We start from the raw sequence: 56929 nt of genomic DNA, 5'->3' as shown, positions 1-56929 counted from the left end.
GCCGGGACCATTGGCCCCTGGTCAAGGTCGAGAGGGGTATCCGCGTCGGAGACGGGCTTGATCCCGATTTGGTCGAGACACGAAGCGTCGGCGGCGAGGACGTGCTTGTCTATGCGGGACGCACGCTTTTTCATTTCTACCGAGACACGGCCGCAGGCATGCCGAATGGACAAGGTGTCTACAGCTTTGGCGGATATTGGGCGCTGATCACGCCGTCCGGTTCAGTCATCAGAACCGGCCCGATGGACGAGATCGACCAGTTGCCGGACCCACCGGACTAGCCCCTTTTCGCCAACGATTGCCGACGCGATCGCGACCCCGAGCCTGGCCGCCCTTGGGCGGTGACCGGGGCACAGGACGCGTTGCCACAACGTCGATTGCCAGCATCATGGCCAACGATGCGGGTTGGAACGTTTGGGGCAGTCGGGCGTTGCTGCATCCAAGAAACAGGCGGCTGTCCTCCGGGTTTGGCGAGGCCGCCGCCTTGAAGACACCGACGCGCTGGCGATGACGCGCGTCGGTTGGACCGAACCGGCGAAATTGCATTTCCATAGGAGGAACGAATGAGAAAGCTGACGCAGCAACAAACCCTTTCCGCAGCTGTCGCGATAGCCTGTTTGGCCAGCACACCCGCAACCATCGCGCAAGAGGCCGCGATGACCCCGCCCGAGGATTTCACGACAATCGTCGCCGATCTCAGTCCGACGGTCGTCGGGATCACCGCTCGCGGCGTCGCGGCTCCGCGCCAGATGGCCCCCGAGCGCGGACCGTTCGGGATGCCCGGTCCGTTTGGCGGCATGCCGGGCCAGCAGGCACCACAGCGCGAGACTGTCGCCGGCGGCTCCGGTTTCATGATCAGCGAAGACGGCTATGTCGTCACCAACAACCACGTCGTGGAAGGTGCCACCGAAGTCGAAATCCTGCTCACCGATGGCTCGACGCGCGCGGCGGAGGTGGTCGGTACCGATCCGGCCACCGATATCGCAGTTCTCCAGATCGAGGACATGTCGGATATCGCTGTGGCCGAATGGGGTGACAGCGAAGCGATGGAGCCGGGAGCGTGGACGATCGCGATCGGCAGTCCCTTCGGGCTTGGTGGCACGGTCACGGTTGGTGTCCTGTCGGCCACATCCCGCGTCATCGGCGCAGGCCCCTATGATGCGTTCCTTCAGACCGATGCTTCGATCAACTCGGGCAATTCCGGCGGTCCGCTGTTCAACACGTCGGGCGAGGTGATCGGCGTGAACACGGCTATCTTTTCGCCCGGTGGCGGCAATGTCGGGATCGGCTTCGCGGTTCCGTCCAGCATCGCCGAGAACGTGGTGCAGCAATTGATCGACACCGGCGACGTGCAACGCGGTTTCATCGGTGTGACCCTTCAGGCGATCAACGATTCCCTGGCGCGGGCATTGAATCTTGAAGGGACGGACGGCGCCATCGTGACCTCGGTCGAGCCGGAAGCCCCGGCAGAGGCGGCGGGCATTCGAGAGGGCGACGTGATCCTGTCGATTGACGGACAGACCACCGAGGATCCTCGACAAATCTCGCGTGCCGTCGCGGATATCGCTCCGGGAACGGATGTGCCCGTCACGGTGTTCCGCGATGGCGAGCGCATCGAGGTCACGCTGACCTTGGCCGAGCGCGAGGCCGCACAAGGCGAAGAAACGCCACAGGAAATGACGCCCGAGGGCGAAATGATGGGACTTGCCGTGGCCCCCGTTCCGGAACTCGTGCGCCGCAACCTCGGGCTTGAGGAAGGCGAGGCGATCATCGTGCAAAGGGTCCAGCCGGGCAGCCCCGCCTCTGACGCGGGTATCATGCAGGGCGATGTGATCCTCGGTGCCGGTGATGAGGACGTCAGTTCCGCACAAGAGCTCTCGAACGCCTGGGCCGAGGCGCGTGATGCGGACCGTCCGCTGCTGCTGCGGATCAACCGAAACGGTAATCTGCTGTTCCTCGGCGTCGAAGCCGAACAGGAAGAAGCTGCCCAAGACGAGTAGGCTCACCGCTCAGCGCAGGAAGAACGACGGATGGCGACGATCGAATGACGTCGCCATTCGTCGTGCGTTCGGCCTCTTGTGCCGTCTCAGAGCCGTTCCGCCCCCTGGCGTTTTCTGCGCTCAAACGTTTGTGGATCAGAACCCCTGCGGAATTGCCACGGGCGCCTGTCGTGAATGGTAGAAGAATGTTGGGAATACAGGGGCGTTGGGCTTGAGGAGACAGGGGAAAGACCACCGCCACGTTGCGCGTTACAACGCCGCGAGCGCCTTTTCGACTTCGCCGCTGTGGTACGGTTTGCTGATCTGGGGACCGTCGAAACCTTGCTTGGACAGTTCCTCTGATCCGTATCCCGATGCCAGAATATAGGGAATGTCGCGCGCCTTGAGGTCTTTCATGACAGGTGCCGCAGAGCGACCGCGCAGGTTGGCATCAAGAACCACGCCGTCGATCTTTCCGGCGAATTTCTCGATGAGCGACATGGCTTGCTCGCAGGTGGCGGCGGAGCCGAGCACCGCGTGGCCAAGATCACCCAGAATGTCCTCGAGCTCCATTGCGACGATGGTTTCATCCTCAACCACAAGAAGCCGAAGCTCGGCTCTTTCAGAGCGTTCCATCGGAATAAAACTCCATCCTCCAGTAATAGCCGCTTCTGCGGTATTCAACGCGCACATCGGCCTCGAGTTCCCTTGCGATACTCCGTTCCAGCAGCCGGGTGCCAAACCCCTGCCGCTTCGGCGGCTCGACCTCCGGCCCTCCGGTCTCGACCCATTCCAAGACGACTTTTCGATCTTCCGTGATACTCCAACTGACGTCCACACGCCCTTCCGGCCCTGAAAGAGCGCCATGTTTCAAGGCGTTGGTGGCGAGTTCGTGCAGAGCCATGGCGAAAGTAATGGTCGCGTCCGGCCCAAGCGCGACCCTTGGTCCCGACACATGCGCGCGGTCGTCGCTGTCGGTGAAGGTGTCGAGAGCGGCCCGGGCGATTTCTTTGAGATCCGCGCTGCTCCATTGCCGACGGGTCAGGATGTCATGGGCCGAGGCAAGAGCCTGAACACGATGTTCGAATGCCTCGATGAAGGTGTCGACACCGGACGTCGAACGCTGGGTCTGCCGCGCTATCGACTGGAGGACCGCCAGCATGTTCTTGACGCGGTGGTTCAGCTCTCCGATCAGCAACCGCTGGGATTCTTCCCATCTGCGCAGGTCCGTGACATCGCGGACAAGACCGGTGCCCTGGACGGAATCGTCGTCCTCGACCGGCTGGAAGTCGCCTGTCCCATGCACCTTGCGTTCGACGCCATCCGGATGGATCACCCCGTATTCGAGGTCGAACGGACGCCGGTCGCGCCAGCATGCTTCGATCTCGGTCTCGACCCTTTCCCGGTCCGACGGATGTACGCGGGCCATCCAGTCCGAGACGTCGTTTTCGGTCTCGGACAGGCCGATGATCTCGCGGGCGCGATCATCCCACGCGGATTCACCTGTCGCAAAATTCCAGGTGCCCCAACCCAGTTTGGACGCCTGCGTCGCCAGCCTCAGCGCGTCTCGTGTCTTGCGCAGGCGCTCTTCGCCGCGGCGTCGTTCCGTAATGTCACCGGCAGCCCCAAACCATTCTGTGATCTTGTCCTGCGGGTCGAAGATCGGCACGGCACGCGAGACCGTCCAGCCGATGCTTCCATCCGCCTGCCGCACGCGATGCTCCATCTCGAAGGGGGTCTGGTCCCGGATGGCCTGTTCGACCCGCGCCCGGACGCGCGGCTGATCCTCCGGAAGGATATAGCGATCCGCCCAGGTGTCATCTGCGGCGCCGGTCTCGGCCAGGAAACCGTCACTTCTGAGTTCCAGCATTTCGGCCCAGTCCGGCGACATGCGGTAAAGCACATCGGAGGTGGCGCGTATCAGGGCGCGGAAACGCTCTTCGCTTTGACGCAAGGCTTTCTCGGCGGTGGCCTTTTCGATCGTCGACCAGAGACGGTCCGCGACCGATCGCATGAGGTCCATATCGGGTTCCTGCCATGTGCGCGGGGTACCGGACCCGACGAAGAGGGCAGCGGACAACTGGTCATCCCGCGCCATCGGCGCGCCGATACACGACACGATCCCCAGTTTTGCGTGGGCATCGCGTACCGGCTTGGGAACCGTGTCCGACTCTTCGGCATCCGTCATGACAAGGCATTCGCCCGATCGGAAGACACTGGTCGACCTATCGAATTCGCCCATCGGATGGCCGCGGGGCAGGGCGGGAAGACCGAGGCGGGCATGATCGCCAACAACCCGCCCGACGCCGGTCTCTTCATCCACGCACAGAAAATAGGCGCGGTCGACCTCCAGTTGCTCGGCCAGAAGACGGCAGGCTTCGGTCTGAATCTCGGCCGGATCGGTCAGTGGACGCAAGGCATCGGACAGCCGAAGCAGGAAGCTTTGGCGGTCTTCGCTCTGGCGAAGTCGTTCGCTTGTCTCGCGTTGTGCGGTCACGTCCATGAAGGTGACCACGGCACCCTCGATGCGTTCATCTATCGTCCTGTAGGGCCGCAGCCGCATGACCAGCCAGCGACCGTCCTGCGTCCGGACCTCGCGTTCGGTCGGGATCAGGTCGCGCAGAACACCTGCCACATCCCGCGAGATTCCGTCGTCATCAAGACGGTGCGTGAAATCGGTGATCGCCCGGCCCACATCCAGTTCGGTGATGTTGAAAAGCTCGGCGACGCGCGGTGTGAACATCCTGATGCGCAGTTTCTTGTCCAGAAACAGCGTCCCGATATCGGTCGCCGCGACGATGTTCTTGAGATCGCTATGCGCGGCTCCGATGCTTTCGAGCTTGCTTTTCAGCTCCGAGTTCACCGTCCGGAGCTCTTCGTTCATCGACTGGAGCTCTTCCTTGGAGGTTTCGAGCTCTTCGGACGTGGATCTGTATTCCTCGTTTATGGACAGCAGTTCCTCGTTCGCCACCCGAAGATCCTGGATCGTCGCTTCGTGTTCGGCCTGCGACGCGCTGAGCCGCGTCTCGGCGGCATCGAGGCTGTCACGCAGCCGCTGCGTTTCGTCCCGCGATCCGTCCGTCGCGCCGGTTTCGCGCTCCGCAACGGGTCCGCCATCCAGAAGGATCACGAGCGCCCGCGAGGTTGCCACGCCGTCTTCGGGTGTCACCGGCGACACCTGCAGGATCACCCGCCGCCGACCGTTGTCGAATTCGACCGGGATCGGCATCGTCAGCGTCGGCAGCCCATGATCGAGCGCGCGCCGTACCGCCGACCGCAGGTCCAGCCGCAGTTCCGGCCGGATCATGTCGACCACGTCGGTGCTGACCGGCCCGGCCGAAGGCAGCAGAAAGCGGCCCGCATGCGGCGAGAGGTGCAGGACATGATGGCTGTGGTCCACCAGGATGCTTGGGGGTGCCACCTGCTCCAGTGCCGCGATGTGCATCGCCCCGGCGGATCTGTCGACCGTGGGGCCCCGTTTCTGGTCGGGAGCGCCGATTGACGGTGGTTTGTGCTCTTGCGGCATCCGCGAAACCACCGGAAGGGTTTTCGACGCAAGTTCGCGCGCCCGGTACAGGCGGGCTTCCCGGTGAAGCGGCATGAAGAGTTCGGGCGTGGCATCGGTGGTTTCTGCGGACCCGAGAAACAGGAGCCCGTTGGACTTGAGCCCATATGCGAACAGCGCACAGACCTCGCGCTGAAGCTGACGCTCCATGTAGATCAGCAGGTTACGACAGGACACAAGGTCCAGCCGCAGGAAGGGCGGATCCTTCAGAACGCTGTGCGTCGCAAACAGCACGATGTCCCGCACCTCGTTCTTGACGCGGTAGTGCAAGCCTTCCTTTGTGAAGAACTGTTTCAGCCGCTCCTCACTGACGTCAGCCTCGATGGTGGCCGGGTAGCGGCCTTCCCGCGCGGTGGCGAGCGCGCCCTCATCCAGGTCCGATGCGAAGATCTGTATGGGTGTCCTGACCTGGCGCTTCTCGGCTTCTTCGAGAATAAGAATGGCAAGACTGTAGGCTTCCTCGCCGGTGGCGCAGCCGGCGACCCACGCGCGGATTCCGTCGCCTTCGGCATGGTCGAACAACGCGGGGATTCCCTCGCGCGCAAGAACCTCGTAGGCGTCCGGGTCGCGGAAGAAAGAGGTCACCGAGATCAGCAGATCGCCGAACAGTTCCTGGGCTTCCTCGGGATTGGCAGTCAGGTAGTCGGAATAGTTCGACAGGCTGGCGCAGCGCGTCACCTGCATCCGGCGCGCCACCCGGCGCATGACGCTTGCCCTTTTGTAGCTGGAAAAATCATGCCCGGTGCGGGCGTGCAGAAAGCCGACGATCCGTTGCAATTGCTGGTGGGCCGTGTCCTGCGACAGCGAGCGGACGGCCTCCTTGCTTTGGACGACTTCCACCATCCGCTCCACCAGGCGCGGAATCGGCGCCACGATGTCGGCCACCCCGGACGCCAGCGCGTTGCGCGGCATGATCGGGAACTCCGCGTCGGCAGGTTCCTGCACGAGCACCACGCCGCCGCCTTCCTTGATGGCACGCACCCCGAGCGCCCCGTCCGATCCGGCCCCCGAAAGAATGACGGCAAGGCCGTCCCCACGGGCCGAGGCGACCGACCGGAAGAACATGTCGATCGGTGCGCGTTTGCCGCGCGGATCGGCGAAGGGGCGCGACGCGATGTTGTTGCCTTCGATCACCAGTTCGCGATCCGGCCCGATCACGTAGACGCAGTTCGGCTTCAGCTCTGGCGAGTCCTTGACCTTGAGCACGTTCATGGACGTGACCGTCGCCAGAATGTCACTCAACGCACTGGGGTGATCCGGCGCAAGATGGATGACCACGACATAGGCCAGCCCCAGATCGTCCGGAACGTGGCGGAAGAACTCCTTGAGAGCCTGGACGCCGCCGGCAGACGCACCGATGGCGCAGACAGGTACACCCGCCGCGCTCTTGTCCTGTTCAGATTTCGTCACCTGCGCCCTCCGTTTCCTCGTTTGACGCTATCGGTCACGTTCCATGAATCCAAGCCGATTGGAGCGCAATCATCGCTCCGGGTGTCGTCGACAGCACCTTGTATCGCGGGGAGGGGGGCATGGGCATAAGCTGAGGGGCCGTTCCGCGGTTCCAGGTGTATCACCTGCCCGCCGCGCAGGCCCGGATGACCCGAGGCTGGAGAAACCTGCCTCGCAATCCACCCTGAAATTATTTGCGTCAGCTTTTCAGGACCTCGTGATCTTTCGCCAGTTCGGTACGGACCAAGGCTGCGACCAGACGGGGGAAATCCTCCTCGCCGGCTTTTTCGGCAAGCCCCTCGGCTGTTGTTGGCAGTCCCAGTTTCTTGGCCGCTTTCAACGCCTTCTTGTCGGCGAAAGGCCGAAGTTCGGGCCAGGCCAACTGGACTTCCCGAAAAAAGATGTCGATGCCGACCTCCCCGAGACCCTTGAACGCCTTCAGCCGTTTCCGCATCTCGCGGGGGTCCTGATCGGCCGCCGCGCGCAATTCCCGGAGATCCCCGCCGTAATCGTCCCGCAGCGTCTCTGCCATGTCGCCGAGGTTTCGGCTGTAGCTTTCATCGAACCGCTTGTAGCCACTCGTTGACAGCACGTCGACGCGGTCCTGCCAGCTCGCTGCCGCCATCTTGTCGGCCGTGGTCATCCCGGCATCCGTCAGCGCCGAGGCCGTCCGGGTCGCGTTGTCCGCATTGATCCGTGCGGAATAGAGGATCGACGCGACAAGCCAGCGGAACAGCAGGCTTGGCGTGTTCTTCGCTATGTCGATGCCAAGCTCGTCGCAATAGGTGCGCCCGTGCCGGTCAAGCAGCCTGTCGATTATCGTATCACTGTCAGCCATACCAACTCCGCTATGTGTCTGATCTCTCGAAACGACCTTTGGCCATCTTGCGAACCTGGCGTTTTCGAGGGCAGGTTCAGCCTTGATCCTCTTCCCTGACATCGCCAAAGGACTTGGCGACGTCCGACATGTCCGCATAGGTGCGATCGGGCAGTCTGCGAATGGTGTCCATCTCGTCGTCGGTGGCTTCGGCTTCGGCGTGGTCCTGCAAGTCTGCGCGGGAGGCGGGGAATTGCAGACCTTTGAACAGGCTCGCAAAGCGGGCCGCCGAAGGGGCCTCCAGTGCCGCCGCACCGCCGCGGACGCTGGGTTGATGTCCGGGCTTTTCTTCATGGCTGCGCAGGCTGCCGAAAGCGCGCGCGACCTCGGCGGCGTCCCGATATGACTGGTCCGGCAGGTTCTGAACGATATCCGCGATCTCGTTCTCGCCACTTGACCGTGCGTGCTCGGTCAGCGCGTCCCGCCGCGCGGGGAAATCGACCCCTGCCAGCGCGTGTTCCAGATCGGCAGCGGAGGGCGCGCGCGCCGGATGTGAGGTCTGCATGTGACGACGATATTCCGAACGGGTGTCGAATTCGGCGCCGCAAAGCTCGCAGCGATACTGTGCCATGTCACCGCACCTTTCCGACGGCCTTGGTCACGTCGGCCATCGTTTCGAATTCCTGATCTGGGATGTCCTGGAGCAGTTCCAGAACCTCGTCCGGGGCGTCGTTGTGGCGGGCCTGCTGTACGAGGCCCGACCTGCCCGACGGAAAGGAAACGCCCTTGAGCGCGGACGCGACACCAGCGGCAGAGTCGGTTCCGGCGGCTGTGGCACCACCACGTCTTCCGCCCTTGCTTCGGTCGCCTGCTGGCGCGACCGGCTCAGGCTTGTCATCGGGGCCGTCTTCGGGCGCAACGAATTCACCTTTGTGCAGGGTTGCATCCGGCCAGACATCGGCATCAAGGCCGAAGGTCGAAAACGGGTCGGACTTTCCGTCAAGATCGACATTCAGCGCCGAGAGGTCCTCGCTTGCGCCGATCATCACCAACTGGGCTTTCTCGTAGTCCAGAAGGCGGGGGTCGGAGATGTCGATCCAGCGCTCGTCTGCGAACTTGTCGGCAAGTGTGTCGGGATAATCCGGTTCGGCATCCGGGAAACCCGGGACGTCAAGCGAAGGATTGCGCACCGACAGGATGTAGCGCGCTTCCGGCCGGATGCAGAGAGCGTCCTGCGCTTCGCCGGGTGTTCCAGGAGAGGACAGTCTGTAGGCAAGCTGCGTCGCATCGTCATGAGACACGATCGCGTAGCGTCCCGAGCCGGCGGGAACGGCCTGCGGCACCTCGCGCTCGCCACGTGTCTTGGTCTCGTACCGGACTGGGTGCAGTTCACGTCCGACAGTCTCGGGGCTGTCAACGCTCGACACCATCAGCCAGTTGCGCTCGGTCGGGTCGGACTCGCCGGGAATGATGTCGGGCAGTCTCTTGCGCCCGACAATGAACAGCCGCGCCCGCGTTGTTTCATCCGGAACCAAGGCCATGAAAAGGCGCTGCACATCGCCTGACCCCGACACGTCCTCGGTGTCGATCTTGACCCTGTAGAAAAAGTGTATCTCTCCGGTTTCGATCGGGTCGGTCATGGGCTTGCAGTCTCCGTCTGGTCTTCAAGAGCGCCTCTCCGGTCCTTCTACGGTGGCAGTCTTGCGAACCGGCTGGCTTGCAACAAGAACGGCGGCAAATCTCTTCTGGTTCCGCCGTGGCCCGTGCGATCTGTGTTTTGCACTCATCGCGCGCGCATCTTCCGTGTGGTCTCCATCAAGAGACACGACCGACATCACAGGGAGGCCTCGGGTCGCGCGCGGTGGCTGTGCGAAACTGATATGTTCGGCACCCACCGACACGACCCCGTGACGTTTCAGTCCACCGTCAGATCCGCATCGGTGGTGAAAAGATAATCGTCGCCGCCCGCGCCCTGGTGGCAGGCAATGCAACCGGCATCGGCATTCTTGCCCACCAGTCCTGCAAGCGCCATTCCGGCTGGGTTCTGATCGAGCGTGCCATCGGGCAGATACTTGGCCCAGAACCAGTTGTTGGTCTCCGGGTCATATCCCTCTTCGCGCTGGAACATGATCGTGACCGAGCCAAGATGCGCGTCGGGGCTGGCGATGACCTCGTCCGCGGTCACGCCTTGCGGTCCGTAATTGTTCTTCACGACAAGCACACCGGTATGCCCGTCCACGGTGGCCTCGGAATAAAAGGTCTCCAGCATCATTCCATGAGGGTCGGTCCCCGCGTACGGGTAGGCGTGGATGCGGTTTTCTCCAGCCAGATCCGCCTCGACCATCATCTCCCAGAGTTGCGCCGCATAGGTTTGGTCGGCCTCGGTTCCCGCCATTTGCTGGGCGAGTGCGGCGCTTGCCATCACGGCAATTGCGCCGCCGATCAGTGTTCGTTTCATTTTGAATACCTCCTCTGATATGCGCGGTTAACGTCGGGGAAGAGGCATTGTTTCCGCAGTTCCGCAAGCTCACGGAAACTTGTCGGCGCGACCACCGCCTGGTCTCAAGCTCACCAGGGCGACGATCTCAATTCGCAGGCAAGCGAAGGTCGTATGTCACCATGTCAGGTGCCCAGCTTGGCGCAGGTGCAGAGGGATCCCGCCGGGCCCCCAGCCGTTCCGCCAATCTATGTGACCGCCGATTGTGTTCAGCGATCCGGATCAACATGCGGTCGAAACCCGGATCCCGGAGCGCATGGCGCAGATAGGCTGTTGCTGCTTCATAGGCGTATCCTTGCCCTTCACAGGTCCCGTCCCATAACGCCCATGTCAGGTCAGGTGGCTCTTCCAGGGTCAGCCTGAGCGCCCCCACATGCCCGATCGGGTTGCCGGAGGCCCTGTGGATCAGAACCAGCCGTCCGTTGCCCCGCAGAGTCCAATGCCCCGCCATGATCGCGAATTTCTCGAAGGCGCCCACGGCGTCAAAGGGCCCACCCACGAACACGCTCCGATCACTGGCGCAATAGGCAGTATAGGCTGGAAGATGGTTTGCCTGGGGCCGCACCAGCACCAGACGCTCGGTTTCGATCATGGTGCTTTCCATGCTCAGGTTCGCGGGCCCAAGGCCAAGTCAGCGGTAAATCAACGTGCTGAGGGGCAGGTCACTTCCGACCGACCCACGGTACATGCCTTCGCAGTTGAACGGCATCGCGATCCGGCCTGCCGCGTCGATCGCGATCACCCCGCCCGATCCGTCATTCGGGGCAAGATCGTTCATGACGACAAATTCCGCCGCTTGCTCCACGGTTTCGCCAAGATGCCGCATCCGGGCGCTGATTTCGGCGGCCGCGGTCCACCGGGTGAAGATCTCGCCATGGCCGGTGCCGGAGACGGCGCAACTTGCATCATCTGCGAACGATCCGGCACCGATGCAGGGGGTGTCCCCGACGCGACCGGGCGCCTTGGCGGTCATACCCCCGGTCGAGGTTGCTGCCGCCACGTGGCCATGCGTGTCGCGGGCGACGGCACCGACCGTGCCATGACGGCGGGCGGGGTCGTCATTTTCCTCGCCTCTTGCGCGCATCTCCAGTGTCTCTTGCAGCGCATCCCAGCGAGCCTGCGTGAAGAAATAGGGCGCCTCTTCGAAGGGAAGGCCCGCATCGCGCGCGATCCTCAAGGCGTTGTCGCCGATGAGCATGACATGCTCGGTCCGCTCCATGATCGCGCGAGCGAGGCGGATGGGGTTGCGCGGCCCGAACAGACCGGCGACCGCGCCGGCCCGCCGGTTGGCCCCGTCCATGATGGCGGCATCCATCTCCTGCTTGCCCTCTGCGGTGAACACGGCTCCACGTCCTGCGTTGAACAGGGGCTCATCCTCGAGCGCGCACACCGCCTCGGTGACTGCATCCAGAGCGGCCCCGCCCTGCTTCAGCACAGCCTGTCCGGCTTCGAGCGCACGGGCAAGCCCGGCATGGTAGGCGGTTTCCAGTTCGGGTGTCATCCGGGATTTCAGGATGGTTCCGGCACCGCCATGAACGGCGAGAGCATAGGTCATGAGTGTCCTTTCAGTCCTGCAGTGCGAGCACAGTGGCGCGCGATGTCGGCATGTGTGGCGACCCAGCAGTCGCCTTTGGCAGCGATGCGGTCGAGAAGGGTTTCGAGGATGAACATTCGGCTTCGATAGCCGATGACATGCGGATGCATGGTCAACAGGAACAGGCCGCCCTCGTCATAGGCGCCTTCGAATTCGCGGGTGAAGATGTCGAGAACGGCCTCGGGGGGCGTGTAGGGCCGCTGCGCCCCAAAGCGGTTCATCATGAAATAGACCGCGTCGTCGCGAATCCATTCGACGGGCAATTCGACGATGCCGGTGGGTTCACCATCCGCAACGATTTCGTAGGGGTCGTCATCGGCAAAAAGCGAACTGTCATAAAGCAGTCCCATCTCGCGGGCGATGGACAGCGTGTTGGGGCTGTAATCCCAGGAGGGCGTGCGCATGCCCACCGGACGGGTGCCGGTGATGGTTTCCAGCGTGTCGGCGGCGCGCAGCATCAGGTCACGCTCGGTGGTGGCGTCCAGACGCGAATTGACCTCGTGGATCCAGCCATGCAGCCCGATCTCGTGTCCGTCCTGCGCCAACTCCTGCTGCTCTTGGGGATGCAGGAGGGCCGACACGGCCGGGACAAAGAAGCTGGCCTTGAAGCCATGCCGATCAAGAGCAGCGCGGATGCGCGGGATGCCACGTCTCGTGCCAAACTCGCCCCAGGACAGACGCGCGGGTGACAGACCGCCATCGCGCAGCTCGTTGGTCTCGTGATCGCTGTCGAAGGACAGAGCGACGGCGCAACGCGCGCCGCCGGGCCATGTCGCGGGTTTCAGATTGCGCCCGGCGCGGACCTGTCCGACCGTGGCCCGCCATGTGGCGTCATCCCATTCATGCGGCTCGCTCATGCATGGCCCCCGTCGACCGACAGGATCTGCCCGGTGATCCACCCGGCCCGGTCCGATGCCAGAAAGGCGACGGCATCGGCAATATCCTCGGCCCGGCCAAGCCGGCGCATGTGGATGCCCTCGACGATCTGTTTTTGCCGGTCCCGACCGAACGCATCCCATTGGCGTTCGGTGGACGGGTTGGACAGGACGAAGCCCGGCGCCACGGAGTTCACAGTCACCCCGTGCGGGCCAAGCTCCAGCGCAAGCTGTCGCGTCAGCCCGACCAGAGCGTGTTTGGCCGACGCATAGGCCTGGATCCCGGTCAGGCTTGGCCGCAAGCCCGCCCCCGACGAGATCGTCACGATACGCCCCCAGCCGCGCGCTTTCATTCCCGGTGCCGCCGCCTGGGCGCACCACATCGCAGCATCGACATTGGCGGCGAAAATCGCACGCCAGTCGTCTTCCGAGATTTCCTCTATCGGGCGGCCAGCTTGGCCCCGGACACCGCCTGCCGCGGTTACAAGCCCGTCGATGCGCCCATATCGCGCTTCTATATCCGCGATGACCGCATGCACGCCGTCGCGGCTGCCAAGGTCGGCGGCGTGGGTGGAGGCGTGATCGGCAACAAGGGACAGGCCGTCTGCGTCGATGTCGATGGCGGCAACCGTCGCCCCGGCGTCGGCCAGCGTGGTGACGATGGCGCGCCCGATCCCCTGGGCCGCCCCAGTGACGGCAAAGACGCGGTTCTCGAAACTCAGTTGCATAGCGGCACCATGAGATCGACCAGGTCAGCAGATTGTGCGCGGCGGCCGTCCTCGATGTCATGGATCAATTCGACAAGGCGGGACAGTGTCGGTGTCTTCACGCCGTGCTTTTCGCCAAGCTCGACCAGGAGACCGACCTGTGCATCGACCTCGGTACGGCGCTTGCGGACGGCCAGATCGCGCCAGATCCCGGAATGCGTCTTGGCGGTGTGCCGGTTGTGTTCGACCATCGCGGCCAGCGAGGCATCCATCCCGGCCTGGTCGCCTTTCAGAAACGCATCGGGATCAAACCCGTTGAATCCCAGAGGGCGGATGTTCTGGGCATCCGCAAGGCGCATCACCTCGTGTCCAAGCGCCTGGTAGACGGCCCGGTGATCCGGGTTTGCCATCGCGTCCGACATCGAAAGCGGCGTCAGGGCTGTTGCAAAAAGCAACGCACCATAGCCCAGCTTGCCCCAGAGATAGCCCCAGATATTGTCGGTCAGAACCGCCTCCGGCTCGACAATGCTGAAAAGCGCATGGATCTCGCGGACGCGGTCGGTGATCTGTCCGTCAAGTTCGCCAATCGCCACAGCGGCGCGGTTGCCATAGAGAATGCGACCCGGCTCCAGCCAGTCGGCCCCGTAATTGACGAAACAGCCGACGGTGTTTTCGGCACCGATGCGGTCTGCGATGACGATCTCGTTCAGACCGTTCTGGGCTGACACAACGTAGCCCCCGGGCGCCAGATGTGGCACCAGCATGTCGAGCGCGGCTTCGGTGTGATGCGCCTTCACCGCAAGAATGATGCGCGAAAACTGTCCCTGCAATTCGGTTGGCGTGCTGGCCGGCAATACCTGCGTGAAGGTTTCGACGGGGCCTTCGACATGCAGGCCATCGCTGCGCATGGCTTCGACATGGGCTTCGACGATATCGACCATGTGAACCGCATGTCCCGCACGGGCGAGATAGGCCCCGAGGATGCCCCCGATGGCTCCGGCGCCCCAGATCAGGATCGGTTCGCTCATGTCCAGTCGCCTTCGAGCAGGCTGCGCGTCTCTTCCACGGCAACGGACCAGAGCTTGTCGGTGTCGGCCTCGGGTTTCTGGTATACGCCGCCGTAATTGCCGTCTCCGATCAGTTCGCGCACTCCGGCTGCGTTGCGATCCCGCAGGCGGTCGAAGGGCACAAATGGCTTCTGCGTGTCCGGCAGGTCACGGCCCGGAAGCCGGGTCCAGGGAAAGTTCTCCATCCAGGACGCGTGCGAGGCGACGGGGTCGATGTCCTGCACGCAGGCCCATGTCTGCGGCGCGCGCCACCAGTCGTGGAACCGGCATCGCGCGCCCTCGTTCGCTTCCATCCATTCCATCGTGACGGGCTGCACCGGGCTGTTGCCGCCGTGGCCGTTGACGATGAGGATGCGGCGAAAACCCGTTGCGTAAAGACTATCGAGGATGTCGCGCAGCAGCGCAGCATATGTCGCAAGCTTGAGCGACACACTGCCGGGGAAGGCCATGAAATACGGGGTAAGGCCGTAGGCGACCGCAGGAAAGACCGGCACGCCAAGCGGCTCTGCGGCATCAGCCGCGACTTTCTCGGAGAGGATGGAATCCACCGATAGGGACAGGTAGGCATGCTGCTCTGTCGATCCCAGGGGCAGGACGCAGCGGTCGTCCGTTTCGAGATAGCGTTCAACCTCGAACCAGTTGCTTTCGGAAATTTTCAAGAATTTTGCCCCTTATGGTCTGGTGTCCGGCTGCGGCAGGCGTCGATCGCCGGCAGCAGGTCTGTTTCAATGGCATGGCTGTCCGGCGTGTGCCGGTATTCGATGGCGGTCTGATCGGGCTGCATCTCGCGGCGCAAATCCTCGGCTCCGGTCGAGTGGATGATCACATCCGCGCGTGAGATCACCTCGGACAGTGTATCGTCTTCCCAGACCGCCGATGTGATGCGGGTGACATGGGGCGCGAAACGCAGGATGCCCGTCCGCATGACGGGCAGGAATTCGGGAAAATACGAGACGATCGCGACCTGCGCCTGCGGCGAGATCGCGGCAAGGGCGATCCGGGTCGCTTCTTTCGGGATGAGGGTAATGCCGACAACCGGCAGGCCCGGGAAATATGACTGAGCCTCGACGCGCAGGGTTCGCGGCGCGACGACGAGCCCGATGCCTTCAGGGCGGTTCCGCGCCAGCTGTTCGGTCGTGCGCGCGATGATTTCGTCGCCGGGGCGCAGATAGGGGCGAATGTCCTCGGCATAGGCTTCGGTCGCGTCCTGGAATGTCCCCAACATGAGAAGCCTGACATGGCCCGGACGCTCGGGGGCGGTGGATACGCGGTAGGCAAGTTCTGCCCGCGAGAGACCTACCTCGACGCCAAGGCGGACAAGTTCGCCGATCCGCCGCTCGATCTCGCGAAGGGATTTCGCCTGGTGGTGGCACACGCCGCCATCGGCCACGAAGGTTCCGGTGCCGACACGGCTCTGCACATGGCCTGCCTCTTGCAAGGCTGCGTAGACATTGCTTACCGTGACGGGTGACAGACCAAGGTGGCTCGCCAGCCGCCGCACCGATGGCAGGCGGGTGCCCGGCGGGATGTCGCCCGACGCGATCCCGTATTCCAGAGCGCCACGCAGCTGAACCGAGACAGAGACCGACGACGTCTTGTCGAGCGCAAGCGCCAGCCTCTCGAACGTATTGCCGATATGTGTCAGGTCTTGGTCCATACTGTATCATTGACGGATAACAGTTAGTCGCTCAAGCAAATTTATTCCGCTTGTGCTTAAAAACTTCACTTTTTATGCCCGTGCTTCCAAATTGTGGTTGACGGATCAGGTCAAATGCTTCCGTAGTGTATCACACAGCTATAACAATCCAACGGAGAGGAAACATGCTCAGACATACACTCAAGACGGGCGTCGCCACGGCGGTATTGCTGTCTTTGGCGCCCGCAGCTTTCTCGCAGGAGCTTGTCATCGGATTGCGCGCAGGTCCCGATTCCATCGACCCGCACTGGTCGACGCTCGGCAGCCAGGCCGAAGCGTTGCGCCACATCTACGATACGCTTGTCGATGTTGACGACACGCTTCAGCTCAAGCCCGGTCTTGCCGAAAGCTGGGAACCTGTCGACGACACAACGTGGGATTTCAAGCTGCGCGAAGGTGTCACGTTCCACGACGGCACGCCTTTTACCGCCGAGGACGCCAAGTACTCGATCGAGCGTATCCCGGAAGTGACCGGCCCGATGTCGATGACACTTTATACCAAATACGTGGAGTCGGTCGAAGTGATCGACGACTACACGCTGCGTGTGAAGACCAAGGGCATTGCCCCGGCGCTGCCGAACGATTTCACACGCCTGTTCGTCGTGCCGTCCGAAACCGGCGAAGGTGTCGGCAACGAGGAGTTCAATTCGGGGGAGGCTGCTGTCGGCACCGGTCCTTACCGCTTCGTATCCTGGGAACCCAAGGGTGATCTGGTGCTGGAGCGTTTCGAAGATCACTGGCGCGGTGAAACCCCGTGGGAACGTGTCGTGCGCAAGGAAATCCCGGATGACGCGGCCCGCGTCGCCGCTCTGCGCTCGGGTCAGGTGGATCTGATCAACTACGTGCCTGCGACCGACTACCTTTCGATGCAGAACAATTCCGATATCGAGACCTTCATCTCGGATTCGGTCTACATCCTGAACGTCCAGCCGTCGGTGAAGGACGAAGAGCCGCAGCCGATCCGCGTGAACGGCGAAGAGGTCGAAGGCAACCCGCTTCAGGATCTACGTGTCCGCAAGGCGCTTGATCTGGCCATCAATCGTGACGTGCTTGTCAATGTCGTGCTCGAAGGGCTGGGGACTCCGGCGAACCAGCTGATGCCCGAAGGCTTTTTCGGCTACACCGACGAGCTTGGTGCAAAAGAGTACGACATCGAGCAGGCGCGCGAACTGCTTGCCGAGGCCGGGTATCCGGACGGGTTCGAGGTCGATTTCACCTGCACCAACAACCGCGTTCCCGGCGATGCCGTCGTCTGCGAGGCTCTGGCGCAGATGTGGTCGCGTCTGGGTCTGACGGTAAATGCGCAGGCACTGAACGGCACCGTGTTCTTCCCGGCTGCGGCCAACGAGGAATACACGATGGCGATGTCGGCCTGGGGCACGCTGACGGGTGAAGCCGCCTACACCTATGGCGCGATGATCCACAGCAAGGACCCGGAAAAAGGCTTCGGCAACTTCAACCGCACCGGCTATTCGAACCCCGAGTTCGACGAGGTTTTCGTTCGCGGAACCCAGACGCTGGACGCCGAAGAGCGCCGGAAACTCTACGAGGAAGCCTCGATGATCGCGATGGAAGACCGGGCGCTGATCCCCACGGTCATCCTGCAATCCGTCTGGGCAGCTGATGCGGACACGCTGACCTTCACGCCGCGTGTCGATCAGGAAACCCGGGCCTACGAAATCTCGCCCGTCGGCGAACAGTAAATCAAACCGGGCGTCCCTGACCGGGGCGCCCATTTCCACATTCAGCGAGGCCTCATGCTCGGATTTGTCATCAGTCGGCTCTTACAGGCGATTGTCGTTGTCTTTGCGATGTCGATCATCGTCTTCGTGGGCGTCTACGCGATCGGCAACCCGATTGACGTGATGATCGACCCGGGCGCCACGGCAGAGATCCGTGAAAACCTGATCCGGCAATACGGTCTCGACCAGCCGCTCTGGCGGCAATACGTCACGTTTCTTGCCAATGTCGCGCAAGGTGATCTTGGTCGGTCGATGGTCTACAACACGTCGGTGACCGGGCTGGTCTTCTCCAGGCTTCCCGCGACGCTTGAGCTGGTGCTGGTCGCGATCACGATCGCTACGGTGATCGGCATCCCTGCCGGTATCTATGCAGGCTACCGTCCGAACAGTGTCGCGGCGAAGGCGATCATGGCACTGTCGATCCTCGGCTTTTCGGTTCCGACCTTCTGGATCGGCATGCTGCTCATCATGGCTTTCGCGGTCGAACTCGGCTGGTTGCCCTCGGGTGGTCGGGGTGATGAGGGAACAATCCTCGGGATCTCGACCTCGCTTGCCACCGCGAATGGCTGGAGCCACGTCATCCTGCCCGCGATCAACCTGTCGCTCTTCAAGATGGGTCTGATGATCCGACTTGCGCGTGCAGGAATGGTCGAGGCGATGCAGACCGATTACGTCAAGTTCGCCCGTGCGCAGGGCCTGCCCGACAGGCAGATCGTCTTCAGCCATGTCCTGCGCAACATCTCGATCCCGATTGTCACGGTGTTCGGACTCGAGCTTGGCTCGACGCTGGCTTTCGCTGTCGTCACCGAAAGCGTCTTCAACTGGCCGGGGGTCGGCAAGCTGATCATCGACTCGATCCTGCAGCTCGACCGTCCGGTGATGGTCACCTACCTGATCCTCGTCGTGATCCTGTTCGTGATCATCAATTTCACCGTCGATATCGTCTACGCCCGGCTTGACCCGCGCGTGCGGCTGGGAGGATCGAAATGAGCGACGTTGCCACGACCACGGGCGAAACGCTCGCCGAACCTGCCGCCGCGCCGATCGAAACCCGCGCGATGCGGATCAAGAACTTCTGGTCCGATTTCAGGGCGTCAAAGGTGGCCGTGGCCGCGCTTGTCGTGATCGTCACGCTGCTTGTTCTGGCCTTCGGCGCGCCGCTGGTTGCACCGCAAGACCCTTATGACATGGCAATGCTGGACTGGCTTGACGCGTTTCTGCGTCCCGGCGAGGTGGGAACGGGCGGTTATGTGCATGTTCTGGGAACCGACAATGCGGGTCGCGACATGCTGTCGGCCATCTTCTACGGGCTGCGGACCAGTTTCACCATCGGCCTGTCGGCGGGCGCGCTGGCGCTGGTCATCGGAATATCCGTGGGTCTGACGGCGGCCTATTTCGGCGGGCGTGTCGAATCCCTGCTGATGCGGATCATCGACCTGCAACTGTCCATGCCCGCGATCCTGCTGGCGCTGGTTCTGGTCGCGGTCCTGGGACAGGGCGTCATCCAGATCATCCTTGCCCTTGTCGTCGCGCAATATGCCTATTTCGCCCGCACCACCCATGGTGCCGCCACGGTCGAACGCGGCAAGGATTACATCGAAGCTGCGCGGGCGACACCGCTTCCGACCTGGCGTGTGCTCTTCAAGCATCTCCTGCCCAACGTTCTGCCGCCGCTGATCGTCGTGGCGACGGTACAGGTGGCATCGGCCATCGCGCTGGAAGCGACACTGTCCTTTCTCGGGGTCGGCCTGCCCCTGACCGAGCCGTCGCTTGGATCGCTCATCTCGAACGGCTTCAAGTACATCCATTCCGACCGCTACTGGCTGTCCATCTATCCGGGGATCTTCCTGATGATCACTGTCGTCGCCATCAATCTGGTCGGTGACCAGGTCCGCACCGTGCTTGATCCGAGGCATGCGCGATGAGTGCGGCGCTTGATATCCAGGGGCTGACAACGCGCTTCGACACGCGTGGAGGCACCGTGACCGCCGTCGATGACGTGAGCTTTTCCGTCGACCGGGGCCGCATCATGGGCCTTGTCGGGGAAAGCGGATCCGGCAAGTCCGTCACCGGCTTCTCCATTCTCGGCCTGATCGACGAGCCGGGCCGCGTCACGGATGGCCGGGTGATAGTCGAGGAGACGGACCTGCGCAGCCTGTCGCCGGATCATCTGCGCTCCATGCGGGGACGCAAGGTGTCGATGGTGTTCCAGGACCCGATGATGACCCTGAACCCCGTCTTGCGGATCGGCGACCAGATGGCGATGGCCGTACGCGTGCATGAGCCGATGTCCAAGGCCAAGGCGCTGGAACGGGCACGCGATGCGCTTGGCACGGTGGGTATCCCGTCGCCCGAGGAGCGGCTTGCCGCCTATCCGCACCAATTGTCCGGCGGGATGCGTCAGCGCGTCGCCATCGCAACGGCCCTTTTGCACCGGCCCGCGGTCATCATCGCGGATGAGCCGACAACAGCGCTCGACGTATCGATCCAGGGCCAGATCCTCGCCGAGGTGCGCCGTCTGGCGGACGAGACACATACCGCGATTGTCTGGATCACGCATGACCTTGCGGTGGTGTCCTCGCTCGCTGACGACATCTGCGTGATGTATGCGGGCAAGATCGTCGAACGCGGCACCGCCGAAGAGGTGATCGGCCAGCCACGCCATCCCTATACGCGCGGCCTGCTTGATTCCGTGCCGGGTCAACACGCGCCCGGGACGCATCTGCCGCAAATTCCCGGCTCCACACCGCAATTGTCACATCTGCCGTCGGGCTGCCCTTTCCGCAATCGCTGTCCCCGCGCGACCCAGCTGTGTGCCTCTGCGCCGCCGCTTGCGCGGTTCGGAGACCACACCGCCCTGTGCCACCACCCTCTGGAGACCACATGACCGCGCCGCTTCTTGAAATCGACACCGTCTCCAAGCGGTTCCCGCTTAAGGCCACGCTGGCCGACAAGGTGGCCGCACGCCTTGCGGGGCGTTCCGCTGGCGGGGCGGTCCATGCCGTGACCGACGTATCTCTGACCGTCGAGCGCGGTGAAGTGGTTGGGGTCGTCGGTGAGTCCGGATGTGGAAAGTCCACCTTGGGCCGTATCGTTTCGGGCATCTACGCGCCGACCGAGGGCACGGTCCTGCTTGATGGCAAGCCGGTCGCCACGGGGCGGGAAGACCACGTCAACAAGCTGACCACTCGCGTGCAGATGATCCACCAAGATCCCTTCGCAAGCCTCAATCCCCGGATGAAAGTGGGAGAAACCATCTCGGAAGGTCCGCGCACCCACGGGATTGTTTCAGCAGCGGAGGTTGGCGACAAGACGCGCGCGCTGCTTGAGCAGGTGGGACTCAGAGGTGACTATGCCGACCGTCTGCCGCACCAGTTTTCCGGTGGCCAGAGGCAGCGGATCGCGATCGCGCGGGCGCTGGCCATGCAGCCCGATCTGCTGGTTCTCGACGAGGCGGTGGCCTCGCTCGACGTGTCGATCCAGGCGCAGGTGCTCAACCTGTTCCTCGATCTGCGTCGCGACCTTGGCCTGACGGCGCTTTTCATCAGCCATGACCTGTCCGTGGTGCGTCATGTCTGCGACCGGGTCGCGATCATGTATCTTGGTCGCGTGGTCGAACTGGCCAGCGCGGAGCGGCTTTATGCCGAACCGAAGCATCCCTACACGCAAGCGCTTTTTGCCTCGGTTCCGACGCTGGGCACCGGCCGCCAGGATTTCCGCCCGATCAAGGGCGAGATCCCGTCGCCCATCGACCCGCCGCCGGGCTGTGCGTTCCATCCGCGCTGTCCGTTTGCCGGGCCGCGATGCCGGGTGGAAATTCCCCGTCTGACCGATGCCGGGGCTGGGCGGACCGTGGCGTGTCACCTTAACGATGGTGGCGTGGGGCAGGAGGCTGCAGCATGAACGATCTGAACATACTGGTGGCCCGCCTGAACGATGTGCTCTGTGCCGTGAACACGCTGGTCTGGGATTCGCGCACCATGATGCCGAAAGGCGGGGCCGAAACGCGGGGTCACCAGATCGCAACGCTCAAGGGCATCGCGCGGACCATGATCCTGGCCCCCGAAATGCGGGACTCTGTCGCGGCAGCGATGGAGCAGACATCCGGGCGCGATCCGTTCGATCCCGAGCGTCGCGCCGCCGAGGCGGTGCACGCAGCAATCCTCCACCATGAACGCATTCCAGCCGATCTCTTGCGCGCCCAGGCAGAACAGAGCACGATGGCCGGTGCGGCATGGGCCGAAGCCCGCGCGGCGGCGGATTTCACGCTTTTCCGGCCTTATCTGGAGCGGACGGTTGCGCTTGCCCGCGAACAGGCCGAGGCGCTTGGATACCAGGACCATCCCTACGACCCGATGGTCGCAATCTTCGAACCGGGGGAAACCGCCGCGTCGCTCGGCGCTTTCTTCAAGGATTTGCGCACCGGCATCCTGCCCATCCTCGACGCTGCAAGGGGTCGTTCCAAGCCGCGCACCGACTTCCTGTATCGCGACTATCCCGAGGCCGATCAGAAAGCATTTGCGGACGAAACGGCACGCCTTCTGGGGCTGGATGACAGCCGCAGCCGCCTTGACACCACGGTCCACCCGTTCGAGATCAGCTTCACCCGCAATGACGTCAGGATCACCTCGCGCTGGGTCCGCAACTACCTGCCGATGTCGATCTTCGGCTCGATCCACGAAACCGGTCACGCGCTTTATGAACTGGGGGCTGACCCGTCGATCACCAGAACCGTGCATGCGACCGACATGATCGGGCTCTATGCCGTGGCCGGAACGAGTTTCGGCATGCATGAAAGCCAGTCGCGGCTATTGGAGAACCACGTTGGCCGCAGCCCGGCCTTCTGGGCGCAGAATTTTGCCCGGCTGCGCGACACCTTCCCCAACCAGCTTGCCGATGTGAGCGAAGGTGACTTCATCGCTGCGGTGAACCGCGTCGAGCCCGGTCTCATCCGTGTGGAAGCGGATGAACTCAGCTATGACATCCACATCATGCTGCGTGTCGAGATCGAAATGGCGCTGATGGACGGATCGTTGAAGGTGACCGACATTCCCGAGGTCTGGAACGCCGCGATCCAGCGGGATCTTGGCCTGACCGTGCCCGGCGACGATCTGGGCTGTCTTCAGGATGTGCATTGGTCGTCGGGCTATATCGGGTCGTTCCCCACCTATACGATCGGCAATGTCACGGCGGCCCAGATCATGGCGCATCTCGATGCCACGCGCCCGGATATCCGGCAGGAGCTGGACACGGGCGAAACCGCCTCCCTGCGCGCCGCACTCGGGGATCTTGTCTGGCGTCACGGCAGATCACGCAGCAGGCGAGAAATCCTCGACACGATCGGGGCGGCACCGAACGATCCAACTGCTTATCTCGACTACCTCGCAGGGAAATTCGCTCCGGCGTTGGCGTCTTCGAGCGCCTGAGCTGTCCATGGAGTCCTCGAAATCCCACGCGGGTGTCGTGACCGCAGACAATCTGCGGGGCGCGATCCTGTTGGCCCTTGCCGCCGTCCTGTTCACGCTCGAGGCGACACTGGTGCGGGCCACGGCGCCTGTGGCGAACGAGGCGCAGATCGTGTTTTTCCGCTCCGCCTCGCAGCTTGCGCTGTCGCTTGTCATCATCTGGCGGATCGGAGATTGGGGCCGCCTCGCGACATCACGGCCCGGGCTGCACATCATCCGGGGCCTGACCAGCCTGACGATGTGGTGGCTGTACTATACCAGTTTCCGGATGCTCGATCTGGCGCTTGCGACGACCTTGACCTTCACGACCTCGCTGTTCGTCGTCGCCCTGGCTGCGCCGCTTCTTGGCGAGCATGTGGGCCGGGTCCGCTGGGCCGCGACGATCATCGGGTTCGTCGGCATTGCCATTGCGGTCGGACCTGCCGCGGATGTCTCGGTCACCGGGGTCAGCATCGGTCTGGTTGCCGCCGCCGGCGGCGCGGCCATCGTCATCCTGAACCGCCTGCTGGGCCGGACCGAGAACACAATTACGATCATGACATGGATCGGTGTCGTCACCACCATCGGGTCCGCGCCGGCTGCATGGCTTCTCTGGGAGCCGCTGGCGCTTCGAGATGCGGCGCTGGTCTGTCTGACGGGTCTGCTGGGCGCGTTCGGCATGTTGCTGACAATCGAGGCCTATCGTGTTGGCGAGGCCAGTGCTCTGGCCCCTGTGCCCTATATCCGTTTCGTCGTTGCTGCGGTGGTGGGCATGGTCTTTTTCGGCGAAACGCCCGGTGTCGCACTCTTGCTTGGCGCGGCCCTCGTGGTCGGTGCGTCGATACTCGCAGTGCGTCACGAGATGCGCCAAGGGCTGACTGCGCCGCATCGGTGATGGGGTCTGCTTCCGGCGCGACGATCATCCGCTATCAGGGCGAGGTGGCGCGCAGCCCTCGACCGTCGTTTGATGTGTCCGAACAGCTTCCGGGCGCCGGTTCATTCAGGCGCATGCAGTTTGCATTTGTCACACGCCTCTCGGGAAATTTTGCATTTATTTGCATCGATTCTGCTTACAATTTCAGGTAGGCTTGGAATCTGATCCGTATTTACAGCGAAACCGGCCTTGAACTTCCATTATATAGCTGCATAGCTGTCGCGGCGATGGAAATTCATGCAGTCGGGGGGAAATTTTGCAAAGCATCGGGGATGCCTTAAGCCTTGCAGTCGCCCTTGTCCTGTCGGGGGACGCGGATTTGCTTGAGATTGTCTTGCTCTCACTCCGGGTGAGTCTGACGGCGACGGCGATTGCCTGCCTGATCGGGCTACCGGTCGGGGCGCTTGTTGCCATAGGGCGCTTTCGCGGGCGCAATGCCGTTCTGATCGTGATGAATGCGCTGATGGGGTTGCCGCCGGTCGTGGTGGGGCTGCTTGTCTACCTGCACCTGTCGCGTTCGGGGCCGCTGGGGTTTCTGGGGCTGCTCTACACGCCGACGGCGATGATCATTGCGCAGACGATCCTGATCGCTCCCATCGTTGCCGCCCTGTCGAGGCAAGTTCTCGAAGACCTGCATACAGAATACGCCGAGCAGTTCCGCTCGCTTTGCCTCACCCGGCTTCAGACCATACAGGCGCTCTTGTGGGACGCGCGATATTCGCTCCTGACCGTCGGGCTCGCGGGGTTCGGCCGCGCGGTGGCGGAGGTTGGCGCGGTGATCATCGTGGGCGGCAATATCGACCACCTGACGCGCGTGATGACCACGGCGATTGCGCTCGAGACGTCGAAAGGCGATCTGGCGCTGGCGCTGGCTCTGGGCCTCATCCTGCTGGTGATCGCGCTTGGCGTGAACGCGGCGGTCCAGTCGGTGCGGATGACAGCGGCGCGGCAAGCCTATGTCTGACGCGATGGCCATGACTGCCGCAACCGATGCGGTGGTGGCGCAGAGACCGCCGATCCTGCCGCTTGCGGTTCGGGATCTCGTGCTGCGTTTCGGCGAAATAACCGTGCTGGACGGAGTGTCTCTCGATCTCGGCGCGTCGGGCTGCACGATGATCATGGGGCCGAACGGGTCGGGCAAGAGCCTGCTCCTGAAGCTGCTTCACGGCCTCAAGCAGCCAACAGAGGGTCAGATTCTCTGGGGCGGCCATGCCGCGATGGAGGTTACCGCACGACAGGCCTTGGTATTCCAGAAACCGGTCCTTCTGCGCCGGTCCGTGGCGGCCAATATCGACTTTGTCCTCAAGGCGCGCGGCAAGGATCGCGCCCGGCGCGACGCGCTGCTCGACCATGTCGGACTCGCGCACAAGGCGGGCCAGCCCGCGCGGCTGCTGTCCGGCGGCGAGGCGCAGCGATTGGCGTTGGCACGGGCGCTTGCCACCGATCCCGAGGTCATGTTCCTTGACGAGCCGACCGCCAGCCTCGACCCGGCCTCGGTCCTCGCCATCGAGCGGATCGTGAGCGACGCGCGGGACAGGGGCGTGCGCATCATCTTCGTGACCCACGACATGGGGCAGGCGCGGCGCATGGCCGACGATGTCGTGTTCCTGCATCGCGGGCGCGTGGCCGAGCATAGCCCGGCGACCGAATTTTTCCCCGAGCCCCGCTGTGCCGCGGCCCGGGATTACCTGAACGGCAGGATCGTCGTCTGAGACATCAAGAAAGGGAGAAACCAACATGCATGCAAGACACCTTATGGCAACAACGGCCGCACTGATCATCGGAGGTGCCGCCTGGGCGCAGGATCAGTCGATCATCGTCCAATCGACCACCTCGACGGCCAACTCGGGCCTTTACGATTACCTCCTGCCGATTTTCCAGGAGGAAACCGGTATCCAGGTCAATGTCGTGGCGGTGGGCACAGGTCAGGCGATCAAGAACGCCGAGAACTGCGACGGCGACGTGCTGCTCGTGCATGCCAAGCCGTCGGAAGAGAATTTCGTTGCTGCGGGCTTTGGCACCGAACGCACGGACCTGATGTACAACGACTTCGTCATCGTCGGCCCCTCCGCCGATCCGGCGGGTGTGGGCGGTATGAACGATGTGCAGGGCGCTCTGGCGCAAATCGCCGAGGAAGGCGCGCTCTTCGCGTCACGTGGCGATGACAGCGGCACGCACAAGAAGGAAGTGGCGCTCTGGGGCGAAAGCGGCGTCGATCCCACCGAAGCCAGCGGCGACTGGTATCGCGAGACCGGTTCGGGCATGGGCGCGACGCTCAATGCGGGGATCGGCATGGGCGCCTATGTCATGACCGACCGGGCGACATGGATCAGTTTCGGCAACAAGCAGGATTACGAGATCGCCGTGCAGGGTGACGAGGACATGTTCAACCAATATGGCGTGATCCCGGTGAACCCGGCGAAATGCCCGTCCGTGAACGTGGATGCCGCGCAGACCTTCGCGGACTGGCTGGTGTCGGACGAAGGTCAAGACGCGATCGCGAATTACAAGGTGGCCGATCAGCAGTTGTTCTTCCCCAACGCGCCGGAAAACTGATGCAAGCCTCAGGGCGGAAGGGTGTCCTTCTGCCCTGACACATCACGCGTGAGCCATGGCAGAGCGTACTCTGTCCGGTTTTCTTTTTGTCGGAACTCCACCCTCATTCCGACCGGGTCCGGGCCGTCCGATTGCCGTCAAGGATGGCTTGCGGAAATCGACTCACGAAACTGCCGTGGCATGCCTTGGCTTTTCGACCGTGGGCATGGCGGCTGAAAGACAGGAACAGTGCGCGCGTGGACGCGGGGTTTCAAGCCGTGCAGATGCTCGGGCAGGTGTTGGAAGTGGGCAAAGCGACGGGCGTGCGGCCCATAGGCCGTCACGGCATGGGACGCGTGCAGGTCCGGGAAGAGATCGAAGATTTCCTCACGCAGCTCGCTCTCCATCGCGCCCAGGGCGAAGGGGCCCGGAAAGAAGCTTTCGGACGGGGCTCCATTGGCGAAGACGATCTGATGGTCGTCGAACAGGATGTGGACATAGATTACCTCGCGCCGACCGTGCATGACACGCGCTCCGCCGCCTCTCAGCTTTGCGAGATGAGCCGCCCGCACCAGCGTTTCCTCGCCATCGAGATCAAGCATCACACCATGCTGGGGGGACACGATCAGAGGCCCGTCGCTTCCGGTCAGGTCGGGTGACAGCAGGATCGGCCGCAGCTTGTATTGCGCGGTGAGGTCTGCCGGACCGATATGCCGCTGTCCGATCCAGCGCAGCACCTGGACGCCGTTGTCGCGGGTCACGATCCGGTCCCCGGCACGCAGGCTCTCGATCGGGCGGTCGCCCTGTTCGGTCAGGATGCGCGTCCCCGCCGTGAAACAGACCACACCCGTGTTTTCAAAGGTGAACGAGGACTTGTTCCCGGTCGCCCCCGCGAAGACGAGACCGCCGCTCCCGAAGCTCGTGTTGTCGGAATAATCGACTCCGCCCACGCCATCGTTCGACTGGTTCAGGATGCCGTCATCATTGAAGTCGGCGGTCAGTTCCCAGATGTCGTCATAAAAGGCGCCAAGGTCGATCCGGTCGTTATTCGTGGTGTCGCCATCGAGGAGCGTGCCGCTATTGCCGAAGTTGAAATCGCTGATCGTGTCGAGGCCGTCGCCGGAGGCATAGGCAAACGTATCGTCCCCGTCGCTGCCGATCAGCAGGTCATTGCCCAGCCCGCCGGTGAGCGTGTCATCGCCCGTCCAGCCGTCCAGCGTGTCGTCATCGCTCCCGCCTTCGAGCAGATCGTTGTCGCCGCCGCCAAAGAGCGTGTCACTGCCGTCTCCGCCCAGAAGCGTGTCGTTGCCGTCGCCTGCGCTCAGCTCGTCATTGCCCGCGCCGCCGTCAAGAGAGTCGGCAAACGCATCGTTGCCACCCAGCAGCGTGTCATTGCCCAGCCCGCCGAAAAGCGTGTCCGCGCCCTCTGCGCCGTCAAGGTAATCATTGCCGCCCTCACCGAACAGCTGGTCATTGCCCGTGCCGCCCTCGACACTGTCATCGTCCGCCCCGGCAAAGATCTGGTCGTCATCGGCCCCGCCAAGAAGCGTGTCATTGCCACCGTCCCCGATGATGGTGTCATTGCCCGCGTTGCCGGAGATCGAATCCGCACCAGCCAAGGCATCGTCGCCATCAAGGGCATCGGCCCCGGCTCCGCCTTCCAGCGTGTCATCGCCATCCTGTCCAAAGAGCGTGTCATTGCCGTCGCCGCCAAGCAGGCTGTCATTGCCGGTCGAGCCATAGACCAGATCGTCCCCCAGACCCGCGACAACCGTGTCATTGCCCGCCCCGGCATCTATGATGTCATCATTGGTGCCCGAAGCACTGTCCAGAGCATCGACCCGGTCGCCTTCTGGATCGCCGGTGTAACCGGTGTCGATCAGGTCCGCACTGGCCGTGCCCTCGACGATGAAATCGGGTTCCGGAATCCCGATGGCGGCAAGCTGGGCAGGGGTGGACAGCTGGGCTGGAGAGACGCCGAGCAGAGTGAGGCTTTCACCGCCCGGAAAGGTCAGGATCGCATCGCCGCTGCCGTCGCCATTGGTGTCGGTCACGACAACATCGCCGGTGTTGACAATGGCACCGCCCGCATCCGTCACGCCCGACACGTCAAGCTGGTCGATGGTCGTGCCATCGCCGCTGTCGGTCATGTTGAAACCCGACACCGTATTGCTTCCAGCGCCGTCGGCGAGCACGATGGTATCGGCTCCGCCGCCAAGGATCAGGTTCTCGATCTCAGAGAAGGTCAGAACGTCGGAACCGTCCGTCACGGTCCCGCTCTCGGGGTCCGGATTGCTCAGATCGACGATCAGGCTGTTGGTTGCGGCGCTCATGTCGAGCGTATCGCCGTTCACTTCCGCTGCTTCGCCACCGGTCACGGTGGTGGTCCCGGGGTTGTTGAGCAGCCTGATCAGATCATCGCCAGCGTCACCGGTAACCACGGCATTCGAGCCGAAGACATCGATCGTGTCGTTGCCGTCGCCCCCCGAAATGTCGATGCCGCCAATGAGGTAGTCATCACCAAGACCACCGACGATCGTGTCCGCATCGCTGCCTCCGGCAATCGTGTCGTTGCCGTCGCCGCCATCAAGGAAGTCGTCGCCGACATTGCCCCGGATCGAGTCGTTTCCGCCGCCCCCGAAGATCGTGTCGTTGCCTTCCTGACCCGAGAGGCTGTCATCGCCCTCTCCACCCAGGACCGAGTCGTCGCCCAGACCGGCGAAGACGGTGTCGTTTCCGTCGCCCGCCTCGATGACATCGTCGTCCGACCCATCCGCCGCATCCCCACCGTCAACGATGTCGCCTTCGGGGTCATCGGTATAGCCCGTGTTGATCAGGTCTGCGCCCGCGGTGCCTTCGACGATGAAATCGGGTTCCGGAATCCCGATGGCGGCAAGCTGGGCAGGAGTGGACAGCTGGGCTGGAGAGACACCGAGCAGAGTGAGGCTTTCGCCGCCCGGAAAGGTCAGGATCGCATCGCCGCTGCCGTCGCCATTGGTGTCGGTCACGACAACATCGCCGGTGTTGACGATTGCGCCGCCGGCATCCGTCACGCTGGTCACGTCAAGCTGGTCGGTCGTCGTCCCATCGCCGCTGTCGGTCATGTTGAAGCCGCTGACCGTATCGCTGCCGGAGCCATCCGCCAGCAAGATCGTATCGCGGCCGCCGCTCAGGATGATCGTCTCGATCTCCGAGAAGGTCGCTGTGGAGATGCCGTCGCTGACCGTGCCGGCCTCGGGGTCGGCATATGTCAGGTCGAGGGTGGTGCCGAGCGAGACACCACTCAGATCCAGCGTATCGCCGGTCGTCTCACCGGTTTCACCACCGATGATCGTGTCATTTCCGAAGCTGCCCCAGGTGTCGTCCAGATCGAACGTATCGTCGCCGCTGTCGCCGAACAGCTGGTCATTGCCTGAGTCGGCATAGATGTAGTCGTCGCCGTCGCCACCGATTGCGGTTCCGTCACCGCCTCCGTTGAACAGGCTGTCATCGCCTTCACCGCCATCGACAAGCTGATTGGTCCCGCCGCCCGCTTCCAACCGGTCGTTGCCGGCTTCGCCATAAAGGCTGTCGTTCCCATCGCGAGCAAACAGGCTGTCATTCCCATCGCCACCAAAAAGGGTATCGTCGCCGTGGCCGCCGAAGACCGTGTCAGCCCCGTCGCCGCCAAGAGCAAGGCCCGAGCCCGCAGTATTCAAGACCAGCGTATCGTCGCCGCCGAAACCCTTGAGTTCGGTCACGCCTGCATCACCGATCAGGACATCGTCAAACAGGTTCGATCCGTCGATCTGCTCGATCCCGATCAGCACGTCGCCCTGCGCGTCGCCGCCCAATTCGGCCAGCCCGTCGGTCAGATCGACGGTGACCCCGGTAGAGGAGGTGTAGTAGCTCGCGATATCCCACGTGCCCGCGCTGCCATCGAGAGTATCGGCGCCCGAACCGCCTTCCATGTTGGTGAAGCCGTCGCTGCTGTTGCCGACGAGGCTGTCATTGCCCGCATCGCCGTGCAGGTCGTTCGTTCCGTCGCCGCCGGTCAGCGTGTCGTTACCGTCGCCACCGCGCAGGGTGTCATCGCCCGCGCCGCCGTCGATGCTGTCATTGCCGGCACTGCCGATGACGCTGTCATTGCCGCCCGCCGCGTCGAAGGTGACGCCGTTGGGATCGGCCGTCGCATCCACGACGTCGGCCTCGTCGGTCAGGATGATCTGCTCGATCTCCGAGAAGGTGAGCGTGCTGGTGCCGTCGGTGATCGTCCCGGCCTCGTCGCCGGTATAGGTGACGGTGACGCCTTCGCCCATTGCGGACAGGTCGATCACGTCGGTATCGGTACCGCCCACATCCTCGCCACCGGTGACGGTGTCGTTGCCGATACCGTTCAGCACGACATAGGTGTCGCTGCCGGTGCCACCCGTGAACGTCTGGTTGGTGCCGCCGCGATCCTCGAAACGGTCGTCGCCCGCGTCGCCGTAATACTCGGCAGAGGCGGTCGCGCCACCGGTCCCGGACTGGATCGTATCATTACCGTCACCGCCGTAGAGCGTGGCGGCTTCGGGCCCGCCCGTGCCGTCGATCAGAAGGTCGTCGCCTTCCTCGCCATAGGCCAGGTCCAGCCCGAGGCCGACGTCGATGGTGTCGTTGCCCGTGCCTCCATAGATCGTGTCACTGGCATTGCCGGTGAGGATGCTGTCATTGCCGGCCCCACCATAGATCAGGTCGGCGCCGTTCCCGCCGTCGATGGTGTCGTCGCCGAACTGGCCATAGATAATGTCGTTGGCGTCGCCGCCGTCGATGCTGTCATTCAGCCCTTCGGCGCCGTAGTTGACCGTCTGGTTCGGCGCACCCTCGATCAGTTCGAGGTCAAAGCCGTTCTCGTCCCGCAGGACCCAGTTATGGTCTTCGAACGTGGCTTGGGAATAGGTTTCGCCGGGCTGGATCGTGCGATAGAACTGCAAGCCACCTGCGCCATTGATCCACCACAGCTCGATCGGGCCGTCGGCGCTGTTGGTGACCGTCAGGGTCGTCGCCGTGCCGCCGCCCGAGGCATGGTCGCCTATCGTGTAGACCTGACCATCGCCAAGGATGAAGTCATTGTTCGCGCCACCCGAGATGCTGTCGCCGCCCTGGCCACCGAAAATCTGGTCGACGTTGTCACCGCCGTCGATGGTGTCGTCGCCCGCACCGCCGTCGAGGGTGTCATTTCCTTGGCCGCCAAGGATGCTGTCCGCGCCCTCGCCGCTCCAGACGATGTCGTCATCGGCCCCGGCGTCGATCGTGTCGTCGCCCGTGCCGCCATAGATCGTGTCGGCGCCGCTATCACCGGCGACGCTGTCATCGCCGGAGCCTGCCACGACCTCGTCATTGCCGGTGCCCGCGATGATCGTGTCGTTGCCCGCGCCGCCCATCAGGTCGTCGGCGCCATCAAAGCCGAGGATCAGGTCGGCGTCACCGCCCGCCGCCTCTGCCGCCTCGTACATCTGCACGTTGTCGAGCGCGACGCCGATCGCATCATTTCCTCCGAGCCCGGCAAAGCTCAGCGTGTTCGACCCGTCGCCAGACCCACCTATCAGGTGAAATTCGTAGCTGGTCCAGCTGCCGTCGCTGGCGTCAATCGTGCCCACGGCATCGCCGTTCCAGATCACCTGGAGTTGCGCATCGGCAGTGGTGCCATCGCTGCCATTCGCGCTGTCGGCGGCGTCGAAGGTCAGGACGTAGACCTGCCCGTCGCTGACCCCGGCGACGGTCTGACTGATGACGTTGTGCTGACCGGTGGACGCTTCCATGTCCATCCAGTTCGCGCCATCTGTGGCGTTCAGACCGCCGCGCCCGTCATCGTGGTAGTCGATGCGAGTGCCGTTCTGGTCCGTCCAGCTTGGCGTGTTGCCGTCCCAATCGGCATAGCCGTAGCTGACCGAGGACATGCCCGTCGTATCCTCGAAGGATCCGTTGACGATCAGATTCGGCCCTGTGGCGACGAAATCATCCCCCGAGATGGTGTCGTTCTGCCAATTGCCATCGATGGTGTCGGCGCCCGCGCCGCCGAAGCCGACGTTGTTGCCGGTGCCAAGATAGATTTCGTCGTCGCCACCCTCGCCATGGACGGTGTCGTCACCGTCGCCGGACCAGATCGCATCGTTGCCATCGCCGGCGCGCACGCTGTCGGCGTCGCTTTCGCCGATGGCATCGCCATTGTCGATCCATTCGCCATCGGCATCGACATAGAACTGGCCGATCTCGTCGGCACTCGCAGTCCCGTCCACCACGCCATCCGGAGTCAACTCGACGACCTGCTCGATCTCGGTAAAGGATAGCGTGTCGCCCGAGTTGAACGTGACCGTCCCGCTTTCGGCGGTCGTGTAGGTGATGAAATCGACATTGGAAACATAGAGCGTATCGTTGTCGTCCCCGCCTTCGCCGCCGACGATCGTGTCTCCGGCATTGCCCCAGATCTGGTCGGCATCGTTGCCGCCGTCGATGCTGTCGGCGCCTTCGCCACCGGTCAGGATGTCATAGCCGGTGTTGCCCGTGATCGTGTCGCTGCCGAGGTCGCCTACAATACGATCCTGATCCGCGCCGCCCTGCAGGTCGTCGCCACCGTTGCCGCCATCGATCCAGTCGTCGCCGGTACCGCCCAATAGCGAGTCGCCGCCGCCGTAGCCGAAGATCAGGTCATTGCCCGCATGTCCCTCGATCGTGTCGGCAGCGGCGTCTTCCCAGCCGCCTTCCAGATTGTCATCGCCGTCGCCGCCATAGATCAGGTCAGCCCCGGCGCCGCCATAGAGGGAATCCGCGCCAGCCCCGCCATCGAGAGTGTCGTCGCCGGTTTCGCCGTACAACCGGTCGTCGCCATCATCGCCATGGAGGTTGTCATTGTCCGCGCCGCCATAGGCCAGGTCGTCACCCGCCTGACCGATCAGCCAGTCCTCGCCGCTATTGCCGTAAAACGTGTCGGCGCCATCACCGCCCCAGAAAAGGTCATCTCCGGCATTGCCGTCCAGCACGTCGTCGGCCGATGTGCCGTCGGCGGTATCATCGCCCTGCGTTCCAGAAATGGTGGTGAAATAGTCCAGTTGCGTTGTGCCGCCGAAATTGGCGTCGGTGCCGGTGACACCGGCCTCGCCCACGGTAAAGGTGGTCGCGCCGTCCGACATCGTGATGATCCCGGTGAACGCGTTGCTGTCGAGGGTGAAGCCAGCGCCGAGACCCGAAAAATCGAGCGTATGCCCTGACGCGGACTCGAAGATCCCGCTCCAGAATGCCGTCGAATTCCAGTTCGACGTGGTGACTGTGTATGTGGCCATCGTTACGCTTCCTCAACCGGGCTGCCAGTGAAACCTGGGAGTGGAGCGCGCGCGGACTTCAATCTGTCCGAAAACAATGTGGCAGCCGTCAAAACACACACTCTGGAATTACCTTACAATCCTGCGGCGATATCCTTGGTGCATGGGCAGGACAGCACAGGACAGACACCCCCAAGCGCGGGTTTAGCTGCGAATTGGGGCCAGATTTCTATGCGACTGCGGCGACCATATGGCGGTTTTGCGATGGCCGGGGTGCCGAAGGCCTGGATTCGGAGCCGGGCGCGCACGTCTTGATGCCGCGCTTGCCGCAGCCATTCAAACGCGGCATAAACTGCGCCATGCCGTCAGAGACAGAACGCCACTCAGAGCCGCGCTTGCGCATCCGGATCGTCTTTGGCGAGGATGAAATGCTGGGGCCGGGAAAGGCAGAACTGCTGGAGCATGTCGATCGTTGCGGGTCGATCGCTGCTGCAGGCCGCGAGATGGGTATGAGCTACAAGCGCGCATGGGAACTGATCGGCGCGCTCAATGCCATGTTCCAGGCGCCGCTCGTGGACAGTACGCGCGGCGGTCCGGGCGGCGGCGGGGCTGTCCTGACCAAGCTTGGTCGCGAAGTGCTGGCACAGTACCGCGCCTTCGAAACCGAAGCCACGCAAGGCGGTGGGTCACGTCTTGAGGCGTTGCGCGGGTTGCTGAGGGATATTTCCGACCGGGAATAACGCTTGACAGGCTTTGGCCGGCATTGCGATATGTTCTGCGGAACATATCAAAGTCGGAAGGGCCCGCCATGTTCAAGCACCTGTCGATCCGTGCTGCCGCGGCAATGCTTTCTGGCGCCGTGCCTGCGTTCGCGCAGGCGGATCAGGTCACCGTCTTTGCCGCGGCCAGCATGGCAAATGCCATGGCCGAGATCGAAGACAGGTTCGAGACCGCGACAGGTCATGACCTTGTCGTCTCGCTTGCGGGGTCGTCGGCGCTTGCCCGACAAATACAGCAGGGCGCACCAGCCGATATCTTCATTTCTGCAAACCCGGACTGGATGGATGTGCTCGAGGCTGACGGCCTTGTCGAAGCGGGCACGCGGTTTGACCTTCTGAGCAATTCCATCGTCTTGATTGCAGCGGATGTGGACGCAGCGCCGGTCGCGTTGACGCGTGGGACGGACCTTGCCGGTCTGCTGGGCGATGGCAAGCTGGCCATGGCGCTGGTCGATGCGGTTCCTGCCGGCATCTATGGCAAGGCGGCGCTGGAAAGCCTCGGGATCTGGAACGACGTGGCGCCGCATGTTGCGCAAGCCGACAATGTACGGTCTGCGCTGGCCTTCGTGGCGACGGGTGAGGCACCTTACGGTATCGTGTACGCGACAGATGCTGTGGCCGAGGACGGCGTGACGGTCGTTGGAGCCTTTCCGCACGACGCGCACCCGCCCATCGTCTATCCCGCTGCCGATCTGGCGAACCGCGATACCGAGGCCGAAGCCGCCTTCCTCGACTATCTCCGCGGCCCTGAGGCGCAGGAGGCGTTCGAGCGTCAGGGCTTTGACGTCCTGCCGTAACAGGCCGGGCCGTCACCTCTCACAGGCCAACGATCATCACGCCAGGTCAACGCGTGGACATCTCTTGTCAGGCTGGACTTTGCAGGACGGCTGCCTCGCTCTCGTGAAGGGCTGCCTTGGTAATGTGCCAGCATGTGCGCAGGTCTTGTCCCAGGTTCGTCAGGGTTGCCTCGGACGCGTTGGCGGCAGCTTCTTGCAGGTGGCGAAGCTTTATGTTGAGGGCGCGGGCGCCAAACACGGCTGCCGATCCAGCCATGCGATGCGCCTCATGCGCAAGCGCATCGCGGTCAGCGCCATCCAAAAGGTCGGCCATGGTTTCGCTGAAGCGGTCCATCTCGGTCAGGAAATCATGGTAGACATTGCGCAGCGTGGCTTTCGGCACGGTTTCGGTCGACGAAACGCTGGACATCGGACCGATGCTGTTCGCCGGGTGGTACAGGGGCTGGTAGGGTCTGGCGGGTCTGCTCCCTGCGGCTTTCAGATTGACGCTGCCAAGGCGCGATGTGTCGCAAACCCGCCAATCGGTTGGACAGCTTGACGGCATAAGAGATTTGCTTGACGCAGGTTGCAACTTTTTCGTGCCACCCGCGTTCTGGTCAGTCGACAGGGCGGTAGGCTATGCGAGAACGACAAGGGCTCGATCCGACGGATATTCGCATTCTCAGTGCCGTGCAAAGACATGGCCAGCTGAGCAAGACAAAGCTTGCCGAAATCGTGAATCTGTCGGCCACGCCCTGCTGGGCCCGTCTGACCCGGTTGCGTGCGGCGGGATATATTCGCGGATACCATGCCGATATCGTCCTCGAGCGCGTGATCGACGCGACGCGTGTGGTTGTGACCGTGTCGTTGACCCATCACCGCAAAACGGATTTCGACCGGTTCGAGACTTATATCAAATCGGTGGACGAGATCATCAACTGCGTCGCGACGGGCGGCGGGATCGATTACGTGATGACGGTGGTGACACCCAGCCTTTCGTCCTTTCAGGACGTGATGGAGGATCTGTTGGCGGCGGATCTGGCGGTTGACCGGTACATGACCTATTTTGCCACGCGATTGATCAAGGCCGAACAGCCGAATCTTGCAAAACTGGTCTCGCAAAGCCGCCGATAGGCACACAGGTCCAAACGGTCCGAGACACGCCCGATCCAAGTCCAACCAGTCTGCGAAACGGCCGATCTTTAGGCCGGACGCGTGATCCGGATGCGTTATCTCCGGCTCAGGAGTTAATGGTGCCGAAGGCTACGCCCGAGGCCCGGTTGAGGGAGGACGACGACATGATGCAATCACATGACTTTGGCTTTGGGACGCAAATCCGCAAATCGCCTTTTTTCGATGCCACGGTGCGTTGGGGAGCCCAGGGATTTTCGGTTTACAACCACATGTATATCCCGCGCGATTTCGGTGATCCGGAACAGAATTTCTGGAACCTGGTCACCGATGCGATCCTGTGCGACGTGGCGGTGGAACGCCAGGTCGAGATCACCGGCCCGGATGCGGCCATCTTCACCCAGATGCTGACCTGCCGCGACCTTTCGACCATGGCCGTGGGCCAGTGCAAATACGTTCTGATCACCAATGCCGAGGGTGGCATCCTGAACGATCCGATCCTGCTCAAGCTTGGGCAAAACCACTTCTGGCTGTCGCTGGCCGATAGCGACATCCTGCTCTGGGCGCAGGGTGTGGCGGTTCATTCGGGGCTTGATGTGTCGATCCGCGAACCGGATGTCTCGCCGCTGCAACTGCAAGGCCCCAAATCGGGCGACATCATGCAGGCGCTGTTCGGCGACGAGATCATGGATCTGCGCTATTACTGGTTCATCGAAACCGAACTTGACGGCATCCCCTTGATCGTGTCCCGCACCGGTTGGTCCAGCGAACTGGGCTACGAGATCTACCTGCGCGATTCGAGCTTTGGCGATTCCCTGTGGGAGCGGATCATGGCCGTCGGCATGCCGATGGGTCTCAAGCCGGGCCACACATCAAGCATTCGCCGGATCGAAGGCGGGATGCTGTCGTATCATGCAGATGCCGATATCCACACCAACCCGTTCGAGTTGGGCCTTGACCGCCTCGTCAATCTTGACATGGAGGCCGAGTTCATCGGCAAGTTCGCGCTGCAACGCATCCGCGACAACGGCGTCGCGCGCAAGCAGGTGGGCCTGATCATCGACGGTGATCCGATGACCGGGCCGAACACTGCCTTCTGGACCGTCAATCACGAGGGCGAAGCCGTTGGCAAGGTGACGTCAGCCGTCTATTCGCCGCGCCTCAGGAAGAATATTGCCCTTGCAATGGTGGCAGTCGAAGCCGCCGAGCTTGGCACGGACCTGATCGTCGTGACCCATTCGGGTGAGACCACGGCGACGGTCGTCGAACGGCCGTTCTTCGATCCGCGCAAGCAACTGGCAGCTTCGTCCGCGGCCGTGCCGCTTCAGGTCAACGGATAAGGCACCTGAGTATGTCTGAGTTGGCCATCGAACTGCATTGGCAGCGCGCTGAAGTTGCCTTGCAGACCGGAAAGTATTCGAACGCGCATAAAGTCCAGTACAACGCGTCAAACGAACTCGAAGTGGACGCCGCCCCCGATTGGGGCGGCCATCCGGATCATACCAACCCCGAACAGGCTCTGGCCGCCGCCCTGTCCAGTTGCCACATGATGACGTTTCTTGCGCTTTGCGCCAAGGCGGGCTGGCCAGTGGCCAGCTATCAAGACTACGCCGAAGCACATCTGGGCAAGAACGCCAGAGGGCAGATGTCGGTCACCCGGATCGACCTGAACCCGGTGGTGCGCTTTGATAGCGGCTTTTCCGTCGAACCGGACAAGCTGAACGAGATGCAGCATCGCGCACACCGCTATTGCTTTGTCGCCAATACGCTGGCCGACAGCGTGGAGATCAGGGTGAACTGACGCGCTCCGGCGATCCTTTCACCACAGAACCTCCCCAAGCCCTCAACCGGACCTTTTGACATGACACACGAGACCCGAATCCTGCTGCGCGATCTGTCGGCTGACGGCATCTTGCGGCTTACCTTGAACGATGCGAGGCGGCGCAATGCTTTGTCCGAGGCGATGATGTCGGAACTGGGCGCGGCCTTTGCCGAGGCGGGGGATGACAGGGACGTGCGCGTGATCGTCCTCGCGGCCAATGGCCCGGCCTTTTGCGCGGGCCATGATCTCAAGGAAATGACCGCCGGGCGGGACGCGCCGGACCGGGGACGTGCCTATTTCACGAAAGTCATGGCGCAGTGTTCCGGTGTCATGCAGGGGATCGTGAATTGCCCCAAGCCGGTGATCGCCGAGGTGACCGGCATCGCAACCGCCGCCGGATGCCAGCTGGTCGCAAGCTGCGATCTGGCGATCGCGGCGCAAAGTGCCCGGTTCAGCACGCCGGGCGTGCATATCGGTCTGTTCTGCTCTACGCCAATGGTGGCACTGTCTCGCAACACTTCGAACAAGCACGCCATGGAGATGCTCTTGACCGGTGACATGACCCCAGCGTCCCGCGCCGCCGAAATTGGACTGGTCAATTACGCCGTCCCGAATGACGCATTACAGGACGCGGTCCTTGAGATGGCCCGCAAGATCGCCTCGAAATCCAGCATGACGCTGGCCACGGGCAAACGCGCCTACTATGCTCAACGCGAAATGCCGCTGGCAGACGCCTATGACCACGCCAGCCGGGTGATGGTCGACAACATGCTCGCGCATGACGCCGAGGAAGGTATCGGCGCCTTTATCGAGAAACGCGCGCCCCAATGGCAGGACCGATGACAGACATGTCCGACAATCCATACAACACCGGACTTGACCGGACCCCGGCAAATTACCAGCCCCTGACGCCGCTGAATTTCCTGGAACGCGCGGCCAGTGTCTTTCCCGACCACACCGCCATCGTGCATGGGACCTTGCGGCGCAGCTATGCCGCGTTCTATGCCCGGTCACGGCAATTGGCCTCGGTTCTCGCGGCGCGCGGTCTGGCGCGCGGAGACACGGTGTCGGCGATGCTTGCCAATACGCCTGCCATGCTGGAATGCCATTACGGCGTGCCGATGTGCGGGGCGGTCCTGCATTCGATCAACACCAGGCTGGATGCCGCGATCATCGCGTTTCAGCTGGATCACGCGATGGCGAAACTGGTCATCGTGGACCGCGAATTCGCTCCGTTGATGGCCGAGGCCCTGTCGCTGGCCAAGGTGACACCGGAGGTGATCCAATACGACGATCCGGAATATGCCGGCCCCGGCGACATGGAAGGGGCCAAGGATTACGAGACCGTTCTGGCCACGGGAAATCCGGAATTCGACTGGGTCATACCCGAAGACGAATGGGACGCGATCTCGATCAATTATACTTCAGGCACAACCGGGGACCCAAAGGGCGTCGTTTCGCACCATCGGGGGGCCTATCTTCTGGCCCAGGGCAATGCGCTGACCACCTCGATGGCCAAGCATAGCGTCTACCTGTGGACGCTGCCGATGTTCCACTGCAATGGCTGGTGTTTCCCATGGACCCTGTCCGCCATCATCGGCACCCATGTTTGCCTGCGGCAGGTGCGCTCTGCTCCGATCTGGAAGGCCCTGGCCGAGGAAGGCGTGACGCATCTCTGCGGCGCACCCATCGTCATGTCGCTGATCCAAAGCGCACCCGAGGAGGAAAAGCGCGCCCTGGATAGGCGGGTGCAGTTCTTCACCGCCGCCGCCCCGCCGCCCGAAAGCCTCCTGGCCAGCATGGATGCTGCCGGGTTCGACGTGACGCATCTTTACGGCCTGACCGAGACCTACGGTCCCGCGGTCGTCAATGAATGGCACGCAGACTGGTCCGACCTTCCCGCCGCCGAGCAGGCCCGACTGAAGGCCCGACAAGGCGTGCGGTATCTGCCGCTCGAGCAACTCGAGGTCCGGGACCCCGAATCGATGCAGCCTGTCCCGCATGATGGCAAGACGATGGGCGAGGTGATGTTCCGCGGCAATGTTGTGATGAAAGGCTATTTCCGCAACCCGGAGTCGACGCAAAAGGCGCTGGCCGGGGGCTGGTTCCATTCCGGCGATCTTGGGGTCGTGCATCCCGATGGCTATATCCAGCTCAAGGACCGATCCAAGGACATCATCATTTCGGGTGGCGAAAACATCTCGTCGATCGAGGTTGAAGAGGCTCTTTACCGTCACCCGGCGGTCGCGGTCGCCGCCGTGGTTGCCATGCCGCACGAAAAATGGGGCGAGACACCCTGCGCCTTCATCGAGCTGACCGCAGGGCACGAGGTGGACGACGCGACCCTGCGCGGTTGGTGCCGCGACCACCTTGCCCCTTACAAGGTGCCGGGCCGGATCGTCTTCGATGCGATTCCCAGGACCTCGACCGGCAAGATCCAGAAATTCGTCCTGCGCGAGCGCGCCTCTGGATTTGTCGATTGAACCGCGGCCCGTGGCGGTTCAGCGGCCCTCGATCCGGATCGAGAAGCTGCGCCGCGCGCCGTGTGGCGGCTTGGGAAAGGGGCCAGCGCCCCTGACCAGTCGCACCGCCGCCTGATCGAGCGCGGAGGATCCCGAACTGCGCGCCAGAGACACGGCGGCGATCCCGCCATTTTCGCTGATTGTGAAGGCGACCACCGCAGCCCCGCGTGCCGTCACACGAGGCTTGCCGGCACGCGACAGTGTGCGCATGACCAGACCGGGATAATTGCTGGCCGCCGCGTTCCCTGCTGCCTCTTGGCCCCCTGTGCCTTCTTGCCGCGCCACGGCCGCCAGGGTGCCCGAGGCCTCGCCCGCCCGGGCATTCTGCGCCGCGTTGCCTTGGGCCTGCTGCCTGGTGCGCTGCGGCTGTTCAGCGGCGGGTTTCGGGGCGGATTTCTCCACAGGTCGGGGTTTGCGGGTCTCGACAAATTCCGCGCTGCGGGGTTTCGGCCGGGCAGAGCGTGACACGGCCGCGCTTTGGGGTTCGGAAGCGTCGAGGCGCTCTGAAGCGGGGTCGGGCCGGTGTGGCTTCGGCACGGTTGGCCGGAGGGGGACGGCCTTTGCGGCCCGCAATGATGCGACGGGTGTAGACAACAAAACCTCGTCAGCGGTGATGTCAGCGGTCAGCTCCGGCCTTTGCAGCGGGGCCGCAACCTTCGGACGCAGGGCTGCCAGCTCTTCCCGAGGGGGGAGGGGCGCGCTTTGGACCGGACGGTCCGGCGCAGCGGGCTCGACTGCCTTGGAACCGTCGGCCACGATCCTGTCAGGCTGCTCCTGCGGCGTCGCCTCTGTCGCGGTTTCCGCGGCGGTCGTGTGCGCTTGCTCGGCGGTCAACGTCCCGGCGGCCATGTCCGCAAAGGCATTTCCGAGACGCACCTCCGAGGCGCCGGCAGAGCCGTTAATCATCGGTGTGTCACGGGCCACCAAAGCCGCGACAAGCCCCGCATGCACAATGACAGCCAGCGAAAGGGCGACCGACTTCGCAATGGACGACGAGCCGGTCATTGCATCCCTCTTTCGGTCACGATGAAGACGCTTTCAGCCCCGGATCGGCGTAATTCGCGACCGATGGCGACCAGAATGTGCGCGGGAAGGTCCCGATCCGGAACGATCCTTACCCGGCCGCGCGCTTCCTCCGGCAAGCGGGAAAGGAACGCTGCGGCCGATCCGATGTCGCGACCTTGGTGGCTCATGCGACCGTCCCGATGGACCACCAGGGCATCCGCCGGTGGTGTGCCTTCGACCTTGGCGGTGTTCACCAGAGACAAGTCCCTGTCCAGCGGAGGGGCGATCGTCCCGGCGACGAGGAAGAAGATCAGCATCAGGAACACGATGTTGATCAGCGCGATGGTCGGTTCACGGTTCGATTTTGCGGCTTTGCGTCTCATGTCGTTTCCAGAACTGTCACGTTCAGGTTCGGCAGGCTGCGCAGCGCTGCCAGAAGATCGGTCAGTCTCTGTGCAGTCACGTTGCCTTGCAGGGATACGAGGATCGCCAGCGGAGCCTCACCGGATCGGTGCCGGGCCAGAGCGTCTGACAGGTCTTTCAGCGAGGCGTCCGTTGCGTTCAACCGCAAGCTATCGGCGCCAAGCGACAGGAAGACGGGCCGGTCCGGAGACGCCCCTGACGCGGACCCTGCGGCCGAAAGCTCGACTTCAGCAAAGCGGGTGAAGGTCGAGGACAGCATGAAGAACAGCAGCAACAGGAAGATGACGTCGATCAGGGACGTCATCGACATCCTGCGCCGCTTTTGGTGCCTACGCATGGACCGGTGTCGCGCGGGCATCCGTTGCGGGGCGGCGGCCCTCGGGCGACAGGATCGTGCGGATCGCCTTTTGCGCCAGCACGCGATCGGCATCCATGCGCGCCTCGAACCAGCTCAGAACCACCGATGTCGGCATGGCAACCGCCAACCCGACCGCCGTTGTCAGAAGCGCGACCCAGATCCCGCCCGCAAGGATCGACGGATCGACCTGTGCGCCGGCCTCCTGCAAAGCCTGAAACGCCGAGATCATGCCCAGCACCGTGCCGAACAAACCCAGAAGAGGGGCAAGTTGGGCCACCGACTCCAGAAATCGAAAGCCGCTTTCCAGCCGGGCAAACCGCGCTTCGGCCTCGGCTTCGAGGCGGGCAGCATCGTTCTGGCCATCAAGCGCCATGGCGACGACAGGAACAAGATAGCTGCGCGACCGGCCCAGGCAGTTCCGTGCTGCGGCACGATCTCCGGCATCCCAGGCTGCGATGGCCTCTTGCAAGGCGGTGTGGCGACCGACACCCGAGGCGGCATATTGCCAAAGCTTGTACAGCACGACAGCCAGAACAAGGACTGAAAGCGCGCCCAGCAGCAGGACAACCGGCCCGCCAAGTTCGGCGATGCGCAGGATTGCGGCTTGAAGCGTCGCGATCATCCCAGCACCTCGACATCCGTGCGGCTGCGCATGTCGAGATTGTCGGAACAGGCACCGTCCGGGACATCGACACCCGAGCAGGTCTCGACCCCGTTGATGAGAAGGCGACCAAGCGAGGCACAGGCAAGGCCCGGGACCAAGAATTGCCGCACTCGGGGGCGGGCAGAGGGCAGGGCGCCGAAGTCGAAGAGGGTAAGACGCTCTACACGTCCTTGCTTGTCGAACAGCACGGCCTCGTAAACGGCCTGCTCGATATCGATGTCATGCCCGTTCTGGATCAGGAAACTGATCCGGCAGGCATCGTCGACCGGTTCAAGCGCGTTGAGTTCAATGGACACATGAGTGCCCTGAACGTCCTGCGCATGCACTGAGCCAGAAATCATGGATGCCGCCAAAAGGGCGACTACGACTTTTCCTTGGAATAGGTGCACGTGCCCAGCCTCCGATTTCCCGAATGGTCATCTGGCTGGGTATGTCCCCTTGCTGGATGGGATTTTGCTACCATCCGGCAAGAGGGAATTCAATACCTGATAAAATCAGTATGTCTTTTTGCGTGGATCATCGGGCAACGCGCCCGTATCCCGTTTCAGGCAAGGTGCGCGCGCAGCATCCAGGCGAATTTCTCGTGCGTCTGACCGCGTGCGATGCACAGGTCTTCGGTGAGCGTGTCCCCGTGCTGGGCGGCCAGTTCCCCTGCGCCTGCGATGGTTTCGGCCAAGGTTTCCTGCGCCTCTTTCATGACGCGGATCATCTCTTCGGCGGCCGGTACGCCGTCGACTTCGGACACTTTCGACCGCTTCAGCATTCCGCCAAGCGTGCCTTCGGCATGGGCATCCAACGCCTTGATCCGCTCGGCCAGATCATCTTGCGCGACAAAGTGGTCTTCGTAGATCTTCTGAAAGAGGTCATGCAGCGGGCCAAAGGCCATGCCGGTCACGTTCCAATGAAAATTCTGCGCCAACATCGTGGTCACGGCGGTTTCGGCGACGCATTGGTTGAGCGCACTTGCGATTTGCGCGGTTGCATCGGTGGAAAGGGTCTGGGCGGTTTGGGTCATGGGTGCCTCCTGCATCAAAAAGGGGAGCTGGCTGGCGTCTGGCTGGCTTGCGAATAAAAGATAGTCTCAAGACCGGACATCGGCAAGACAGTTTAGAATAATTCTAAGTCTGAGGAAAATTGTCGACCACATTCCGAAGCAGGAAGACGAGATTGCGACGAAACTGCTTTGGCACCCGCGAATGCAGGAGAAACGTCGCGCTCGTGGTGTCTTCATCCTTGAGGCTGCGCCCCAGGGCAAGAAGCCAGTTCTCGTCGAACGACGTTTCGCTTTCGCCCTCGCGGTAAAGCACGGGCCGGCGTCCCAGGGCCTGGGCCAGACATCGCATCAGCACCTCGGCCGCCGCTTGCGAGGCGACGTGACGGTTGCCCGAGAGCGCGGCACAAGCCCCGAAAAGATCGACATAGCTCTTGCACCGGCTGGTCCGGGCAATGCGGCGCAAATGTTCGAGCAGGGGCTGGGCGCTGGCATCTTCTTCGGGGCTGAAATCTTGTCTGTCTGAAACCTGACGCAGGGCTGCGGTCATCTTTCCATTGTCCTTCGTTTTCGGGGATGTCTGTTGTCGAGGGCAGCTTTGACACGTGTCGTGGTCACGCCGCCTTGTGCCCGTCAAGAACCGTCAGGCTGACCTTTTTCTTGCGGCACCGTTTCTCGTAGGCCTGCTCCCAGTGCTTGTAGCGGCCCATGACAGCCTGTTGCGCGACCACCAGTTCGACAAAGGCTTCGCGATGCGCGTTTTTCTTCAGTTTCTTGAAGGCGGATTTCTGCGCCTTGGTCATGGAACACCCGATGCAATGACCTTCACGTTTGAACTTGCAGACGCTGATGCAGGGGCTGGGAACTTTCGACATGGTGTCCTCGCTGGATTTGGACCTGTTGTCCGGTCTGGCTTGGGATGATCGGTCAATGCAGGATGCGGTGCTCTGTCTGGCTCTGGGTCGAGGCCGATGCGGGCGCGTCACGTGCCAGGCGTTGCATCGCCTGACCCACTTTTGCCGCCATCAGGGCGATCGGTTCGGCGTGACGGGCAGGCACCAGCAGGCTCGCGATCATGGTGGCCTCGAGCAAATCGCCCCGGGTCGCTTCGCGCACAAGGGTCCAAAGGATTGCTTCATCCGATCCGATGCAATCGCAGCCAAGCCCATGTCGGATCAGCGGCCGCCGCGCCGTGCTGCAAATGCTGGTCAGCAGGGTTTCGAACCGCCGCAATTCAAGGCGTCCGTCGGAGGCCCCGAAACATCTTGCAAAGCCATTCCAGATCTTGGCCTGGCCTTCGGGGCTGTCCATCCAGAGCCGGATCGACAGGATCAACTCTGCTTCCCACGGCGCGATATCGGTCAGTCGGCCGACAACGCTTGCACCGGGAGTATGCTCAATGTCCTTCATTTGGTCAGGATCAACTTGCCGGCGCGGGTGATGCGCAACGTGTAGGTCTGGCCGTCCAGCACGATTTCCGCCTTTGTGCCGTTCAGGATCAAGTCGCGCGCGTCATAGGTGGCGGTCTCATTGCTGTGGTCCATGGAGCGGGGGTCCGGCAGGTTCTGCATCAGGCTCATCGACCCTCTCCGAACTGGCGGGTGCGATCACGCTGCATGTCGATCAGATGCTCGAGGGCAAAGCCTTCGATCTGAAGGGTGTCCGCACCGGATTGCACGATGTCGCGCCACGTGGTGCCGTTCAGGGTGGGGGCCTTTGAAGGGGTCTTTTGCTCGGGTGTCGTCATGAATTGCTCCTTTCCATTGACATCCGGGCTGCCTGTGGTGGTGGCTGGGACGGGCATCGAACTGACGCGCTGATAAAGTCCGACTAATCGAGTCGGGTATTTCCTTATCGATATATTATTCCGATAGTTTCAGTCAAGAAATGAAGTTGGCCCTTTCACGGAGGACAAAGAGTGTCATCCACCCTTGTCAGGCGTCCTCGGCCTGATCCAGAAACCGCAGGCGATTTCCGAAAGGATCCCAGACCATCATTTCAAGGCCCCAGGGCTGTGCCTCCAATCCGGGCCGCATGTTCGGATAAGGGGGCAGGGACGTCTGCCAATCGCGCAGACCGGTCACATAGACCAAGGCAGTCGATCCCGGCGTGGCATCGCCATGGTGTTCGGTCAGATGCAGATGGAAATCGCCCAGTCGCAAAAAGGCATAGAGCGGTGCCCCGGGGTGAAGCCGGTGCTCGCCCTCCCAAGTGAAACCCAGCCAGCCGACATAGAAGCTGCGGGCCCTTGCCTCGTCAAAGCTTCGGAAAACAGGCGCGGCGCGTATGACGCCCGGACTCATGCCGGTTGCAGGGCGTCAATGCTCTGGATCGACTGGAAGCCTTCGAAACGCGGTGCACCCTCGTGCAGCTTGCGGGTCTGGCCGGCGCGGGCATGCGAAGCGCGGAACGCCTCGCTCGTGGTCCAGGCGCGGAAATGCGACTCGCTCTGCCACACGGTGTGAGAGGCATAAAGGATGTGGCCGTCTTCCTCGGGGCCCTTGAGCATATGGAACGACACGAAGCCGTCCATGTCCTGCAGGTGGCTTTCGCGATTGAGCCACAGCTCCTCGAATTCGGCGGCATTCTCGAGCGTGACGGTAAAGCGGTTCATGGCCAGATACATAAGCGGTTCCTCGGTTCGGTATCATGTGTATGCCCCCCGCCCGAGCGGAAAACATGGGTGTGGCGACAGGTTTGCCCCTGATATCACAGCAGCCCGGTTACATGGACGCACCTTTCAGACGGCTGCTGCATGCGGCAGGACATAAGGTACACCTTGCGGCGGCGGGGCCGAAACACGCAAGGCGCAGCCATAGGCGCGCGACAGGATGTCATCGGTCAGCACCTCGGTGGGTGATCCGAAGGCAAGGCGCTTTCCTTCGGCCAGGATCGCGACGCGGTCGGCATAAAGCGCCGTCAGGTTGAGATCGTGCATCACGGCGATGACGCCGCCTCCGGCGCGCGCGAAGTCGCGGGCGATCTCCATCACCTGCAACTGATGCGCGATATCAAGGCTTGAGACAGGTTCGTCCAGCAGAAGCCACCGTGGTTGTCCGCCTTCGACCGGAGCCCAGACCTGGGCCAGCACCCTCGCCAGCATGACGCGCTGCGCCTCGCCGCCCGACAGCTCCTGAAAGGTGCGGTTGGCGTAATGGGCCAACCCCACCCGGGCCAAGGCCTGCATCGGCACTTCTGGCTTGTCTCCTGCGGTGCCCGATTGCAGCCCCAGTCGAACGACTTCCAGTGCGGTAAAGGGAAAGGCCAGCCGCGACGCCTGGGGCAGCACGGCGCGTTGCGCGGCCAGTTCCCATGACTTAAGCGCACCGATGTCCCGCCCGTTCAAGCCAACGCGCCCCTGAAAGGGCAGGGAGGCGGTGATGGCACTCAGCAACGTGGACTTGCCCGACCCGTTGGGGCCGACGATGGCGGTGACGTCGCCGGGCAGGGCAGTCAGGTCGATGCCGCGCAGCGCTTCGCGCTTGCCATAGGTCACGCGGATGTCTTCGGCAATCAAACTCATAGGTCGACCAATCCGCGGCGTTTGAGCAGAATCCACAGGAAAACCGGTGCCCCCAGAACCGCCGTGACGATGCCGATCGGCAATTCCGCCGGAGCAATGACCACGCGTGCGATCACATCGGCGAGGATCAAAAGGATAGCGCCCAGAAGCGCGGAATTGAGCAGGAGCGTCCGGTGGTCCGGCCCTGACGCCAATCGCAAGAGATGTGGCACGACGATACCGATAAACCCGATGCCGCCCGAAACGGCGACTGCCGCGCCGGTTGCTCCGGCGACTGCGAGGATCGCGATGGATTTCATGCGCTGCACGTCGATGCCGATATGGGCGGCTGTTGCCTCACCGAGGGCCAGCCCGTTCAGGCCCCGGCCCAGCATCAGCGCGGCTCCGATGGACAGCACGATCAGCGGACCCGCCGACAGCACCTTGGCCCAGCTTGCCCCGGCCAGCGAACCCAGCCCCCAGAACGTCAGATCGCGCAACTGTCGATCATCCGCGATATAGACAAGGATGCCCGACAAGGCCCCGGCCAGCGCTCCGAGGGCAATTCCCGCAAGCAGCATGGTGGCGACGGACGTCCGTCCATGGCGGGTTGAGACCTTGTAGAGCAGGATCGTCGATCCCCAACCACCAAGGAAGGCGGCAAAGGGGGTGAGCTGGTTACCCACCCCGTCAATCACCCACACCGGCAGCAGCGGGCCAAGAACGATGGCGAGGATCGCGCCGAGCCCAGCCCCGGCCCCCACTCCGACGATCCCCGGATCGGCCAGCGGGTTGCGGAAAAGCCCCTGCATCGCCGCGCCGGAAACCGCCAGCGCGGCGCCGACCAGCAGTCCCATGGCGAGCCGGGGCAGGCGGATGTCGAACAGTACCACGCGCTCGATCTGGCTGAGGGCCTCGCCCTGCACCAGCTTGGCCAGCATCGTGGACAGCGTCACATCGGTGGCCCCGACCTGAAGGCTGGCGATACAGGCCAAGACCAGCCCGCCTGCCAGGCCACAATGCAGGACACGGGCGCGGGTCAACCGGTCGCGCGGGGCGGCGGCTTCGATCTCGGTCAGGGCTGCCAAGGGTCAGGCTCCCTGTCCGTAAAGCGCATCGTTCAACATGCGGATGGCGTGCGCCGTGCGCGGCCCGAAGCCCAGCATCAGCAACCCGTCCATGCGCAGGACGGAGCGCGTCTGCGCAGCCGGTGTCAGCCTGACCGCGGGCATGTCGAACAGTTCGTCATCCGCCACCCCGTGATCGCCGCCCCGGTCCATCATCAGGATCACGTCCGGTGCGGCCAGACCCACGGCTTCGTCGGTGATCTGCTTGTATCCCTCGTAATCGCTGACCGCGTTCACCCCACCCGCCATCCGGATCAGCGCGTCTGCCGCAGTGCCGGTGCCGGAGGCGTTGATCTTGCCGCCCTGCGTCGAGAGCACGAACAGCACGCGCTTCCTGTCTGTCTCCGGGCGTTCTGCATCTGCCAAGGCCGCCGACAGCGCGGTTTCGACCTCGGCAGCCAGAGCCGTTGCGCGGTCGGGGACGTCAAGGGCCGCGCCGATGATCTCGATCTTGCGCAGGATGCCGTCCGCGGTCAGGGCATCCGGCACCTCGACGAAGTCCACATCAGCCGCACGGATCACGTCGAGCGCCTCGGGCGGGCCAGCGCCTTCTTCGGACAGGATCAGCGACGGGGCGACCGACAGCACGCCTTCGGGCGACAGGGATCGCATGTAGCCCACATCAGGCAGATTGGTGACATCCGGCGGATAGCTCGACGTCGTGTCCCGCGCCTTCAGCCGGTGCTGTTGACCCAGCGCCGCGACGATCTCGGTCACCGAACCGCCGATCGACAGGACATCGGCCGAGGGCGTCTGGGTGTCCGTGGCCTGCTGAGCACTGACCGTCAGGGCCGCGAAAGTGCCGAACATGATCGTCCAGATCACAAGGAAGGCGGCAAATCCGTCATGCTTGGTCCTCATGCCGGCACCTCTTGCAACGACGGCAGACCGTCGACGATCCGACCCCAGTCGTGGCGCGAGTCCCGCCCCTCCTTGCCGACGCCGAAGACCTGAAAGATCAACCCGCCTTCCGCATCGAATGCCTCGACCGACACCGCCGGTCCACGTTGCGTGGGCTTTTCCACCGCCCAGATCTCAGCCACCTTGTCGCGCCGCAGATGAAGGTTGAAGCCGGGGTCCATGACGTTCTGCCACGGGCCCATTGGGCGCAGGTCGTGGATCGGTCCTGTGTGAATCTGGATGCAGCCCCGGTTGCCGACAAAGATCATGACCTCGATCCCGGCCTCCTGAACGGTCTGCAACATGACATCGGCGGCATCCGGATCAAGACGGCGCACCCAGGGCGCCCCGGCGATCCGATAGGCCCCAAGCCGGTTCATCTTGAGCCTGGAACACAGGCGCAGGAACTGGTGGGTGTCGGTCAGCTTTGCCCATTCCGTGCGCAGGACATCCACCTTGTCGGCGCGTGATTTCGGACCCTCGACCGGTTTGCGGTCTTCCACCTGCTGCACATCGGACTGATCGGCTACCGCAAGATCCGCAACGATATCGGCCCATGCATCATGGTTCGATCCCTCCCGAAGGTGGATCTTGTGCACCGCGTCGCCCGCCGCATCGAAAATCTGCAACGAGCGACGCGCGCCCTGCTCGGAGGCCGTTTCGACCGCGAAGGCATGCACCCAATGCGAAGGAAAGATACGCAGGTCGATATTCTCGGTCAGGGTCATCGCGGCGTGGTCGCCGGGGTGGTAATTGCCGTACTCTCCGATCTTTTCATGCACGCAGGCGTTGACGCGGGTCAGGGCCATCACCTGTCCCAGCCTCTCGGCGGCGGGAATGATCCTGTCGGGATGCGCGGCTATTCGGGTGATGCCATGGCCCACCTGGGCGGCGACCAACTGTGCCTCGGAGATACCAAGGGCGTCGGCCGCATCGCGGGCACGCAGTTTCGGATTTTCCGTCAGATATGCACGGATATCGGAGGGGGTGACAGCGGGTCGCTGCATCATGGGCATCCTCGGAGGTTGTCAGGTGGTCCGATGGCTGCGCCCGGAGGGAAGCGGTGCGTGGCTGTCTCAAATTACTTGACTGTTTTAGTGCGATAAAGGTAACGGTGCAACCCATTGCGATAAGGTTCATCGCATATTCATCAAAAACAGCCGCGCCAGCCTTCGCAAGCTACGGCAAAAACCACATGAAGGATGGCGCATATGCTTACCCCCCTGCTGCGCGGCACGACCGCGCTTGTCTGTCTGTCGCTGGCCGTGCCAGCCGCGGCGCAGGACAGTGATCCCGGCTTTCTGGGCACTCTGATTCTCACTGGTGGCAAACGCGACCTCAGCTTTGGCACCGCTTTGTCGCGCACGGTTGTCGGCGAGGCCGAGATCCGGGACCGTCAGGCCAGCACCGTCGCGCAGCTGATCGACTCGGTGCCCGGCGTCACGCTGGTCAATGGAACGACGCCGCAAGGGTCCGGCATCAACATTCGCGGTTTCGGTGCAAACACGACCTTCGGATCGGATCAGAAGATCGCCGTTCAGATCGACGGGGCCTCTGTGGGTTCGGAAGAGCTGTACCGCATCGGCACGCAGCTTTTCACCGACCCGCTGCTTTACCGCGAGGTCGAGGTCCTGCGCGGCACCATCGGCAGTTTCGCCTACGGATCGGGGATCGTCGGCGGTGTGGTCAAGCTGGAAACCAAGGATGCGTCGGACTTTACCGGTGGCGTCCCCGGCTTTGGCGGGTCGCAGAGTTTCGAATTCAGCTCGAACGGCAACGGCAAGGTGAGTTCGACGAACCTTGCCTGGATGCCGACCGAGCGGGCCGAGTTCCTGCTCAACTACACATGGCGCGATCAGGATGATCTCGATGCCGGGGACGGCACGACGATTGGCAATTCGGCCTTCCGGACGCCGTCCTACCTTGCGAAGGGCACGTTCACGTTCGGGCAGGATGACGCGCAGTCCCTGACCTTCAGCCATTCGCGCACCGTGGCCGATGACAAGGACGTGCCCTATGACCAGTTCGAAACGGATGGCGGCAGTTTCGGCAATGTCGACCGGTTGACGGACACCGCGCAGACGGTGTTGGCATATCGCTACAACCCGGCCAACGACCTGATCGACCTGCGTGCCAACCTGTCCTACGCCGACCAGAGCATCGAATATGAGTACATTCCCGGCTCGTCGCCGCTTGAAGGCACGCCCAGCTTTCCGTTTCTCGTTGGCACGGTGAATGCCGATCAACGCTATGAGACAACCAAGCTGACCGTGTCCAACCGCGCGCTGTTCGACACGGGCGCGGTGTCCCACGACATGCTTGCGGGCATCGAGGCGCAACGGCGCATCCGCGCGGACAATACCGATGCGGGCGCTCCGGGTGGGACGAACAACCGTTTCGCGGTGTTCGTCGTTGATGAAATGACAATCGGGCAATTCACTGCCACCCCCGCTTTGCGCTACGAACGGTCAACGATCAAAAGTGAAGACGACCTTGCCGGTGTGCCCGACACCTATGAGAAGGATGCGCTGATGGGTGGCCTGGCGCTGGCCTATGATTTCGGCAATGGCCTGTCGGCCTTTGGCAGCGCCGCCTATACCGAGGGTCTGCCGATCATCGACGATCTGGGAACCAGCGCTTCGGCACAGCGGCGCATCGGCCTGTCCGAGAAATCGCACACGTTCGAACTGGGGGCCGAATACAGCGGCACGGACGTCGTTGCCGCCGGAGACATTGTCACCCTGCGCGGCAATTTCTACCAGACCGACCTGTGGGACATCACCAGCTACACGGTGGCCGGATCAATGGCGACCGAGCTTGACCGGGTCGAGTCTCGGGGGTTTGAGCTCGAAGCGTCCTACGGGCTGGCGAACGGGGTCTATGTCGATTTCGCGGGCCATCTTGGCGAAGGCACCGAAGTCAATCCCGATGACACCGAAGCCACCTGGCGCAACAGCCCGGCGGACCGGGCGCAGCTGACCCTGGGCCGGACATGGGACGAAAACCTGGACCTGAGCTGGGAAGTCGTTCATGCCACCGACCGCCGCGATGCGCTGGGTGCCGATTTGTCCGACAGCACGGTGCACAATCTCCGCGCCACATGGAGTCCGCAGGGTCGCGGCTGGCTGGATCAGACCGAGGTCCGCATTGGTGTCGAGAACGTCCTTGATGCCGACTACGTCGGGCACCTGTCCTCGCCCAGCCGCAAGGCGCCGGGCCGGACCTTCAAGCTGTCGTTGACGAAATCCTTCTGAACAAAGCGGCCGGGGCCTCGTGTGCCGGTCGCTGGCGCCGGGTTACGGGCTACAGCTTGTCGGGCGGTTTAATGGCTCCGATGCGGATCATCGTGTTGATGCTGGAGATGAAGCGGCGCGCAAGTTTTTCGGGGGTCGCGTCTTCGCCAAGATATTGCAGCGTGCCCCCGCGGGTCGAGAGGCAACCGCGGCTGCGTTCTTCGATCAGGCCACGGTCGAGCAGGCTGGCAACGGTGCGGCGAACCGTTTCGAAGGGGATGCCCAGAACATCCGCGATCCGGCGGCGTGAAATCGATCCGGCGAGGTCGGGGGGCAGGGGGGCACGGCTCAGGTTCTCGGTGTTTACATCGCTGATATTCGCGAAACGCTGCACCGTCGCCAGCACGATCAGGAGATAGACCTGGTACTCTTCTGCACGCAAACCGAAGCGCTGTTGCAGTTGCAGGTTCAGCATCAGGAGCAGATTGCCCATCTCGTAGGCAACCAGTCTTTCCACCTTGAGGAAGCCCGGCGCATCGAGTTCCAGCCGCAGTCTCGAACTCTCTTGCGGTTCTGACACGCCGCGTTCTCCTTCGCCCATGGTCAAAACGGCGCGATTTTCCGGCCCGAACGTCGATCTGCCACCCCTTGCAGCATCAAAAAGGGTTCGTCCGGCCCTGTGTGGTCAGCTTGTGACCTTGGCCTGCGTTACGCAAGGGGCATTTGGGTCCGCCGCCACGCGAGCGGTGCTGACCATGCGACCCGCGAGCCGGGATCCAAGATGTCCCGGCTCGCAAGCCGTCGCCGCCGAAACTGGTAAAAAAACACGAGGGAAGAAACCAGCGGCGCCGAGCGGGACAGCACTCAGTCCGCTGTCGTCCAGATCAGAAGCGCCTCGTCATCTCCACCGGCAAGCGCGTCGCGCAGATCGGACCCAAGAGCGCACATTTCGTCGGGAGCCGCAGCGCCGGAGGCGATGTTGCCACCAAGCAACATGGAATAGGCCGACATCGCGATAGTGAAAGGCAGATTGATCGCCGCTCCGCCATCCTCGGGAGGCTTGATCATGTCGATGATCGGTCGCAACAACCCGTCCATGGCCGTATTGTACCGCTCCATGTCCACCTCGAAGCCGTCGCAGGTATGCGCAATGGCTCTTTGTTTGGCAATGACACCCAGCTTGACGAGCATCTGCGGTTCGAAAAGATCACCATAGCCGCCAAGGTATTCGGCGGCATAGGTGCCCACCTCCATGCCCATCCGGTCAAGGGCGGCAAGGTCGGCACGGTCAACCTGGTCACCGGACTGAGCGGCGGCGACCTGGGCCAGCGGGAAGAGGCAAAGGGCGCATATCAGCGATTTCAAGGCGGTCATTGGGTCATCTCCGTCTGAAAAAAGGGGCCAGTGTCAGATTCGCGGCATCAGCCGAACATACGCTGTGTCCAGCGCCACGAGATTGCACCGTTCTGGTAACATTGCTTTGGCCGAGGCAGGCACACGATGCCAGGGCTTGGTGAAAACGGCTCCCCGTGGCGATCCTCGTCCCAATTGGAGGTGCTGTTGTTGTGCTTGCCGTGCTTTGCCGCCGCCACGCTTGCTCCGAGAAGCAACAGCGCGGCAAGCGCCGTTTTCTCGGCGTCGGTCAGCGCTTTGGCGGGCACCGGCGCAAGCGTTGCCGCGCACAAGGTTGCAACGAAGAACAGGCTCGTCAGTCGTTTCATTCCGACCTCCTTGGTCTGGGGATGAAGGCACATCAAATCCGTCGGGTGTCGTGAAGCCCGGTGTTGTAATAGAAGGTGCACAGACGGCGTTCGGTGTTGAGAGACACCGCGCTGCGGCGGGTGAGCACCACGATTTCGGCCCGATTCAGGAGTTCGCGCTCGGATTCCACCCGAACGATCCGCGCTCCTCGGGATTCGATGTCGTTGAAGCAGACGTCGCGGGCAAGGGACAGCCCCGCCTGGTTGCTCCCGCCAAAGCCACCCGAGCCACCGGTTCCGCCAAAGCCACCGCCGCCGCTCGATCCGCCGCTGCCGCCGAACCCTTCGCTTTCCAAGCAGCCCGCCAGCAGAAGTGCTGAAACCGCGGCAAGTATACGTGTTCTGCCAGACATGGTCCCTCCGAGCCGGACGCCCGCAGGCGTCCCCAAGACTTGTTCGCTTGCCCATGAGTATGGCGATTCTCTTGATCCAGGCGCCGAGGATGACCCGAAACGGGTCACTGCGCTCCACCGGGCCCGCCACAGACCCGCTACGTGGGGACATCAAGTATATATAAGACGAATCACACCTTTCGAAGCGACGATACCGGCGCGGACCCGTCTTGAAGACGATCCCGAGGGCCCATCGGCACAAAAAAGGCGACAGGACATGCTCTTTTCCTTGATGACCTTGCGCAGGCGGCATGTCTTGTCATGTGCGCCGGTTCTGCTGGCAGCCGTGGCAGGGATCGGCACTGCAATGGCCGACACGCTGACCGGCACCGCCGTCATCCGGGAACGGATCGCGCTTCCACCCGACGCGGTTTTCGAGGCCGTGATCGAGGATTCCTCGCGGGCCGATGCGCCCGCGCGGCCACTTGCGCGCATTGTCATCGACGGGGCCGGACAATCGCCGATCGCCTTCGCCATCGACTATGACCCGGCGGATCTCGACCCGCGGGCGGTCTATGCCCTGCGGGCGACACTCAGGCATGACGGGCAGCTTCTGTTCACCACGGATACGGCGACTCCGGTTCTGCAGGACGGCGAGGCGCAGACAGTAGAGGTGGTGATGAAGCGGGTTCAGGGGGACAGGTCCGGTGCTGCGGCGCCCAAGATCGGTGCGCATGGCCTGCGCCTGCCGGCCACGTTCCGCGGCACGCTGCCCTGCGCCGATTGCGAGGGCATCCGCCATCATCTCGACCTGTGGCCGGGACAATATTACCATATGCGCCGCGAATGGCTCAAAGCAGATGAAACAACACGTCGCGACGAGATCGGGCGCTGGTACGCCGACCCTGTGCGCGGCGCAATCGTCTTGCATGGCGCGTCAGAAATGCCACTTTTCTGGCAGGTCGAGGCTCCGGATCGCCTCCGCCAGATGGACATGGCGGGCAATCCGATCACATCCGAACTCGACTATGCGCTGATCAGCGACGGTACGTTGGATCCTGCCGAGCTTGCCGGGTTCTTCCTGCTGGGTCGGATGACCCAAAGGGACGATGCCGCACGTTTCGAGGAATGTTTTTCGGGCGTCCGCTATCCCATCGCGCAGGGCGGTGACTACGACGCGCTTGAACGCGCATATCTCGAGGCGGCACCTACATCCGGCGCGCCGGTCGTCGTGCATGTGGAAGGCGGTCTTGCCCCGCGTCCGACACCAGAGGGCGCGCCCCGAACCAGCCTGATCGTCGATCGGTTCATTGCCACAAGGCCCGGGGATACCTGCGCCAAGGCCGAACCGCAGGCATCGCTCACCGATACCTATTGGCGCTTTGACAGGTTGATGGGCCAAGAGGTCAGGGCGATGCAGAACCGG

57 protein-coding genes (2 of these 57 running past the window's edge) are annotated in these 56929 nt (G+C 63.0%); 21 read left to right on the top strand and 36 right to left on the bottom strand.

Annotated elements, in window-relative coordinates:
- A protein-coding gene (locus LCF60_RS05905) for a hypothetical protein (protein ID WP_292290366.1) crosses the window boundary here: on the top strand, positions 1–281 show its 3' portion. The gene continues 214 nt to the left of window position 1, outside the view; only the last 281 of its 495 coding nucleotides appear in the window; its start codon lies beyond the left edge, outside the window; the stop codon is at positions 279–281.
- A 282-nt stretch (positions 282–563) separates the two neighbouring features.
- The gene (locus LCF60_RS05900) at positions 564–2000 is read left to right on the top strand and encodes a Do family serine endopeptidase (protein WP_292290364.1); all 1437 of its coding nucleotides are present in this window, start codon (positions 564–566) and stop codon (positions 1998–2000) included.
- Between the two features lie 249 nt (positions 2001–2249).
- Here LCF60_RS05900 and LCF60_RS05895 read toward each other — a convergent pair whose 3' ends face one another.
- The 13 genes from LCF60_RS05895 to LCF60_RS05835 form a co-directional block, all read right to left on the bottom strand.
- Positions 2250–2615, bottom strand: a complete 366-nt coding sequence (locus LCF60_RS05895; RefSeq protein WP_292290362.1) for a response regulator — start codon at positions 2613–2615, stop codon at positions 2250–2252.
- Positions 2602–6954: a chemotaxis protein CheB gene (locus tag LCF60_RS05890; protein ID WP_292290361.1), complete on the bottom strand. Its 4353-nt coding sequence runs from the start codon at positions 6952–6954 to the stop codon at positions 2602–2604. The genes LCF60_RS05895 and LCF60_RS05890 overlap by 14 nt, the downstream gene beginning before the upstream one ends.
- 238 nt (positions 6955–7192) lie before the next feature.
- On the bottom strand, positions 7193–7831 hold the full coding sequence (locus LCF60_RS05885; protein ID WP_292290359.1) for a hypothetical protein: 639 nt from the start codon (positions 7829–7831) through the stop codon (positions 7193–7195).
- A gap of 76 nt (positions 7832–7907) precedes the next feature.
- On the bottom strand, positions 7908–8441 hold the full coding sequence (locus tag LCF60_RS05880) for a DUF2795 domain-containing protein (RefSeq protein ID WP_292290358.1): 534 nt from the start codon (positions 8439–8441) through the stop codon (positions 7908–7910).
- Position 8442: 1 nt separating this feature from the next.
- Positions 8443–9450 (bottom strand): DUF2795 domain-containing protein, encoded by a 1008-nt coding sequence (locus tag LCF60_RS05875; RefSeq protein WP_292290357.1) that lies wholly within the window; start codon positions 9448–9450, stop codon positions 8443–8445.
- Positions 9451–9725: 275 nt separating this feature from the next.
- Positions 9726–10268: a cytochrome P460 family protein gene (locus LCF60_RS05870; RefSeq protein WP_292290355.1), complete on the bottom strand. Its 543-nt coding sequence runs from the start codon at positions 10266–10268 to the stop codon at positions 9726–9728.
- A 127-nt stretch (positions 10269–10395) separates the two neighbouring features.
- A complete protein-coding gene (locus LCF60_RS05865; protein WP_292290354.1) occupies positions 10396–10899 on the bottom strand; it encodes a GNAT family N-acetyltransferase in 504 nt (167 codons plus the stop codon).
- 39 nt (positions 10900–10938) lie between these two features.
- Positions 10939–11862 carry an isoaspartyl peptidase/L-asparaginase gene (locus tag LCF60_RS05860; protein ID WP_292290353.1) on the bottom strand — a complete coding sequence of 308 codons (924 nt, stop codon included), beginning with the start codon at positions 11860–11862 and terminating at the stop codon, positions 10939–10941.
- A complete protein-coding gene (locus LCF60_RS05855) occupies positions 11859–12758 on the bottom strand; it encodes a polysaccharide deacetylase (RefSeq protein ID WP_292290352.1) in 900 nt (299 codons plus the stop codon). Before LCF60_RS05855 ends, LCF60_RS05860 begins: the two co-directional genes overlap by 4 nt.
- Positions 12755–13504 (bottom strand): SDR family NAD(P)-dependent oxidoreductase, encoded by a 750-nt coding sequence (locus tag LCF60_RS05850; protein ID WP_292290351.1) that lies wholly within the window; start codon positions 13502–13504, stop codon positions 12755–12757. Before LCF60_RS05850 ends, LCF60_RS05855 begins: the two co-directional genes overlap by 4 nt.
- Complete coding sequence (locus LCF60_RS05845; RefSeq protein ID WP_292290350.1) at positions 13495–14511, bottom strand: 2-dehydropantoate 2-reductase; 1017 nt, start codon at positions 14509–14511, stop codon at positions 13495–13497. The genes LCF60_RS05850 and LCF60_RS05845 overlap by 10 nt, the downstream gene beginning before the upstream one ends.
- The gene (locus LCF60_RS05840; RefSeq protein ID WP_292290348.1) at positions 14508–15209 is read right to left on the bottom strand and encodes a creatininase family protein; all 702 of its coding nucleotides are present in this window, start codon (positions 15207–15209) and stop codon (positions 14508–14510) included. The genes LCF60_RS05845 and LCF60_RS05840 overlap by 4 nt, the downstream gene beginning before the upstream one ends.
- Complete coding sequence (locus tag LCF60_RS05835; protein ID WP_292290347.1) at positions 15206–16207, bottom strand: GntR family transcriptional regulator; 1002 nt, start codon at positions 16205–16207, stop codon at positions 15206–15208. Before LCF60_RS05835 ends, LCF60_RS05840 begins: the two co-directional genes overlap by 4 nt.
- A 164-nt stretch (positions 16208–16371) precedes the next feature.
- Between LCF60_RS05835 and LCF60_RS05830 the strand changes: the two genes are divergently transcribed.
- The 10 genes from LCF60_RS05830 (at position 16372) to LCF60_RS05785 (ending at position 26922) form a co-directional block, all read left to right on the top strand.
- Positions 16372–17949, top strand: a complete 1578-nt coding sequence (locus LCF60_RS05830) for an ABC transporter substrate-binding protein (protein ID WP_292290346.1) — start codon at positions 16372–16374, stop codon at positions 17947–17949.
- Positions 17950–18003: 54 nt separating this feature from the next.
- The gene (locus LCF60_RS05825; RefSeq protein ID WP_292290345.1) at positions 18004–18978 is read left to right on the top strand and encodes an ABC transporter permease; all 975 of its coding nucleotides are present in this window, start codon (positions 18004–18006) and stop codon (positions 18976–18978) included.
- Positions 18975–19913: an ABC transporter permease gene (locus LCF60_RS05820; protein WP_292290344.1), complete on the top strand. Its 939-nt coding sequence runs from the start codon at positions 18975–18977 to the stop codon at positions 19911–19913. Before LCF60_RS05825 ends, LCF60_RS05820 begins: the two co-directional genes overlap by 4 nt.
- Positions 19910–20875, top strand: coding sequence for an ABC transporter ATP-binding protein (locus LCF60_RS05815; RefSeq protein ID WP_292290342.1), 966 nt, complete (start codon positions 19910–19912; stop codon positions 20873–20875). The genes LCF60_RS05820 and LCF60_RS05815 overlap by 4 nt, the downstream gene beginning before the upstream one ends.
- A complete protein-coding gene (locus tag LCF60_RS05810; RefSeq protein WP_292290341.1) occupies positions 20872–21891 on the top strand; it encodes an oligopeptide/dipeptide ABC transporter ATP-binding protein in 1020 nt (339 codons plus the stop codon). The genes LCF60_RS05815 and LCF60_RS05810 overlap by 4 nt, the downstream gene beginning before the upstream one ends.
- Positions 21888–23414, top strand: coding sequence for a carboxypeptidase M32 (locus LCF60_RS05805; protein ID WP_292290339.1), 1527 nt, complete (start codon positions 21888–21890; stop codon positions 23412–23414). The genes LCF60_RS05810 and LCF60_RS05805 overlap by 4 nt, the downstream gene beginning before the upstream one ends.
- 37 nt (positions 23415–23451) lie before the next feature.
- Entirely contained in the window at positions 23452–24327 is an 876-nt protein-coding gene (locus LCF60_RS05800; RefSeq protein ID WP_292290338.1) for a DMT family transporter, read from the top strand.
- 295 nt (positions 24328–24622) lie between these two features.
- On the top strand, positions 24623–25330 hold the full coding sequence (locus LCF60_RS05795) for an ABC transporter permease (RefSeq protein WP_292290337.1): 708 nt from the start codon (positions 24623–24625) through the stop codon (positions 25328–25330).
- Positions 25331–25340: 10 nt separating this feature from the next.
- Positions 25341–26078 (top strand): ATP-binding cassette domain-containing protein, encoded by a 738-nt coding sequence (locus LCF60_RS05790; protein ID WP_292290336.1) that lies wholly within the window; start codon positions 25341–25343, stop codon positions 26076–26078.
- A 43-nt stretch (positions 26079–26121) separates the two neighbouring features.
- Positions 26122–26922: a substrate-binding domain-containing protein gene (locus LCF60_RS05785; protein ID WP_292290334.1), complete on the top strand. Its 801-nt coding sequence runs from the start codon at positions 26122–26124 to the stop codon at positions 26920–26922.
- A 137-nt stretch (positions 26923–27059) separates the two neighbouring features.
- Here LCF60_RS05785 and LCF60_RS05780 read toward each other — a convergent pair whose 3' ends face one another.
- Positions 27060–34199: a Hint domain-containing protein gene (locus LCF60_RS05780; protein WP_292290333.1), complete on the bottom strand. Its 7140-nt coding sequence runs from the start codon at positions 34197–34199 to the stop codon at positions 27060–27062.
- Between the two features lie 338 nt (positions 34200–34537).
- Between LCF60_RS05780 and LCF60_RS05775 the strand changes: the two genes are divergently transcribed.
- Entirely contained in the window at positions 34538–34918 is a 381-nt protein-coding gene (locus tag LCF60_RS05775) for a LysR family transcriptional regulator (protein WP_292290332.1), read from the top strand.
- A 68-nt stretch (positions 34919–34986) separates the two neighbouring features.
- Positions 34987–35754, top strand: a complete 768-nt coding sequence (gene modA / locus LCF60_RS05770) for a molybdate ABC transporter substrate-binding protein (RefSeq protein WP_292290331.1) — start codon at positions 34987–34989, stop codon at positions 35752–35754.
- Between the two features lie 67 nt (positions 35755–35821).
- Here the strand turns inward: modA and LCF60_RS05765 are convergent, their stop codons facing one another.
- Positions 35822–36163 (bottom strand): Hpt domain-containing protein, encoded by a 342-nt coding sequence (locus tag LCF60_RS05765; protein ID WP_292290330.1) that lies wholly within the window; start codon positions 36161–36163, stop codon positions 35822–35824.
- A 209-nt stretch (positions 36164–36372) separates the two neighbouring features.
- On the opposite strand from LCF60_RS05765, the gene LCF60_RS05760 reads away from it, so the two are divergent.
- The 5 genes from LCF60_RS05760 (at position 36373) to LCF60_RS05740 (ending at position 41169) form a co-directional block, all read left to right on the top strand.
- Complete coding sequence (locus LCF60_RS05760; RefSeq protein ID WP_292290328.1) at positions 36373–36867, top strand: Lrp/AsnC family transcriptional regulator; 495 nt, start codon at positions 36373–36375, stop codon at positions 36865–36867.
- Positions 36868–37031: 164 nt separating this feature from the next.
- The gene (locus LCF60_RS05755) at positions 37032–38204 is read left to right on the top strand and encodes a glycine cleavage T C-terminal barrel domain-containing protein (protein ID WP_292290327.1); all 1173 of its coding nucleotides are present in this window, start codon (positions 37032–37034) and stop codon (positions 38202–38204) included.
- Positions 38205–38215: 11 nt separating this feature from the next.
- Positions 38216–38665, top strand: a complete 450-nt coding sequence (locus LCF60_RS05750) for an OsmC family protein (protein ID WP_292290325.1) — start codon at positions 38216–38218, stop codon at positions 38663–38665.
- Between the two features lie 60 nt (positions 38666–38725).
- Positions 38726–39529, top strand: a complete 804-nt coding sequence (locus tag LCF60_RS05745) for an enoyl-CoA hydratase (RefSeq protein ID WP_292290324.1) — start codon at positions 38726–38728, stop codon at positions 39527–39529.
- 5 nt (positions 39530–39534) lie between these two features.
- Positions 39535–41169, top strand: coding sequence for an acyl-CoA synthetase (locus LCF60_RS05740; RefSeq protein ID WP_292290322.1), 1635 nt, complete (start codon positions 39535–39537; stop codon positions 41167–41169).
- 18 nt (positions 41170–41187) lie between these two features.
- Here the strand turns inward: LCF60_RS05740 and LCF60_RS05735 are convergent, their stop codons facing one another.
- From LCF60_RS05735 to LCF60_RS05655, 17 genes are all read right to left on the bottom strand, one after another.
- Positions 41188–42213 carry a TonB family protein gene (locus LCF60_RS05735; RefSeq protein ID WP_292290321.1) on the bottom strand — a complete coding sequence of 342 codons (1026 nt, stop codon included), beginning with the start codon at positions 42211–42213 and terminating at the stop codon, positions 41188–41190.
- The gene (locus tag LCF60_RS05730) at positions 42210–42596 is read right to left on the bottom strand and encodes a biopolymer transporter ExbD (RefSeq protein WP_292290320.1); all 387 of its coding nucleotides are present in this window, start codon (positions 42594–42596) and stop codon (positions 42210–42212) included. Before LCF60_RS05730 ends, LCF60_RS05735 begins: the two co-directional genes overlap by 4 nt.
- The gene (locus LCF60_RS05725) at positions 42593–42973 is read right to left on the bottom strand and encodes a biopolymer transporter ExbD (RefSeq protein WP_292290319.1); all 381 of its coding nucleotides are present in this window, start codon (positions 42971–42973) and stop codon (positions 42593–42595) included. Before LCF60_RS05725 ends, LCF60_RS05730 begins: the two co-directional genes overlap by 4 nt.
- Positions 42966–43616: a MotA/TolQ/ExbB proton channel family protein gene (locus LCF60_RS05720; RefSeq protein ID WP_292290318.1), complete on the bottom strand. Its 651-nt coding sequence runs from the start codon at positions 43614–43616 to the stop codon at positions 42966–42968. Before LCF60_RS05720 ends, LCF60_RS05725 begins: the two co-directional genes overlap by 8 nt.
- Entirely contained in the window at positions 43613–43999 is a 387-nt protein-coding gene (locus LCF60_RS05715; protein WP_292290317.1) for a hypothetical protein, read from the bottom strand. Before LCF60_RS05715 ends, LCF60_RS05720 begins: the two co-directional genes overlap by 4 nt.
- Positions 44000–44202: 203 nt before the next feature.
- Complete coding sequence (locus LCF60_RS05710) at positions 44203–44673, bottom strand: DNA starvation/stationary phase protection protein (protein WP_292290316.1); 471 nt, start codon at positions 44671–44673, stop codon at positions 44203–44205.
- A 103-nt stretch (positions 44674–44776) separates the two neighbouring features.
- Positions 44777–45199: a hypothetical protein gene (locus LCF60_RS05705; protein WP_292290314.1), complete on the bottom strand. Its 423-nt coding sequence runs from the start codon at positions 45197–45199 to the stop codon at positions 44777–44779.
- A 64-nt stretch (positions 45200–45263) separates the two neighbouring features.
- A complete protein-coding gene (locus tag LCF60_RS05700; RefSeq protein ID WP_292290313.1) occupies positions 45264–45524 on the bottom strand; it encodes a DUF1289 domain-containing protein in 261 nt (86 codons plus the stop codon).
- Positions 45525–45576: 52 nt separating this feature from the next.
- Positions 45577–46059: a hypothetical protein gene (locus tag LCF60_RS05695; RefSeq protein ID WP_292290312.1), complete on the bottom strand. Its 483-nt coding sequence runs from the start codon at positions 46057–46059 to the stop codon at positions 45577–45579.
- Positions 46056–46193: a hemin uptake protein HemP gene (locus tag LCF60_RS05690; RefSeq protein ID WP_363318392.1), complete on the bottom strand. Its 138-nt coding sequence runs from the start codon at positions 46191–46193 to the stop codon at positions 46056–46058. The genes LCF60_RS05695 and LCF60_RS05690 overlap by 4 nt, the downstream gene beginning before the upstream one ends.
- 32 nt (positions 46194–46225) lie before the next feature.
- Positions 46226–46396, bottom strand: a complete 171-nt coding sequence (locus LCF60_RS05685) for a hypothetical protein (RefSeq protein ID WP_292290311.1) — start codon at positions 46394–46396, stop codon at positions 46226–46228.
- Between the two features lie 187 nt (positions 46397–46583).
- On the bottom strand, positions 46584–46952 hold the full coding sequence (locus LCF60_RS05680) for a glyoxalase superfamily protein (RefSeq protein ID WP_292290309.1): 369 nt from the start codon (positions 46950–46952) through the stop codon (positions 46584–46586).
- A complete protein-coding gene (locus LCF60_RS05675) occupies positions 46949–47275 on the bottom strand; it encodes an antibiotic biosynthesis monooxygenase (protein ID WP_292290308.1) in 327 nt (108 codons plus the stop codon). The genes LCF60_RS05680 and LCF60_RS05675 overlap by 4 nt, the downstream gene beginning before the upstream one ends.
- 114 nt (positions 47276–47389) lie before the next feature.
- The gene (locus tag LCF60_RS05670) at positions 47390–48172 is read right to left on the bottom strand and encodes a heme ABC transporter ATP-binding protein (RefSeq protein WP_292290307.1); all 783 of its coding nucleotides are present in this window, start codon (positions 48170–48172) and stop codon (positions 47390–47392) included.
- Positions 48169–49239 (bottom strand): iron ABC transporter permease, encoded by a 1071-nt coding sequence (locus tag LCF60_RS05665; protein WP_292290305.1) that lies wholly within the window; start codon positions 49237–49239, stop codon positions 48169–48171. The genes LCF60_RS05670 and LCF60_RS05665 overlap by 4 nt, the downstream gene beginning before the upstream one ends.
- Before the next feature lie 3 nt (positions 49240–49242).
- Complete coding sequence (locus tag LCF60_RS05660; RefSeq protein WP_292290303.1) at positions 49243–50139, bottom strand: ABC transporter substrate-binding protein; 897 nt, start codon at positions 50137–50139, stop codon at positions 49243–49245.
- Entirely contained in the window at positions 50136–51188 is a 1053-nt protein-coding gene (locus LCF60_RS05655) for a ChuX/HutX family heme-like substrate-binding protein (RefSeq protein WP_292290302.1), read from the bottom strand. Before LCF60_RS05655 ends, LCF60_RS05660 begins: the two co-directional genes overlap by 4 nt.
- Before the next feature lie 201 nt (positions 51189–51389).
- On the opposite strand from LCF60_RS05655, the gene LCF60_RS05650 reads away from it, so the two are divergent.
- Positions 51390–53432 carry a TonB-dependent receptor gene (locus LCF60_RS05650; protein ID WP_292290301.1) on the top strand — a complete coding sequence of 681 codons (2043 nt, stop codon included), beginning with the start codon at positions 51390–51392 and terminating at the stop codon, positions 53430–53432.
- Between the two features lie 49 nt (positions 53433–53481).
- Here LCF60_RS05650 and LCF60_RS05645 read toward each other — a convergent pair whose 3' ends face one another.
- From LCF60_RS05645 to LCF60_RS05630, 4 genes are all read right to left on the bottom strand, one after another.
- Complete coding sequence (locus LCF60_RS05645; protein WP_292290300.1) at positions 53482–53991, bottom strand: hypothetical protein; 510 nt, start codon at positions 53989–53991, stop codon at positions 53482–53484.
- Between the two features lie 284 nt (positions 53992–54275).
- The gene (locus tag LCF60_RS05640; RefSeq protein ID WP_292290299.1) at positions 54276–54785 is read right to left on the bottom strand and encodes a hypothetical protein; all 510 of its coding nucleotides are present in this window, start codon (positions 54783–54785) and stop codon (positions 54276–54278) included.
- Positions 54786–54832: 47 nt separating this feature from the next.
- A complete protein-coding gene (locus LCF60_RS05635) occupies positions 54833–55132 on the bottom strand; it encodes a YcgJ family protein (RefSeq protein WP_292290298.1) in 300 nt (99 codons plus the stop codon).
- A gap of 32 nt (positions 55133–55164) precedes the next feature.
- Positions 55165–55524 (bottom strand): hypothetical protein, encoded by a 360-nt coding sequence (locus tag LCF60_RS05630; protein ID WP_292290297.1) that lies wholly within the window; start codon positions 55522–55524, stop codon positions 55165–55167.
- Positions 55525–55780: 256 nt separating this feature from the next.
- Here LCF60_RS05630 and LCF60_RS05625 point away from each other — a divergent pair, with 256 nt between their 5' ends.
- On the top strand, positions 55781–56929 hold the 5' portion of the coding sequence (locus LCF60_RS05625) for a YbaY family lipoprotein (RefSeq protein ID WP_292290296.1). 285 nt of this gene lie beyond the right edge of the window; 1149 of the gene's 1434 nt are visible here — the first part of the coding sequence; the start codon lies at positions 55781–55783; the stop codon falls past the right edge of the window.

The organism is Marivita sp., assembly GCF_020055635.1.
Classification (GTDB): Bacteria; Pseudomonadota; Alphaproteobacteria; order Rhodobacterales; family Rhodobacteraceae; genus Marivita.
Note: the sequence above shows the minus strand (reverse complement) of the source record. Positions and strands in the feature narration are given on the sequence as shown.

Bases quoted from the DNA above. Each gene is read 5' to 3' on its own strand.
- LCF60_RS05900 (WP_292290364.1), top strand. From the start codon at position 564: ATGAGAAAGCTGACGCAGCAACAAACCCTTTCCGCAGCTGTCGCGATA.
- LCF60_RS05895 (WP_292290362.1), bottom strand. From the start codon at position 2,615: ATGGAACGCTCTGAAAGAGCCGAGCTTCGGCTTCTTGTGGTTGAGGAT.
- LCF60_RS05885 (WP_292290359.1), bottom strand. From the start codon at position 7,831: ATGGCTGACAGTGATACGATAATCGACAGGCTGCTTGACCGGCACGGG.
- LCF60_RS05880 (WP_292290358.1), bottom strand. From the start codon at position 8,441: ATGGCACAGTATCGCTGCGAGCTTTGCGGCGCCGAATTCGACACCCGT.
- LCF60_RS05875 (WP_292290357.1), bottom strand. From the start codon at position 9,450: ATGACCGACCCGATCGAAACCGGAGAGATACACTTTTTCTACAGGGTC.
- LCF60_RS05870 (WP_292290355.1), bottom strand. From the start codon at position 10,268: ATGAAACGAACACTGATCGGCGGCGCAATTGCCGTGATGGCAAGCGCC.
- LCF60_RS05865 (WP_292290354.1), bottom strand. From the start codon at position 10,899: ATGATCGAAACCGAGCGTCTGGTGCTGGTGCGGCCCCAGGCAAACCAT.
- LCF60_RS05860 (WP_292290353.1), bottom strand. From the start codon at position 11,862: ATGACCTATGCTCTCGCCGTTCATGGCGGTGCCGGAACCATCCTGAAA.
- LCF60_RS05855 (WP_292290352.1), bottom strand. From the start codon at position 12,758: ATGAGCGAGCCGCATGAATGGGATGACGCCACATGGCGGGCCACGGTC.
- LCF60_RS05850 (WP_292290351.1), bottom strand. From the start codon at position 13,504: ATGCAACTGAGTTTCGAGAACCGCGTCTTTGCCGTCACTGGGGCGGCC.
- LCF60_RS05845 (WP_292290350.1), bottom strand. From the start codon at position 14,511: ATGAGCGAACCGATCCTGATCTGGGGCGCCGGAGCCATCGGGGGCATC.
- LCF60_RS05835 (WP_292290347.1), bottom strand. From the start codon at position 16,207: ATGGACCAAGACCTGACACATATCGGCAATACGTTCGAGAGGCTGGCG.
- LCF60_RS05830 (WP_292290346.1), top strand. From the start codon at position 16,372: ATGCTCAGACATACACTCAAGACGGGCGTCGCCACGGCGGTATTGCTG.
- LCF60_RS05825 (WP_292290345.1), top strand. From the start codon at position 18,004: ATGCTCGGATTTGTCATCAGTCGGCTCTTACAGGCGATTGTCGTTGTC.
- LCF60_RS05820 (WP_292290344.1), top strand. From the start codon at position 18,975: ATGAGCGACGTTGCCACGACCACGGGCGAAACGCTCGCCGAACCTGCC.
- LCF60_RS05815 (WP_292290342.1), top strand. From the start codon at position 19,910: ATGAGTGCGGCGCTTGATATCCAGGGGCTGACAACGCGCTTCGACACG.
- LCF60_RS05810 (WP_292290341.1), top strand. From the start codon at position 20,872: ATGACCGCGCCGCTTCTTGAAATCGACACCGTCTCCAAGCGGTTCCCG.
- LCF60_RS05805 (WP_292290339.1), top strand. From the start codon at position 21,888: ATGAACGATCTGAACATACTGGTGGCCCGCCTGAACGATGTGCTCTGT.
- LCF60_RS05790 (WP_292290336.1), top strand. From the start codon at position 25,341: ATGACTGCCGCAACCGATGCGGTGGTGGCGCAGAGACCGCCGATCCTG.
- LCF60_RS05785 (WP_292290334.1), top strand. From the start codon at position 26,122: ATGGCAACAACGGCCGCACTGATCATCGGAGGTGCCGCCTGGGCGCAG.
- LCF60_RS05780 (WP_292290333.1), bottom strand. From the start codon at position 34,199: ATGGCCACATACACAGTCACCACGTCGAACTGGAATTCGACGGCATTC.
- LCF60_RS05775 (WP_292290332.1), top strand. From the start codon at position 34,538: ATGCCGTCAGAGACAGAACGCCACTCAGAGCCGCGCTTGCGCATCCGG.
- modA (WP_292290331.1), top strand. From the start codon at position 34,987: ATGTTCAAGCACCTGTCGATCCGTGCTGCCGCGGCAATGCTTTCTGGC.
- LCF60_RS05765 (WP_292290330.1), bottom strand. From the start codon at position 36,163: ATGTCCAGCGTTTCGTCGACCGAAACCGTGCCGAAAGCCACGCTGCGC.
- LCF60_RS05760 (WP_292290328.1), top strand. From the start codon at position 36,373: ATGCGAGAACGACAAGGGCTCGATCCGACGGATATTCGCATTCTCAGT.
- LCF60_RS05755 (WP_292290327.1), top strand. From the start codon at position 37,032: ATGATGCAATCACATGACTTTGGCTTTGGGACGCAAATCCGCAAATCG.
- LCF60_RS05750 (WP_292290325.1), top strand. From the start codon at position 38,216: ATGTCTGAGTTGGCCATCGAACTGCATTGGCAGCGCGCTGAAGTTGCC.
- LCF60_RS05745 (WP_292290324.1), top strand. From the start codon at position 38,726: ATGACACACGAGACCCGAATCCTGCTGCGCGATCTGTCGGCTGACGGC.
- LCF60_RS05740 (WP_292290322.1), top strand. From the start codon at position 39,535: ATGTCCGACAATCCATACAACACCGGACTTGACCGGACCCCGGCAAAT.
- LCF60_RS05735 (WP_292290321.1), bottom strand. From the start codon at position 42,213: ATGACCGGCTCGTCGTCCATTGCGAAGTCGGTCGCCCTTTCGCTGGCT.
- LCF60_RS05730 (WP_292290320.1), bottom strand. From the start codon at position 42,596: ATGAGACGCAAAGCCGCAAAATCGAACCGTGAACCGACCATCGCGCTG.
- LCF60_RS05725 (WP_292290319.1), bottom strand. From the start codon at position 42,973: ATGCGTAGGCACCAAAAGCGGCGCAGGATGTCGATGACGTCCCTGATC.
- LCF60_RS05720 (WP_292290318.1), bottom strand. From the start codon at position 43,616: ATGATCGCGACGCTTCAAGCCGCAATCCTGCGCATCGCCGAACTTGGC.
- LCF60_RS05715 (WP_292290317.1), bottom strand. From the start codon at position 43,999: ATGATTTCTGGCTCAGTGCATGCGCAGGACGTTCAGGGCACTCATGTG.
- LCF60_RS05710 (WP_292290316.1), bottom strand. From the start codon at position 44,673: ATGACCCAAACCGCCCAGACCCTTTCCACCGATGCAACCGCGCAAATC.
- LCF60_RS05705 (WP_292290314.1), bottom strand. From the start codon at position 45,199: ATGACCGCAGCCCTGCGTCAGGTTTCAGACAGACAAGATTTCAGCCCC.
- LCF60_RS05700 (WP_292290313.1), bottom strand. From the start codon at position 45,524: ATGTCGAAAGTTCCCAGCCCCTGCATCAGCGTCTGCAAGTTCAAACGT.
- LCF60_RS05695 (WP_292290312.1), bottom strand. From the start codon at position 46,059: ATGAAGGACATTGAGCATACTCCCGGTGCAAGCGTTGTCGGCCGACTG.
- LCF60_RS05690 (WP_363318392.1), bottom strand. From the start codon at position 46,193: ATGGACCACAGCAATGAGACCGCCACCTATGACGCGCGCGACTTGATC.
- LCF60_RS05685 (WP_292290311.1), bottom strand. From the start codon at position 46,396: ATGACGACACCCGAGCAAAAGACCCCTTCAAAGGCCCCCACCCTGAAC.
- LCF60_RS05680 (WP_292290309.1), bottom strand. From the start codon at position 46,952: ATGAGTCCGGGCGTCATACGCGCCGCGCCTGTTTTCCGAAGCTTTGAC.
- LCF60_RS05675 (WP_292290308.1), bottom strand. From the start codon at position 47,275: ATGTATCTGGCCATGAACCGCTTTACCGTCACGCTCGAGAATGCCGCC.
- LCF60_RS05670 (WP_292290307.1), bottom strand. From the start codon at position 48,172: ATGAGTTTGATTGCCGAAGACATCCGCGTGACCTATGGCAAGCGCGAA.
- LCF60_RS05660 (WP_292290303.1), bottom strand. From the start codon at position 50,139: ATGAGGACCAAGCATGACGGATTTGCCGCCTTCCTTGTGATCTGGACG.
- LCF60_RS05655 (WP_292290302.1), bottom strand. From the start codon at position 51,188: ATGATGCAGCGACCCGCTGTCACCCCCTCCGATATCCGTGCATATCTG.
- LCF60_RS05650 (WP_292290301.1), top strand. From the start codon at position 51,390: ATGCTTACCCCCCTGCTGCGCGGCACGACCGCGCTTGTCTGTCTGTCG.
- LCF60_RS05640 (WP_292290299.1), bottom strand. From the start codon at position 54,785: ATGACCGCCTTGAAATCGCTGATATGCGCCCTTTGCCTCTTCCCGCTG.
- LCF60_RS05635 (WP_292290298.1), bottom strand. From the start codon at position 55,132: ATGAAACGACTGACGAGCCTGTTCTTCGTTGCAACCTTGTGCGCGGCA.
- LCF60_RS05630 (WP_292290297.1), bottom strand. From the start codon at position 55,524: ATGTCTGGCAGAACACGTATACTTGCCGCGGTTTCAGCACTTCTGCTG.